This window comes from Acinetobacter vivianii, assembly GCF_014635885.1.
In the GTDB taxonomy this organism is placed as follows: domain Bacteria; phylum Pseudomonadota; class Gammaproteobacteria; order Pseudomonadales; family Moraxellaceae; genus Acinetobacter; species Acinetobacter vivianii.
On the sequence record NZ_BMDR01000005.1, the window covers coordinates 173,014 to 230,684 of the forward strand.

Sequence of the window (57,671 nt, forward strand, 5' to 3'; positions counted from 1 at the left end):
GCATTGACAGGAGATTCTTTGCCATAGCTTACTGCTTCAAGCTGTTGCGGGTTGACACCATTGGTAATCAGGAAGCTTTCAACCGCTTTGGCACGACGCTCGCCAAGTGCCATGTTGTATTCACGTGTACCACGTTCATCTGTGTGGCCTGTAAGGGCAACACGAGAGTTCGCATTGGCAACAAGGAACTGAGCATGTGCTTGCAATGTTTGATAATCTTCGTTTGATAAGTCACTGCTGTCATAGTTGAAGTGAACAACACGTTTCGCTAAAAATGCTTTATTTGCAGCAGTTACACCTTTTGAAGATGCGCCCGCAAGGTTTTGTGCATTTAAAGCTGCATCTTCACTTAAACCATCAGTGCTTACAGTTGATGAACCGTTTGGTGTATTGCCTGTAGTAATTTCAGCAGCAGGTTTACGGCTTGCACAACCCGTGAAAACGAGCGTTGCAGCAATAAGTGGAAGCGTTAAATATTTAATGTTCATACGATTCTCCAATCGATTAAATTTATTTTGGTGCCCAAGCTGGTTCACGAACTTCACCTTGTTCGCTTGGTAAATTCATGCGGAAACGACCGTCAGTAGACATGACTGATAAAAGACCACGATTTCCTTCACGCGTTGCATAAACGACCATTTGGCCATTTGGCGAGAAACTTGGTGATTCATCTAAACTGGTTGGTGTGAGATTATTGGTAATACCTGTATTGATATCCTGAATGGCAACTTTGTAGTTACTGCCGCTTGGACGATGGACAAGGGCAATCTTTTTACCATCTGCGCTTAATGTGCCGCGTGCATTAAATGCACCTTTGAAGGTTAGACGTTTGACTGAACTGTCATCAAAGCTATAACGATAAATCTGTGGTGAACCACCGCGATCCGATGTAAAGATGAATGACTTGCCATCTGGTGAGTAGCGCGCTTCAGTATCAATCGCAGAGTCATTGGTCATGCGTTGTACTTGGCGAGTACTTAAATCCATTTGATAAACTTCAGGATTGCCGTGCATAGAAGCGGTAAATAACATTGATTTACCATCTGGCGAGAAACTTGGTGCGCCATTCAAGCCACGGAAACTGGCTAAAACTTCGCGTTGTCCTGTCGCTAAATCTTGTAGGTAAATTGCTGGTCGTTTAGTTTCGAAAGAAACATAGGCAATTTTCTTGGCATCAGGTGTCCAAGCCGGAGAGAGGATTGGATCACGTGATGACAGCACTGTTTTAGGTTGTTCGCCATCCGTATCTGCAATTTGTAAAGTATAACGTTGAGCTGGTGTTGCCTGATTACGTAATACATAGGCAATACGACCGCTAAAGTCACCCGCAATACCCGTTAAGGCTTGATAAATCGTATCACTGATCAGATGTCCAGCTTGACGTACGCGCGAGCGAGGCACAGTGAGTACTTCATTGAGTAAATATTGTTGTTTTTGTACATCGTACAATTGGTAGTGAATTTCAAATGTATTGGCATCAACAGCCTTCATTTGACCCACAACAACATAAGGTACACCTGCATTTTGCCAATCACCTGCCTGTACCTGATTTAGGCTGGCAGTTGCAGGTAAATTTTGAGATGCACTAGTAAAACGGCCTGAGCGATTCAAGTCGCTTTCCACAATTGGATAGATCGCATTGTCATTTGCAAATGGGATAATCGCAATTTTTGGTGCTTGTTCAGGTGCTTTTGCAATTTCAAGATGTAATTGAGCGAAAGTTGCTGTTGGAACAACTGTGCTAATTGCAGCAAAAACTGCTAAAGAGAGGAGGTGTTTACGAGTCTTGTCCATAGTTACAATTACTTGCGTCGTATTTTTGTGGCTGTTGATTATTTAACATAGTTACATGCTTTGTGCTATTAAAAGCATGTAACGTTAACTATTCATTACTATTTTGCAGTAAAACTTGAAGTAAAGCTTCTTGCTTCACGGCGTGCTACTGGATCATCTGGCATTGGATAAGGTGCGGCAGCACGAACCGCAGCTTCTACACTTGCTTTCACGTCAGGATCACTTGCAGAAACAACAACAGATAAAACAGCTCCGCTATCACTCAAGGTGACACGCGCACTGGCACGCTGACCTGATGAACCCGATGGCATGTTCCATGCACGATAGATTTTTTGTTCAAAATCTCGTTTAGCTGTTGATGCAATTCGTTTTGCATCCGCTTTCTTCTGGGCAGCATCCTGTTCAGCTTTTTTTGCAGCAGCAGCTTTTGCATCCGCTTCTGCTTCCGCTTTACGTTTCGCATCTGCTTCAGCTTTGGCTTTTGCATCCGCATCGGCTTTGCGTTTAGCATCCGCGTCAGCTTTCGCTTTGGCATCTGCGTCAGCTTTACGTTTTGCATCCGCATCGGCTTTACGTTTAGCGTCTGCGTCAGCTTTGCGTTTCGCATCTGTGTCGGCTTTCGCTTTGGCATCTGCGTCAGCTTTACGTTTGGCATCTGCATCAGCTTTACGTTTTGCATCTGCGTCGGCTTTCGCTTTGGCATCTGCGTCAGCTTTACGTTTCGCATCTGCATCAGCTTTACGTTTTGCATCCGCATCGGCTTTACGTTTAGCGTCTGCATCGGCTTTACGTTTAGCGTCTGCATCAGCTTTACGTTTTGCATCTGCATCAGCTTTGCGTTTTGCATCCGCATCGGCTTTGCGTTTGGCATCTGCATCAGCTTTGCGTTTTGCATCCGCTTCGGCTTTACGTTTTGCTTCTTGTTGAGCTTGAAGCTTTGCATTTTCAGCCGCTTTCTGCTGTTTTAACTTCGCATCTTGCTCTGCTTTTTGACGTGCTCTGGCATCCGCTTCAGCTTTCGCGCTTTGTTCAGCTCTGCGTTTCGCTTCAGCTTCAGTTTTTGCCTTTGCATCAGCTTGACGTTTTGCTTCAGCATCGACACGTTGTTTTTGTGCCTGTGCTTCTGCAAGTTTACGCTGTTCTTCGACTTGCTTGGCACGAGCAGCTTCATCGGCTTTACGTTTTTGTTCAGCTAATTTTGCTTGCTCCACCTTTTGTTTTTCAGCTGCAAGTTGTTGTGCAGTTGGTGGTGGAGGGGCTACAGGAATATTTTCAGGTAAGGTCGGATCTACATTTGGACTGACCACTTCTGGTGCTTGTTTATCAGCAGTGACTTGCTGTTCAGGCTGCTGAAGCGATTGAGGTAAATCTTCTGGCTTCACCAAAATAGTGGTGAGTTTTTTAGGCTCTTCTGGTGGTTTACTCAAGCCTAAAAACAGTAAGCCAACAATCGCGATTGCATGAACACCGAGTGTGAAACCCAGTGCAATCGCATTTTGCTTAAAAGGCGGCTCTTGAAATTTTTTCATAGCTTATTTTAACGGCTCGGTCAGTAAGCCAACTTGAGTTAGGCCTGCTTCTTGTAGACTCGCCATCAGTGAAACCACTTCACCATAAGGACGAGATTTATCACCATTCACGAGAACAGTCAGTTGCTTATTTTCTTGTTCAGCTTGTGTTTGAGCCTCACTTAAAAGCGATTCAAGCTGTTCCAGTGATAGTGGATCACTGCCTTTGTGTTCTTGATATTCAAGCGAGAAATTTCCTTCTTTACTAATAGTTACCAATGCTGGCATATCTTTAGATTCAATAGGGTGGTTATTGGCTTGAGGTAAATCTACTTTGATACCACTGGTGATCATGGGTGCTGTCACCATGAAAATAACTAGGAGTACTAACATGACATCGATATAAGGAACGACGTTCATATCGCTTTTCAGTGGTTTTTTAATCCGCTCAAAACGTCCAGATCTTTGAATCGCCATTATGCATCTTCCTGTGTCGTTCCAATCGCTTGACGCTGTAAAAGAGCAACCATTTCTTCTGCAAATAAGGCACGGTCTGAATAGATCGATTCGCCTTTGGCTGTGTAGTGGTTAAATGCAAGTACCGCTGGAATTGCAGCAAATAAACCGATTGCTGTAGCGATGAGCGCTTCGGCAATACCCGGTGCAACTGTTGCCAAAGTAACTTGATCCACCGCAGCCAGACCGATGAAGGCATTCATAATGCCCCAAACAGTACCAAATAAACCAATATAAGGTGCAACAGAACCAATGCTGGCAAGTGCACCTAAGCCTTGTTCTAAACCACCTTGATCACGGCTTAAACCGACACGAAGGATACGTTCAGTTCCTTCGATGGTTTGATTGGTATCTGCTTTACGTTTTTGTAATTTGAAAAACTCACCCAACCCTTGATAGAAGATATCTTCTAAACCACGACGTTTAGAGTTGAGTTGAGCATTATTATAAAGGGTATTTAATTCGGCACCTGACCAGAACATCTTTTGAAAATGCTCATCATCTTGTCCTGCTTTTTTGAAGCCCATATGCAATTTGGCGATTAGATACCAGCTATAAATTGAAGCGAGTAATAAAATCAGCATGACCAGTTGTACAACAGGACTTGCTTGCAAAATAAGGTCGGAGATGTGTAGAGAAGATTCTAAATTAGTTGCCATAAGTTACTGTGCCGAAAGTTTATTTTAGTCCTGTGCCAATTCTTTTTGAATCAGGTCACGAATTTCATCAGGAAGTCGACGTGGCATTAACTCTTTGTTTAAACATGCCAACACAACCTCACCTGAAGCCAGCAAGATTTCACCACGATAAATATTTTGTTGCAACACAAATGATGCGGCTTTACACGAAATAACACGTGCTGTAACGGTAATTAAGTCATCCATTAATATAGGTCGTACATATTTGACCTGAATCTGGTGCACAACGAAGTTGTAATCTTGTTGATGCCAGTAGTGATCAACACCTGCAGCGCGTAACCATTCAGTGCGTGCACGCTCCATAAAACGGATATGGTTGGCATGGTAGACGATACCACCTGCATCTGTATCTTCGATATAAACACGAATTTTAAATTCAAAATGATTCGCCATGAGAGTATTCCGTTCTAGTTCACTATAGGGCTTTATATTTAAAAATATGACTGCTAAATAAAACACCAGTTCTATTCAACGTCATAGACCTGCTTTAAATACGGGGCAGTTTAGCAGATTGCATACTAAGTCCTATGGCACAACCTTTCAATTGCGATTGCGGTCTTTATTGACTAAAACGGGACGCTCTATAACTTGTATGTTGCTAAGTTAAGAAGGTTTCCATGCGGCCTGAACTTGTTTTGCGATTTCTGGATAATCTAAGACGAATCTTACATGTAGCTCTGTCCCTGTCTTTAAGGCTTTATCATCGACGATAAAATAGGGGTTATGGTTCGGAGCGGCTTGACTTAAGTCCTGATTTTCAGGTGTCGCACCTAAGAAAACAAAGAAGGACGGCATTAATTTTCCATAATAGGCAAAATCCTCACTGGCACTTGCATTATGGTCCATCAGATGAAGTTTCGAATCTCCGACAGCTTTGGTCAATGTTGGCTGAATAAGTTGAGTAAGTGCCTTATTATTCACTGTTACTGGAGCATAAGGTGCAATCTCAACTTTGGCCGTTACATCATTGGCTTGAGCATTATGTTCAACAAGCGTCGGTAAACTTTCTAAGATGTTGTCTCGTATCTGTTCGTTGTTGGAGCGAATGGTACCAATCATATTAACTTGATCAGGAATGATGTTTCCTGCCGTTCCACCTTGAATATTACCAATACTGATGACGCCCATGCCTTGAGTCAGATCAGTTCTTCGACTAATAAGACTTTGTATATTGTTAATCATTTGAGCTGATGCATAAACCGGATCTCTACCTAACCAAGGCATCGAACCATGGACTTGTTTGCCGTTGACTTGAATACGCAAATGATCTGAACTGTTTAAAATCGCACCATCTTTATAGTAGAGATGTCCGCTTTTCATACCAGACATGACATGCATACCAAAAATAGCTTCTGGCTTATCGTCTTTAAATGCTCCGTCCGCGATCATTTTTCTTGAGCCGATTTGATCGCCATGTGTGAAATTATCGATATCTGCGCCACCTTCTTCGGCGGGTTGAAATACAAAAACGACTGTGCCTGATATTTTATCTTTGTTGGCTGCCAGAATTTTTGCTGCGCCTAAGAGCATTGCAGTGTGAGCATCGTGTCCACAAGCATGCATTACATAAGTTTCTTTACCTTGATAGATTGCTTTTTGTTTGCTGGCAAAAGGAACGCCACTTTTTTCCTGCATCGGTAAAGCATCCATATCCGCTCTAAGCGCCATGACTGGACCAGGTTTATCGCCTTTTAAGATGCCAATGACTCCTGTTTTTGCATAACCTGTTTTGACTTGAATGCCATAAGATTTCAATTCTTTTTGAACAAGCGCAGATGTTTTAAATTCCATATTGCCCAGTTCGGGGTGTTCGTGAATATGTTGTCTTAATTGAATAACCTGATTTTCATTTTGTTGTGCGGCATCCTTTATCCAATCTGCCATACTGAGTTGACTCACAAGGGCGAGTGGAAGTAATAAAGCGGCTTTCTTATACATATCCTTATCCTAAAAATTATTGTTTATCAGATTTACGTTGTATTTTTCTTATAATGCAGTTCTTGAAAATATTAAAAAATCAATAAGGTATAAATAAAGACTTAAAAGGTATAGAGTCGCTAATTTGTTGATAATAGAATTATTATTTTGCTTTAGGGAGACGGTTCAAATTAAAAAAAAGAAGAGAAAACTCTCTTCTTTCGCTTAGTTGTTTGACTCAGGCGGTGTCATACCAAACTGTAAATACGCCATATTGGTGGCAATACGACCGCGAGCAGTCCGCATCACATAACCTTGCTGAATTAAATACGGCTCAATCACATCTTCCAGCGTTCCGCTGTCTTCTGCCATCGCTGCGGCTAAAGCTTCAACACCTGTTGGTCGTCCTTCAAAACGTTCCAGTAACATACTGAGATAACGTCGATCTAGCGTATCTAAGCCTGCTTTATCAACATTGAGCATATCCAAAGCGCGTTGTGCCATGTCTTGAGTCACTTCACCTGTGCCTTTGACTTGCGCATAGTCACGAACACGACGTAATAGACGGTTAGCAATACGCGGTGTGCCGCGTGCACGACGGGCAATTTCTGTTGAGCCTTCGTGCGTAATCGGCATATCCATCAAATTGGCAGAACGTGTCACAATATGCGTCAAGTCCTCAACCGAATAGAACTCTAATCGTTGCACGATCCCGAAACGATCCCGTAATGGCGAAGTCAACAAACCTGCACGTGTTGTTGCCGCAACTAAAGTAAATGCAGGTAGATCCAGCTTGATTGAGCGGGCAGCAGGACCTTCACCAATCATAATATCCAGTTGATAGTCTTCCATCGCAGGATAGAGGATTTCTTCAATCACAGGTGAAAGACGATGAATTTCGTCAATAAACAGAACATCACCTTCTTCCAGATTGGTCAGCATGGCAGCCAAATCGCCGGCACGTTCTAACACCGGGCCAGAAGTCGACTTTAAATTACCACCCATTTCACGCGCGATAATATTTGCCAATGTGGTTTTACCCAAGCCTGGTGGGCCAAAGATCAGGGTATGATCAAGTGCCTCACCACGACCACGGGCCGCGCCAATGAAGATTTCCATTTGCTCACGCACCACAGGCTGACCGATATAATCAGCCAAAGAGGTGGGGCGAATGGCACGATCAAAATGATCTTCAGGTTTTTCTGTTCCGCTAATAAGACGATCTTGCATATATCTATTACTTCATCATGGATTTAAGCGCAGCACGGATAATGTCGGCTGACTCAGTATAATCTGCTTTGACGGCTGCAACGGCTTTTTGTGCTTCAGCTGGTTTATAACCGAGCGATTGTAATGCAGCTTCGGCCTCGGCAACAGGTGAGTTTGACATGAACTGGATTTGCGTTGCTGCTGCATTGCTTGAGCCACCTGTAGGATGGGCCAATGCTTTAAAGCGGTCACGTAATTCAATCATTAAGCGTTCAGCAGTTTTTTTACCTACACCCGGAACTTTAATCAGGGTATTTACATCGTCATGTTCAATGGTATGAATCAACAATTCAACACTCAGAGTTGAAAGAATACCTAGTGCCATTTTAGGGCCTACACCATTGACTTTGAGTAGCGTGCGGAAAATAGTTTTTTCCTGCGCATCAATAAAGCCATACAATTGCTGTGCATCTTCACGGACCACTAAATGTGTCCATAACGTGACTTTTTGTCCTTTTTGTAATTGGCAAAATGTTGAAAGTGGGGTGTCGATTTCATAGCCAACGCCATTCACGTTCAGTAATACGGTTGGGGCTTCTAGGGCAAACACTTCGCCAATTAAACATCCGATCATGAGTAAAATTTCACTATTTTTTAAAACAATTTAGTTGGTGATTTAAGAGACTAACAGAGCTTAATTTAAGCCTTTAAAAGAATCCTATTTTATTTCCTTGCAACTCTTGCGCCAGACTATAAGCCTGATGGTCAGAGAACTTACTAATAATATCCAAGACTTGCATAATATTATTATAATGGTTGTTTTGCAGATTTACGCCTGAATGTTGCAAAATTGACATTAATCGCTGTTCTTTAAAGCTTAATGTCTTATGTGGCATGGTCAAAGGAATAAACGCATCCAGAATGGTTTGTAGACTTTGATGGGCAATAATCTCTAAACCTGATTTTTGAGGATGTTCAAAAATTCGGTCACGTGCCAGATTCTTTGCCGTTTGAATGCCTGCCTCAATATCTGGTGAGCAATATTGTAATAGGCTACCTTTGAGCTGACCTGTCAAAATTTCAAAATGATGTTTGGCAAACGCAGTGGTGACTTCATCGACCAAACGCTTCATGACGCGTCCGCGTAATGCTGCAATTTTTTGCTGCCAAGTGGTATGCGGTAAATGCAATTCCTCTGGATAGCCATAATCAGCAATCAAATTCAGGAAAATCGGTTCAACTTCAGCATAGTTCAACATATTGAGAATAATGCCATCTTCCAGATCAATTAGCGCATAGCAAATGTCATCAGCTGCTTCTAATAAATAGGTCAGAGGATGGCGGCAGTAATGATATTCACCCAGTTGAATCAGGCCGAGCTGTTCAGCCAATTGTCTCAAGATTTCTTTTTCAGATTGATAACAGCCAAATTTTGCCCGTTGATGAGAAGGGGTATCACCTTGTTCTTCAATCGTTTTAGACAGCCACGGATATTTTAAATAAGCACCCAGCGTGGCACAGGTTAGGCGCATTCCGCCATCATCAGGGTGATAATCAATACGACTTAAAAGACGGAGTCCTTGGGCATTGCCTTCGAACTGACGCACATCAGCTTCTTCTTCTGGCGTTAGTTTAGTGAGAAAGTCGCGATGTGAAGCGTCATCAAACCATTCACGGATTGCGTATTCGCCCGCATGACCAAAGGGAGGATTGCCAATATCATGTGCTAGACACGCCGCCTGAATGATCGCACCGACATCGGCGGGTGAAATCCACATGGGTAATTCATCTTTAATTTTTTCTGCTGCCAGCATACCAAGCGAGCGGCCAATACAAGATACTTCCAGTGAATGAGTTAAGCGGGTGTGAATCCCATCATGTTGGGTAAGCGGATGAACCTGTGTTTTTCTATTCAGTTGTCGAAAGCTTTGGGAAAATATAATTCTGTCGTAATCTTTATGGAATGGGCTACGGGCCAATTCTGTACTGCTTTTTTTACTACCTAAACGAATTGCGGAAAGCAACTCTAACCAACGCATTTGTTCCATTTATCATTATTCACTATGAATTCAGTTTCATCATGCCAAAAAAAAGATTAAAGCACTAGAGTAGGGCGACATAAGTTGTCTTGGATAAGTATACGGTCCTTTATAGTTTTGTATTTCATGGTCATTTAAATCTGTTCAGCGTAAAGCCTAAAGGAAAAATAAGATTTTTATGTCTAATAAATAATCTATGCACTTGTTTGGATCAGGCATCCCAGTAAGATGATTAATGAATGACTTTATATAAGCTTTATTTAGGGAGAAATCAGACGATTGCCTATAGTGTTAAACTTTTTTATCAATACGGTGATATCTAAAAAGATGAGGCGTGAGTTTGGAATGTGATTTGGGTATCAGGTTAAATGAATTGTTACGAATAAAGTAAAATCAATAAAGCTACAATAAATTAAGTCATTTGAGGTAGAAAACTCTGATTTTTAAGATGGATATGGCTAGCTGAAATGAGGCTTTCACAGTAGAATATGCGCTCTCTTATAAGTCACATTGTGGTAGGTTCGTTAGACCCGCCCGTGGAGCCAAAGTCAACATGTTTATCGTGGCCGGTGCATCAGCACATTCTTCTTTCAAGAAAGCTCAACTCTTAAATCGCTTAACGTCAATGAGTTCTGTTCAATCTTTTGACAGCCAGTGGGTTTATTTGTTTGATCAAGCGCTCAACGAGCAGCAACATCAATCGGCATTACAACTTTTAAACGATGGTCAATCTTTCGAACTTCGCCAAGCTGCAAGTGATGAAATCCAGATTTTAGTCACCCCGCGTGTAGGAACTATCTCACCGTGGTCATCTAAAGCAACAGATATTTTCAAAAACTGTAATACGCCAATTCACCGCTTAGAACGCGGTCTTTTGTTTACATTGAAAGGTGTAACCGAGATTTCGAATGAAGTGAAACTGGCATTACATGACCGTATGACTGAAAATGTTTTTGCTCAAATCGAAGATGCAAAAGCATTATTCTCGGAAACAGCGCCGAAGCCGTTGAACTCAATTGATATTTTGGGTCAAGGTAAAGAAGCGTTAGTTAAAGCCAACAATGAGTTTGGCTTTGCTTTATCTGAGCAGGAAATTGATTACTTAACCGAAGCATTTACCAAGCTGGGTCGTAATCCGAATGACATCGAGTTGATGATGTTTGCACAGGCAAACTCTGAACATTGTCGTCATAAAATCTTTGGTTCTGAATGGACAATTGATGGCGAAAAACAGCCATTGTCATTGTTCCAGATGATTAAGAATACCTATAAAGAATCTCCAACGGATGTGTTATCGGCATATAAAGATAATGCGTCTGTGATCGTGGGATATGACACCATGCGTTTTTATCCAAAAGCGGATGAAAATGGTCACTTTGTTTATAAATATAAGAGCCAAGCTGCTCATATTTTAATGAAGGTTGAAACTCATAATCACCCAACAGCAATTTCTCCATTTGCGGGTGCTGCAACAGGTTCTGGCGGTGAAATCCGTGATGAAGGTGCAACAGGTCGTGGTGGTAAACCAAAAGCAGGTTTAACGGGCTTTACTGTTTCGAACTTGAATATTCCTGGTTTTGAACAACCTTGGGAAGAAAACTACGGCAAACCTTCACGTATGGCATCGCCATTACAGATCATGATTGAAGGCCCATTAGGTGGCGCGGCATTTAACAATGAATTCGGTCGTCCTGCATTAAATGGTTACTTCCGTACTTTCGAACAAAATGTCAATGGTGAAGTGAAAGGCTTCCACAAGCCAATCATGATCGCTGGTGGTTACGGCAACATTCGTCCTGACCATGTAGAGAAAGATGCGATTCAACCGGGTGACTTGCTCATTGTATTGGGCGGCCCTGCAATGTTAATCGGTCTTGGTGGCGGTGCAGCGTCTTCTGTAGATAGCGGTACCATGGGTGAAAGTCTTGATTTCGCTTCTGTACAACGTGAAAACCCAGAAATGGAACGCCGTTGCCAAGAAGTCATCGATACCTGCTGGCGCTTAGAAGATTTTAACCCTATCGTGTCTGTACATGATGTGGGTGCGGGTGGTGTATCCAATGCGATGCCAGAACTTGTGAATGATCATGAGTTGGGTGCAGTGCTTAACCTGCGTAAAATTCCATCATTAGAGCCAGGTATGAGCCCGATGGAGATCTGGTCAAATGAAGCGCAAGAACGTTATGTGCTTGCCATTCGCCCAGAGTCTTTAGAACAGTTTGAAGAAATTTGTGCACGTGAGCGTTGTCCGTTTGCGGTATTGGGTGAAGCGACTGAAGCGCGTCATTTGACCGTAGAAGACCCATTGTTTGAGAACAAGCCTGTCGATATTCCAATGCAGGTGATCTTAGGCGGTACACCGCGTATGCAACGTTCATATGAAACGATTGAGCGTACGGGTAACGACTTTGATGTTGTGAAAGTTGATTTAAAAGATGCGATTTTCCGCGTATTGAAAAATCCAACAGTTGCATCTAAATCATTCTTGATCACCATTGGTGACCGTTCGATTACAGGTATGGTTGCACGTGATCAGATGGTGGGTCGCTGGCAGGTTCCTGTAGCAGATGCAGCAGTAACGACTACAAGCTTGCAAGGTTTCACTGGTGAAGCAATGGCAATGGGTGAACGTCCACCGGTTGCATTGTTAAATCCAGCAGCTTCTGCGCGTTTAGCGGTTGCGGAAGCGATTACCAATATTGCTTGTGCCAACATCGAACAAATTAGCGATATTAAACTTTCAGCAAACTGGATGGCAGCGGCAGGTCAAAAAGGTGAAGACCAAGCCTTGTTTGAAGGTGTGAAAGCGATTGGTATGGAAATGTGTCCTGCATTAGGCATCGCAATTCCAGTCGGTAAAGATTCACTTTCTATGCGTACCACATGGAATGATGGTGAAGACAAAGCTGTTACTTCGCCAATGACAGGGGTAATCACTGCATTTGCACCAGTTTTAGATGTACGTAAAACCTTAACGCCTGAGCTTAAAAACCTTGCAGACTCGGTATTGGTTCGTATTGACCTATCTAAAGGGCAGTTCCGTTTAGGTGGTTCGATCCTTGCACAAGTATATAAAGCGATTGGTTCTGTTACACCTGATGTCGATAGTTTTGATGATTTCAAAGCATTCTTTGCCTTGATTCAAGACTGGAACAATCGTGGTGTGATCAAGGCTTACCATGACATCGGTGATGGTGGTTTATTGGCGACTGTTGCTGAAATGATGTTTGCTTCACGCTTAGGTGTTGCATTAGAAAATCAAACAACGGAAAGCTTATTTGCTGAAGAAATTGGTGCTGTACTTCAAATCACAGCAGCTGATTGGGCGCAATTGCAAGTTGAAGTTGCAGAATCAAGCCTGAAAGATGCAATCGCAGTTGTAGGCCGTGTTAATAAAACTGATCAATTGGCTGTCAATGGTTTAACTTTAGAACGTGCTGAATTACAACAAGCATGGGCAGAAGTGTCACACCAAATCCAGCGCTTACGTGACAATGTTGAAACGGCTGATCAAGAATTTGCATTGATTGCAGATAAAAATCATAAAGGTTTAATTGCACAAGCGACTTATGATTTGAATGAGCCTGTTGAAGCGCCGTTTATCAATACACGTCGTCCAAATATGGCAATCTTGCGTGAGCAAGGTGTCAACGGTCATGTTGAAATGGCTGCTGCATTTGACAAAGTTGGCTTCAATACTATCGACGTACACATGAGTGACTTGCTTGCAGGTCGTGTCAGCTTGAGCGACTTCGAAGGTTTAGTGGCGTGTGGTGGCTTCTCATACGGTGACGTGATGGGCGCTGGCGGTGGCTGGGCGAAATCAGTATTGTTCAATGCAAAATTGCGTGATCAATTCGAACAGTTCTTCCATCGTGAGAGCACATTCAGCTTAGGCGTATGTAATGGCTGTCAAATGATGTCGCAACTTGCACCACTGATTCCAGGTGCAGAGCATTGGGGCCGTTTCCATCGTAATACGTCAGAAGTATTTGAAGCACGTGCTGTTAACGTACGCGTAGAAAAATCAGTTTCAGTCTTGCTTGAAGATATGCAAGGTTCGATTTTACCTATCGCTGTTGCGCATGGTGAAGGTCGTCTAGTTGCAACTGAACAGCAAATCGCTGCTTTAAATGCCGAGAACCAAGTGATCTTGCGTTATGTGGATAGCTTGGGTAATCCAACTCAGCATTATCCGTTGAACCCGAATGGTTCACCTGAAGCGATTACAGGTCAAACTTCTAAAGATGGTCGTGCAACCGTAATGATGCCGCATCCAGAGCGTAACTTCCGTGCTTTACAGCATTCTTGGAAGCCTGAAGACTGGGCTGAAGATGGTGCTTGGTTGCGTATGTTCCGTAACGCACGTAAATTTATTGGTTAATTAAATTCATGCAATAAGCCACCGTCAGGTGGCTTATTTAATTCAATATAAAATAATGATTAATGGACAAGAAAAATGAAATCAAAAATCCATTTCCACGAATTCGCATTACTGATGGCATTATTAATGTCCATTGTCTCTTTCTCGATTGATGCTGTTTTACCTGCATTAGGTGAAATTGGCCGAGTTTTTACCCTGCAAAATAGCAATCAGGCGCAGTGGGTCATCATTAGCATTTTTTCAGGAATGACCATAGGGCAACTGATTGCAGGGCCATTGTCTGATGCGATTGGAAGAAAACGGATTTTATTTACTGGCATTGTCATCTATTTCTTAGGAAGCTTGTTGTGCTATTCAACCCAAAGTTTTGAATGGTTCTTGGTCGGGCGTTTTATTCAGGGTGTGGGCGTTTCTGGGCCTTATGTGGCCTCGATTTCCATTGTGCGGGATAAATACAGTGGTGCACAAATGGCACGTATCATGTCTTTGATCATGATGGTGTTTATGGTCGCACCTGCGATTGCACCCAGTTTGGGACAACTGATTATTCATTTCTTCGGTTGGCGCGATATTTTTGTGTTGTATATGGTCTATGCCATAGCTGTTGGAGCTTGGGTCGCTTTAAGGCTAGAAGAAACTTTAGTGCCTGAAAATCGTTTGCCGATGCGTGTACAAGCATTTAAAGATGGCTTTAAAGAAGTGGTGAGCAATAAAACCACCATGAGTTATTTGCTATGTGCAGGTTTTTGTTTTGGCGGTTTTATTGGATATCTTGGAACTTCACAACAAATCTTTATGCAGCAATTTGGCAAAACAGGGCAGGAATTTAGTGCTTACTTTGCGCTATTAGCTGGCGTAATGGGGATTGCATCTTTTACCAATTCTAGAATTGTTATGAAATTTGGGATGCGCCCCATCTGTATTTATGGCTTTCTTGGCCTGTGTTTAATTTCATTGTTGTTCCTCATCGTTCAGCTTGCCGGTATCGCCGTTTCATTCTGGATGTTTATGTTGTATGCCTGCATTTTGTTTTTATTGTTTGGAACACTGTTTGGCAATCTCAATGCGATTGCAATGGAACCGATGGGGCATGTGGCAGGTATGGCTTCGGCGATTATTGGGGCATCTTCATCCGTGCTGTCTTTAATTCTCGCTTCGATTATTGGGCAGCTTTATAACGGTACTTTGATTCCGATGACCAGTGGTTTTGTGATTTTGTGTGGTTTAGCATTTGCGATGACACTGTACGAGAAGAAAATAACTACCAAGTAATTGATATGAATCCTAGTCCAAAGTCTCTCTGAGAGATTTGGACTAAGTATAAAAAATAATTTTCATTTTTGTTCTAATCTTAGTTTATTACGATTTCTTTCCTCTTCTTTTTATATATCGAGATCGTGCAACTTCTTTGTAATCTTTTAAAAGTTTTGGATTGCTTGCTATTAGTTTATCCATATTTTTTTTACCACCACGATATTCAGGATGTAGGTTTCTCATGTCAGTTACATTAACTTTTCGCTCTTTAGTACTTTTTACTGAGTAGATAAATGAAGCTGTTGGTTGTTTTTTCAATACTTCCTTAACATAGAGTGGAGTTGCAATATTTGTAAAAAAGAATTGAGTATCATAAGAAATAATACTATCTAATATCTCGTTAGGGAGTAATACAATTGCGCTGTGTACCTGTTCTTTTCCTAGAGGTACGTGAGGTAATTCAAATTTAGTTTTTTTCCAAACTTTGTCTTGTTCGCAAAAATAAAAGAAATTTTTTTTAGTAAGTTCTGTTGGAATATTGAGCTCTTTGCATTTTTCAAGTGTATATTGAGCAAAATGCTTCATACAAATATTGGTAGTAATATCTGAAATAGTGTCTGCACCAATGCCTTCAGTAACCAAAATTAATTCTTCTAAATCCTCTAATAAACCAGTTTGAGCGGCTTTTGACTTTTTTAAAGAATGTAAAATCTTTTCAACTTTAATTTTTTTAGATCCTCTACCATTAAAACTTGCAGCTGAAAGACCTATACCTGTACATTTAGGTTCAGGAAAATGGTTGCATAATTCACTTGCTTTTTGATCATTACCATTTTTTAATGAAAGCATTAGTTCTTCCATAAAAATTCTTTGGGTAGATAAAGCTTTTTGACAATAGATGTTTTTAGACCAAGTTAGATAATAACTATCAATAAATAAGGGAGTATCTTTTTCAAGATTAATATCCAAAAAATCTATTCCAGCAGAGTTTGCTGGAATACCGAAGTGGTTTAAAAAAGTTTTCATAAAATCAACCGTATAAAAAATATTCAAAAATAAAAATACCATTATTTCAAATAATTTTTATATAAATTCTATATTGGTGCGACACAACATGACGTATAATTTTTTCTAAAATAACCTTTAAATATCACTTTATTAACTTTCTCCTTTTATAAAATAAAATTCACATGTGGCCTATTTTTTGCTTCTCATATTTCAACAATAAATAAGATATGAGAGAGCAGCATGATGAAAAATGAAAATTATTTGAGAGCAAGCTATTCAAAAGACAAAGGCTGGTTTTGGTTTGGCTTAACTGTGCTTATTCAGCTGCTATTTATCATCGTGAGTTATCTCATCATCAATATTTCACTTTGATTGTTCAGCTTTTATCACGCTATGATTGAATTCTCATTGATTTCGATTTGAGCCATTTTATGATGTTAAAGCTGATTTATTACGTGCCTGAATCTCATCTGGAAGTTACCAAACAAGCAATCTTTGAAGCAGGTGCGGGTGGTATTGGAAACTATGAACATTGTGCTTGGCAAGTCAAAGGCATTGGGCAATTCAAGCCCGTTAAAGGTGCAAACCCTTTTTTAGGGCAATTGGATGAATTAGAGCAACTCGAAGAATGGCGAGTTGAAACCATTATTGCAGAAGATAAGGCCAGAGCTGTGGCAAAAGCTCTAAAGGCAAGTCATCCATATGAAGAGCCTGCCTTTGAGTTTATTCAGATTTTAGAGATTTATTGAGTTTGACTAGGTTTAATCATACTGGTCTGAATTAATCGGGCGATATCGGTTGTCCGTGCGCGAATCAGCTCTGCCGCATTTTGACAGGCTTCTTCTAGGCTGATTGGACCTGAAGTTAAAGAAAAGGCAGCCGTAATGCCGTGTTGATATAAAGCTTGATAGTTTTGTCCAAGCGTTCCTGCAATCACAATCACAGGAATATTAGCTGCTTGTGCTATTTGGGCGACCCCGAAGGGTGTTTTGCCATTCAAGGTCTGCTCATCAAACTTTCCTTCGCCTGTAATCACCCAATCCGCGCCTTGGATTTTGGTAGCAAGCTGATTCAGTTCCGCAATGACTTCGACTCCAGATCGAAACTCGGCCTTTAAATAAGTTTTTGCAGCAAAACCTAAGCCGCCCGCAGCGCCTGCACCAACTTCATTGCGTCGATCAATGCCAAGCAATTGTGTTGTGACATCGGCAAAATATGACAATGCTTGATCCAGTTCAAGTACTTGACTTGGTGAAGCACCTTTTTGCGGGCCAAAAATATGAGATGCACCATTTGGGCCGCAAAGTGGATTGGTTACATCAGCAGCCAATAAAAATTTGGTCTGTTGAATCCGTGGATCGAAATTTTCCAGAGTAATCCATGCCAAGTTTTGCAGGGCAAGACCACCAGCAGGCAATGATTGATGATCTACATCCAGAAACTTAGCGCCTAATGCAGATAAAAGCCCCGTACCAGCATCATTGGTTGCGCTGCCACCCACAGTCAGTACAATTTCCTTTGCACCTGCATCCAAAGCAGCGAGGATCAGCTCACCAGTACCAAAAGTACTGCTGATACATGCATCACGTTCTGAGGGATGCACCAACTGGATACCGCTGGCTTGTGCCATTTCAATGATGGCAATCTTTTCAGTCTCTAACCAGCCCCATTTTGCTAGTACAGGTTGCCCAAGTGGGCCTTGTACTGCTTGTTCGCGCCATTGACCTGAACAAGCCGCTAAAACAGCTTCAATTGATCCTTCACCGCCATCTGCCATTGGGCAAGTGATGATTTCTGCATTAGGAAAAACCTGTTGCCAACCTAAAGCAATCGCTTCTGCAACATCATGTGCAGATAAGCTGTCTTTAAAAGAGTCTGGAGCAATGACGACTTTCATATTTTTGAAATTTAGTTTTAATCAGAATCGAGCTTAGACGGTCTATCCGTAAATATCTATATGGATACACAAAATAAAAAACCACTTAACTTTTAGGCTAAGTGGTTTGTTCGAATGATTAATGCAGTGATTAATTGAACTGAGAAAAATCAGGTTTCCGCTTTTGCATAAAAGCTTGTACCGCTTCCATCATTTCTGGTGAGCGTACACGTTGCATGAAAATTTCAGCTTCATCATCAACACATGCAATGATATCTGTCAAGTCTTGCTTCATGAGTGCTTTAGTTTGTTTGATCGAAGCCAACGGTAATGCTGCTATATGTTGCGCTGTTTTTTGCGCTGTCGCATACACATCTTCAACCACATCATTGACTAGATTTGCTTTTACCGCAGTCGCTACATCAAATTTTTTCGCTGTGAATAATAACTCGGCTGCTTTTTGATAACCGGCCTGTTTCACCAATAAACGACTTGCTGCACCTTCTGGAGATAAACCAAGGCTGACAAATGGAATCTGGAACAGGGCAGTGTTGTCTGCAAATACCATATCTGCATGTAATAGAATCGTGACACCAATTCCAATTGCAACACCTTTCACCGCAATAATGAGGGGCTTTGAAAAACGAGCAGCTGCTTTTAATAATACAAATGGAGGTTGATCGCCAGCTTTGCCTTCATGTGGCTTTTGAATAAAGCCCATAAAGTCTTTCATGTCATTACCCGCCGTAAAGTCTTGTTCTGCACCGCGGAAAATTACCACACGAACTTCTTTATTTGCATCGGCTTCATCCAAAGCTTTTGCGATCCAAAGATAAAGTTCGCCATAGAGTGCATTTTTTGCTTCTGAACGGTTAATGGCTAAGGTGAGTACGCCATCTTCTAAATTTGCTTGCAAATGTTGATGAGGTTGTTGAATACAGCTAAGTGTCATCGTACTATCCTTGCTTTAATCCAGATTGATTTTAAGTGCCCTCATTATGTCGCATATTTATTAGAATGGCGCAACTGATGAGTTCACAAAAAAGTGAAATTAAGCCTATGTACACATTTGACTATCTTGTTTTTATTGGACGCTTCCAGCCATTTCATTTTGCACATATGCAAACCATTGAAATTGCATTACAAAAAAGTCAAAACGTGATCTTGGCTTTGGGATCGGCGCAATCTGAACGGAATATCAAAAATCCTTTTCTGGCGGTTGAGCGTGAGCAAATGATCTTGTCGAACTTTTCTGAGCAAGATCAAAAGCGAATTCATTTTGTCCATGTGGTCGATGTCTATAACGATGAAAAATGGGTCAAACAGGTCAAAGACTTGGTCAATGGCGTGATTCAGCCAAATGCAAAAGTCGGTTTAATCGGTCATTTCAAGGATGAATCTTCTTATTATTTACGTTTATTCCCTGAGTGGCAGATGGTGGAGCTGGATAGTTTGAAAGATTCTATTTCAGCAACACCAATGCGCGAAGCCTATTATCGTGGTGAGATTCAAACTGAGTTTTTCCCTGAAGGGACAATCCAGTTCTTGAGCGAATTTCAAAAATCGCCGATCTATCAGAAATTACAGCAAAAATTTAAGGATAATGACCGTTCCAATATCGATGAATCTTGAGACAAAGGGAAGATTAAGCATCTTCCCAAAAAATAATTCGATTTGAGAATGGATCGGTGATACTCAGTTCCAAGGTTTCCCAATCGGTTTTCTCTACTTGAGGCTTGGCAAATTTATAGTCTTTTGCATCCAGTTCTGCATGAAGCAAACTGAGATTCTCCCAATAAATACGAATGGCACTATGTGGGCTGGCATCACCGAAATGCTCAGATAAATGAATGATGCAATCACCTTTGGAAATCTGTAGATAAAGCGGGAAGTTATCCCCAAAAGTATGTTGCCAATCGAGTTGGAAGCCCAAATAATCAAAGTAAAAGGATTGGGCGAGTTCCACATAAAAAATACGTAGAATGGGGGTAATAGAGCCAGATTGCATGCTTATTCCTTTTATCGAACACCAAATTGTTGAGTCCAATAACTTTTTTGCTTTGCTGATTGATCAACTGTACAGGCTAGGGCGTAGTCTGTAAATTTTGGATGCATCAAATTGCGACAATGCACGGGGCTGGCCAGCCATGTGGCCATTACATCATTTAAATTTTTCTGCCCACGAGCCACATTTTCTCCACCGCCACGACCCTTGAACTGCGTTTGTTTTAAACGGCTTCTAAAATCTTGACCTGTGGCACTGATATGCCCAAGCGTACTGTGTTGCGCCATATCTTCGGCATGATCAAAGGCACTTTGATATAAATGATTGTTCCATGTCAGTGGCGCAACTGCAGGAAAATATTGCTCTCCGCATTGGCGTGGATGCTGACGAATTTCATTGATCGCCTTCAGAATCACCCGTTGATACGCAGGGTTTTGTATATCTTGGCAGCGTATCTCTGTCGCCATTTTCTGAATTTGTGGTGTTAAGGGAGGCTGTTCTTGGGATGTTATCGATGTATTCGAACTACATGCTGATACAAACGCAAGTAAGGGTAGTGATAGCAATACATGAAGATGATTCATTTTAAATGTCTTTAGCTTATTCTTTTAATCTGTTTATCATACGCCAAGCGTAAAGCGAACAGCAATTTGCCTGAACAAAAAAGCGAGCTTGAAACTCGCTTTTTTGTTACTTATTGGCACTAAGCCGTTTGTAATGCTTTTAGGTCTTCTAGGACTTGTTCTGCATGTCCAGCAGCTTTAACTTTGCGATAGCTTTTTACTAACTGTTTATTATGGAAAATAAAAGTTGAGCGTTCAATGCCCATCACCTGTTTGCCATACATATTTTTTTCTTTAATCACGTCGAAATGTTTGCACAGCACTTCTTCTTTGTCACTGATTAAATCGATGCTGAGTGCTTGTTTTTCTGTAAAGTTCTGATGTGCTTTAACTGAATCACGAGATACACCAATAATTTGGCAGTTTAAGGCGTCAAATTGATCTTTCAAGCAAGAAAAGCCTACCGCCTGAGTGGTACAACCTGGGGTTGAATCTTTTGGGTAGAAATAGAGCACCAACCATTCACTGCTGATTTCAGCAAGGTTGATTTCACCTTGAGTGGTTGGGAAAACATGATTGGGTAATTGAATATTCTCAGACATTGTTCATCCTTCGATAAAATTAGTGTTGCTCAAGCTCAAGCGGTAAAAAAGCATATTCCTCATGATAAACAATATCGCCGTGTCGTACAGGAATAGCTTTGTTAAAAATAGGCCCATCAATCACAGTGGTGTGAAATTCTCCACCTTCACCACATGGATCAACGCCACGATCTTCCAATTCCTGAATATAATCCAAGGTTAAAATCTTACCTAGATCTTCAACTTGCATACCCAGTTTCAGATTGACTGTCACGATGACACTCTTGAATCCTAAATTGATAAATTCTTCGACCACTTCACGGTGAGGGCGTAACCAAAGTGGCATTCCCAGTTTTAGCCCCACTTGCTGGGTGACCCGATCATGCCAGCAACCATGCTCAGGCATATCAAGATCACCCGTGACTAATACTTCTGCACCGTGTTGTTTGGCTTGATCGAGTAGCGCAATGAACTTTGTTTCATAATCGGCCCAACTTGAAGATGTCATATACACGGGTAAAGCAACCGCATCTGCTTGTGCGCGGATAATATCCAGCGGCATCGCATGGGAACGAGAACGCTGACCTTGCTCTTCCAGCATCACAATTAGCCCAATCACAGTGCCTGTTTGCATCGCATGATATAGGGCGAGGGAACTGTCTTTACCACCACTAAACGAGACAATAGATTGTCGTTGCTCGGCATTGGTTTTCCATTGATCTTGCATGGTGTTATTCAACTGATTCTAGATAAAGGGGATTTTAACAAAGCCCAATAAAAAAGCCTGCATAAATGCAGGCTTTGTTTTCAACAATTCAGGCTTATTTTTTAGGAGCCTGCTGTTGAGCAGCTTTCATTGCTTCTTCAGTTAGTTTCTCTAACTTGGTCACAAGTGGAGCGCCTAAACATGCTTGTAGGTCTTTATTTTGCTGTTGCACAAAACCTAAAGAGCTTGGGCTTTTCTTCGCATTGATTGCGCTCTGGATTTCCCATTTTTGCGCTTCAGTTACTTTACCTTGAGCATCAATTTGGCAACCACAGAACTTGCTAACTTCAGCAGCAGTTAATTTACCGCCTTTTGCAGTCTGGTCTTTACATACGTTGACCAATGCTGCTTTTACATTGGTACTTTTATACGCAGTTTGTAATGGATTATCAGCTGCGTGAGTTGCTGTCGCAAAAAGTGCAGCAGCTGACATCATTGTAGATAGAATAAGATTTGATTTAGAAAACTTCATATAATGTACCTAATTTTTTACCCTAATATCGATTATTCAGTGTAACGCGTAGGATCCGCAATACCTGCTTCGATAAAACCTTGTTGACGTAAACGACAACTGTCGCATTTGCCACATGCACGTCCTTGAGCATCTGCCTGATAGCAGGATACCGTTTGACTGTAGTCTACGCCATGTTCGATGCCTAAGCGTATAATATTCGCTTTGGATAAATGTAACAAAGGTGTTTCTATTTTAAGAGGTTTTCCTTCAACGCCTGCTTTGGTTGCTAAATGTGCAAGATTGGCAAAAGCGTCAATAAATTCTGGGCGACAATCAGGATATCCTGAATAATCAACAGCATTGATGCCAATTACGATGGCAGCAGCGTCAAAAACTTCGGCCGCAGCAAGGGCATAAGACAAGAAAATTGTGTTACGTGCTGGAACATAAGTTACAGGAATCCCTTCTTGTAATTGTTCTGGGACTTCAATGTTATGATCTGTAAGCGCAGACCCACCTAAATTGCCTAAATCGATGTTAATGATGCGGTGTTCTACACCTGCACGTTGAGCCAGCGCTTTGGCTGCATCAAGTTCAGTAGTCGAACGTTGACCGTACATAAAACTGAGGGCAATACATTCATAGTTTGACTGTGCCCAAGCAAGACACGTTGTTGAGTCTAAGCCGCCAGACAATAATACGATGGCACGAGAACGCATATTATTTTCCATTATTCAACCTAAAATAAATTTGAGGAAAATCATTACTGTTCTAAAGAATGATTTTCATGAGCTTTTAACGACCAGATTCATCATTCCATAACAGTTTGTGTAACTGTAACTGGAAGCGAACAGGGAGATGGTCTTCTAAAATCCACTGGGCCAAGTCACGCGCCAATGCTGGCAGGGCAACTGCACCTTTTTCAACTGCAAAAGCAGGTGAGAACCAAACCGTACTCACTTTGTCTTGCAACTGGAATTGTTCTAGCTGTTGTTTTGACCATTCATAATCCGCACGATTACAGATCACGAATTTAATCTGGTCATGTGGAGTGAGATGGTCAAGATTACTGTATAAATTACGGTGATCTTCTTTTGAAGTGGGCGTTTTTAGATCCAGAACTTTAGAAACACGTGGGTCAACCTTGGAAACATCCAGAGCGCCACTGGTTTCGAGCGAAACCTGAAAACCAAGATCACACAGACGTTGTAACAGAATCAAACAGTTGGGTTGTGCAAGCGGTTCACCGCCTGTGACACAAATATAAGGTGTTTTATGCTGGCTCGCTGTTTCGATAATCTGTTCAAGTGATAAACGTTCACCGCCTTCAAAAGAGTAGGTGGTATCGCAATAACTACAGCGTAATGGGCAACCTGTTAATCGAATAAAAACAGTTGGTAGACCAAACGTATTCGCTTCGCCTTGCAAAGAGTAAAAGATCTCCGTGATGCGTAAACCCGCCGCAGGATCAGAGACAGGAATTGCAGAAGAACGTAAGGAAGCCATAAACAGTTACCACAAACAGGTGCCACACAAGCAGCATGCTACATAAAAAACAAAATCTCTACGACCATGACTGATCGTAGAGACGAGGAGCGACAGAAGCTCCGAGGAACCATTAAGTTCCGTATATATTACAAATTAGTCAGCGCGTAATAAATTGTTCAAGCTGGTTTTTGCACGTGTTTTTGCATCCACTTTTTTCACGATGATTGCAGCATATAAGCTGTAAGTACCGCATTTTGATGGAAGGCTACCCGCAACAACCACAGAACCTGCTGGTACGCGACCATAGTGAACTTCGCCAGTTTCACGATCAAAGATTTTGGTTGATTGACCAATGAAAACACCCATTGAAATCACAGAACCTTCTTCAACAATCACGCCTTCAACGATTTCAGAACGTGCACCGATGAAGCAGTTATCTTCAATAATGGTTGGGTTTGCTTGTAAAGGCTCTAAAACACCACCGATACCAACGCCACCAGACAAGTGAACATTTTTACCGATTTGTGCACATGAACCTACAGTTGCCCATGTATCAACCATAGTGCCTTCATCTACATAAGCACCAATGTTGACATAAGATGGCATTAACACCACATTTTTAGCTTGGAAGCTACCACGACGAGCAACAGCAGGTGGTACGACACGTACGCCAGCAGCTTTGAATTGCTCTTCAGTCCAGCCTGAATATTTAGTATCTACTTTGTCATAGAAACGAAGGTCACAAGCTTCGATAGGCTTATTGTCATTGAGTTTGAATGAAAGTAAAACGGCTTTTTTTAACCATTGGTGAACAACCCACTCACCATCGATCTTTTCAGCTACACGAAGTGTACCGTTATCTAAACCTGTCAATGCTTCTTCTACAGCTTGACGGATTTCAGTTGGGCAGTCCGCTGCACTATAGTTGGCACGGTCTTCAAATGCTTGCTCAATGATTGCAGAAAGCTGAGACATGATCTTCCTTCTTCCAAAAAAATTTTGAAGATTTTACACTAATTTGTGGCAAGAATCTTTGAAAAAAGTAGTTACAATATATTGTTTTAAATTTGAGCAACAAATCTGTAATAAAAATGGAGCCTATTGTTTTTTATCTATAATTTAGAAATACATAATTCCTTTGAATTTGTATCAAAAAATAACAAAAAGTAATCAGTTTCTGTATAAAAAAATAGCGCTATTTATTTTATCCTGTGTCCACAGTAACAATTATACTTTAAATAAGAGCATTTTTGAGGAGACTTCAATGAAAGCTTTGCGTGTTATGTTAGCAGCAGGTGCATTAACAGCGATTGCAGGCACTGCATTTGCAGCAGATGAACAAGTCGTGCAGGAATCTGTTTATGCATTTCCTTCATACTTAGATCCAGTTTCAGTTCGTGCTGAGGTAGGTACTACAGGTTACGGTGGTGCAATTTCATATAAAGTCAACCCATACGTGAGCTTAAGCCTTGGTTATAATGGTGGCGATATTTCTTGGTCAGATGATCTAAAAATTAATGGCTCTAAATATGACCTAGATATGGACAATAAAACAGCATATTTAAATGCTGAGATTCGTCCTTGGGGTACAAGTGCAAATATGTTTGCAAACTCATTATATGTCGCTACAGGTGTAGGTTATCTAGATAATGACTACAAACTTGATCGTCGTGTAAGTCAAGGTCGTAACTTCAGTGTGAACAATACTGACTTTAACGCAACTTCTGATGTACATATCGCAGGTAAAATGAGTTATAAAGATGATATCGCACCATATGTAGGTGTTGGTATTGCACCGCAAGTCTATAAAAACATTGGCGTGTTCGGTGAGGTTGGTGCTTACTATACTGGTAATCCAACAGCATCTTTACAAAACGTAAATGGTGGTACAGCTAGTAATGGTAGCGGTGCTAACTTGAATGATGAAATTGCGAAAGAAGAACGCAATATCGAAAACAAAAGTAAATATGAGTGGATGCCAGTTGCGAAAGTGGGTGTGAGCTTCAAGTTCTAATCCATGCATTCAACATAAAAAAAACGAGCGCCATGCTCGTTTTTTTTATACCTATTAATGGGAAAAATAAAAGGCGCATGATGCGCCTTTTATTTTTAGATAATTTATTCTTCTGGATAAGCAACTCTTTTCAAAGCTTTAATATCTGTTTCTGGTGAGCATAAAGAAATAAATTCATAACCATAACCACGCAGTAAATGGCCTTTACGTACGGCGATCCATGTTGTATTCACACCAAACACATCAGTCTTGATTTGTTGTAGGCGATAGTCACGTTCAGCATCATAAGCAACATCATTGACAATTCCGACACCCATATTCAGTTCAACATAGGTTTTAATCACGTCGGCATCGAGTGCTGACATCACGATGTCCGCGTGCAATTGTGCATCTTCAAAAGCTTTATCAATTTTAGAACGACCTGTAAAACCACCATGATAAGTAATCAATGGATATTCTGCTAAAACATCGAGGTTGATTTTATCCAGTTTTGCTAAAGGATGGTCTTTCGGGGTAATAATGCTATGGTGCCATTCATAATAAGGCACACTTGCCAGATTTTCTTCTGTGGTTAACGATTCGGTTGCGATGCCGATGTCCGCTTCACCTTGAAGGAGCATTTCTGCAATTTCAACAGGGCTGGCTTGTTGTAAAACTAAATGAACTTTCGGAAATAATTTTTTGAACTGGTTCACAATCGGTGGCAGTACATAACGTGCTTGTGTATGTGTTGTCGCAATCGTCAGTGTACCTTCGTCAACTTTATTAAAATCATCGGCGAGACGTTTAATATTATCGGCATCGACCAACATACGCTCAACAATGCTCAATAATGATTGACCCGGTTCAGTCAAACCTAATAGACGTTTCCCTTTACGTACAAATAACTGTACACCTAATTCATCTTCTAAATCTTTGATGTGTTTACTGACACCAGATTGAGAGGTATACAAGGCCGCAGATGCTTCGGTTAAATTAAAGTTTTGGCGAACAGTTTCTCGAATAATTCTGAGTTGTTGAAAGTTCATAATCGTTTTTCCACATAAAAAGTGAGCATCGGCTAAATTTTCACAAGGATATTTTAGCCGCCCTCAAGATATTATTCTAAGCAACTTGCGTTGATTGATCTGCAAATAAATGAAGTTGGGCCGCACTGATCCAAACGGTTTGATTTGGTTTGAATTGATGTAAGTTCGCTTCTTCTACACTTAATAAAATTTCGATCGTTCGTCCACTACGATCTTGTAATTCAGCCACAACTCGGCCAGCAATCCACACTTCACGTAAGAACGTCGCCTCAATGGTATTGGCTTGAGGTTGGGTGTGAATATGTAATTCATTTGGTCGTGCAAATGCAATCACTTTGCCTTGTGGTGCGTCTAATAGACTTGGTAGCTGAATACGATCATCACCGATACGGATAATACCGCCAGTATGCTCAGCTTCAAAACGATTTGCTTGACCAAGGAAATCAAAAACAAAAGGTGTTGCTGGTTTTTCATACACTTCACGTGGAGAACCGATTTGTTCAACATCACCTTTGTTCATAACAATGATTTGATCTGCAACTTCTAAAGCTTCTTCCTGATCGTGGGTCACAAAGATCGACGTGATATGCAGTTCATCATGTAAGGTACGTAACCAACGGCGTAATTCCTTACGGACTTTCGCATCAAGCGCACCAAATGGTTCATCCAGTAATAAAACACGTGGTTCAACAGCTAGCGCACGGGCTAATGCAATACGTTGGCGTTGACCACCAGAAAGCTGAGCAGGGTAACGATCTGCCAAGAAACCAAGTTGCACCAGATCAAGTAAGCGTGTAACACGTTTTTTGATTTCAGCTTCAGAAGGACGTGTTGCACGTGGGCGAACACGTAAGCCAAAGGCAATATTGTCGAAAACAGTCATGTGGCGGAACAGGGCATAGTGCTGGAATACAAAACCAACCTGACGTTCACGCACGTGGATGTCCGTTGCGTCTTCACCTTCAAGTAAAACCTGACCACCATCTGCGGATTCCAATCCTGCAATGATGCGTAATAAGGTTGTTTTTCCGCAGCCTGAGGGACCAAGTAGCGCAACCAATTCACCTTCAGGAAAATCTAAAGAGATATTTTTTAGCGCATGGAATGCACCAAAGTGTTTTTCAATATTTTTAACTTGAATACTCATGTGTTTATTCCTTAGTGATTGGACTGATGTTTATTTGCTTGTTCTTGGCGGACTTCGAGCCACGTTTTCAAGATCAAAGTGATGATCGCTAAAAATGCCAGTAATGAAGACACAGCAAATGCAGCACTAAAGGTATATTCGTTATAAAGAATCTCGACGTGTAACGGTAAGGTATTGGTTTGACCGCGAATATGACCAGAAACCACGGATACCGCACCGAACTCACCCATTGCACGGGCATTACACAGAATCACGCCGTAAATCAGACCCCATTTGATATTGGGTAAAGTGACTCTCCAGAAGGTTTGCCAGCCTGAAGCACCGAGTACAATGGCAGCTTCTTCTTCCTCAGTCCCTTGTGCTTCCATTAAAGGAATTAACTCACGTGCTACAAAGGGAACAGTAATAAAAATGGTGGCTAATACAATCGCAGGTACGGCATACAAGATTTTGATGTCATGGTCCATTAACCAACTGCCCATCCAGCCTTGTGTACCAAAAATCAGCACTAACATTAAACCTGCGATTACTGGTGATACCGAGAAAGGCATATCAATAATCGTGGTTAAGATGGCTTTACCTCGGAACTGGAATTTTGCAACTGCCCATGCTGCTGCAACACCAAACACCACGTTAATGGGCACGGCAATCGCTGCTGTAAGTAGCGTTAATTTTACTGCCGATAAGGTATCTGAATCGGTTAATGCATTGATATAAACGGTCAAACCTTGTTTAAATGCTTCAACAAAAACCAAAATCAGAGGCAAGATCAAACAACTGAGGAAAAAGATCAGTGCAATACCAATCAAGCTATAACGGACCCAAGTGGGTTCACGGGTTGCATCTCTGCTTTGCAGTTTTAGGGCTAAAGCGTTGCTATTGGTATTTAAGCTCATTGTGCAACTCTCCCTGTACGACGGCTAGCCCATGCTTGCACCAAGTTAATTAAAAATAAAATGCCGAAAGAGAGGATAAGCATAACCACAGCGATGGTCGTTGCACCTGCGTAATCGTATTCCTCTAAGCGAGAGATAATCATCAACGGTGCGATTTCTGTTTTATAAGGTTGGTTACCTGCAATGAAAATCACCGAACCATATTCACCAACACCGCGTGCAAATGCTAAAGCAAAACCTGTCAGTAAAGCGGGGAATAAAATCGGTAAAATGATTTTGGTAATGGTCTGCCAACGATTGGCACCTAAGGCAGACGCCGCTTCTTCGAGTTCAGTTTCAATATCGCTTAATACGGGTTGTACGGTACGAACCACGAAAGGTAAACCAATAAAGATGAGCGCCAGTGTGATACCAATCGGGGTATAAGCCACTTCAATTCCAAGCGGAGTCAAATATTGTCCGATCCAACCTGTTGGTGCATATAAGGAGGTTAATGCGATACCTGCAACCGCAGTGGGTAGCGCGAAGGGTAAATCAACCAATGCATCAACGATTCTTTTACCTGGAAAGGTGTAGCGAACCAGACACCATGCCAGCAATAAGCCGAATACCACATTGACCAAAGCAGCAATCAAAGCAGCACTAAAGCTCAGTTGTAAGGACTTTAGAATTCGTTCAGAAGTTAAGATTTCCCATAAACCATCCCATCCAATCCCTAAAGATTTGATAAAGACAGCAGATAAAGGAATAAGCACAATCAAAGACACGTAAGCGAGGGTGAAGCCTAATGAGAGACCAAACCCAGGCAGCACTCGGGAACGCTGCGACATGATGTTTCCTCAAAGAGAAATGTTTGCTAAAAAAGCAAATAAATAATGCGAATACTAAAAATACGGGGGCGGTGTTAGGCAAATTTCAGATTAAAATTTGCCTGACTCATTCGGGCGACGAGCTGCGTCTTTTTTTCAGGCAGCAAGTAGTTCAGAATCTCTGGGAAAGGGCCAAATCCGGAAGCAACATTAATATGACCGACTGGACCTAAATTGATGGGTGTCAATTTCCAAGCTTGTGCCAGTTGTAAGGCGTCGACATAACCTAACCAAGGATCATTTTCGCTGATCAATAACGTGGTTGGTACGTCAATTTTAAGTTGGTGAAAGTACTGTTTATAGTCCGTCAAACTATGGCGAGCAAAGCCAGCTTCACCAAATCGTGCTGGATTCGCAGGGGCAACCAAGACCAGATTTTTCACTTTAGCTCGGAGTTCAGGGTGTTCCGCGAGCGCAGCGACACTGGTTAAGCAACCAAAGCTATGTGCAACGATTTGTACAGGTGCTGGGGCTGCAACAACCGTTTTAACAAATTGGGCAACCCATTCACTGAGCACAGGACGATCCCAATGCTTCTGTTGAACGCGAGAGCTAGACACGAGTTGCTGTTGTAACCAAGACTGCCAATGCTGCGCTTCGCTACCACCTACACCTGGAACAATTACAGTATGAATCATGTCCGCTCTCCCTATTTACCCGCTGAGTAAATTATTTCCCTGAGTTGTTGAGTTTGACGATTTGGTCAAACACACCGCCGTTATCAAAGTGAGTCTTTTGTACTTTGGTCCAGCCGCCAAACTCTTGATCAATTGTCACAAGTTTGAGTGGTTTGAATACATTGCTATATTTCTTTAATACCGCTGCATTACGTGGGCGATAGAAATTACGTGCAGCAATCTCTTGACCTGCTGGTGAATATAGATAGTTCAAGTAACCACGAGCAATTTGTAAGTTACCTTTTTTCTCAGCATTTTTTTCTACAACTGCTACTGGTGGTTCTGCAAGAATTGACAGAGAAGGGGTGATGATTTCGAATTTGCCTGGTTGTTCACGTACAGCAAGATAAGCTTCATTTTCCCAAGCCAGTAATACGTCACCAATACCGCGTTCAGCAAAGGTTGTGGTTGCACCACGGGCACCAGAGTCAAGAACTTTGGTTTGCTTGTAAATTTGACGGACAAACTCTTGTGCTTTGGCATCGTTACCACCTTTTTGATGTTTAGCCCAAGCCCATGCACCTAAGTAATTCCAACGTGCACCACCTGAAGTTTTCGGGTTTGGTGTAATGATTTCTACACCTGGTTTAATCAAGTCACCCCAATCTTTGATTTGCTTTGGGTTACCTTTACGAACAAGGAATACAATGGTTGAGGTATACGGCGTAGAGTTGTTCGGTAATTTCTTTTGCCAATCCGCTGGAAGTAATTTTGCATTTTGAGCAATTTCATCAATATCTGCTGCAAGTGCAAGTGTGACCACGTCTGCATTCAAGCCATCAATCACGGCACGGGCTTGTTTACCTGAGCCGCCGTGTGATTGTTTAAAGTCGATGTCTTGACCTGTACGTTGTTTCCAGAATGTACCGAATTGTTTATTGAAATCTGTATAGAGTTCACGAGTTGGGTCATAAGAAACGTTTAAAAATTCTTGTGCCGCGAATGAAGAAACTGATAGTAATGCGGCAATTACGCCGACTTTAACTTGAGAAAAACGCATGGAAAACCCCTTAAAATCTAAATCACTGTTTGGAATATGTACGCAGCATAACGCCAGTTTTTTTGCAAAAAAAATAATTAAAATCGAATTTGTTATGAAAAAAATAGAAATAGATAAAAGAGATAAGCTTTGCTGAATTATTGATAAATAAGAAATTTTTAATTCCGGCTTTTAATTGTTATACTCATTTAAAATCAATGGCTTATTTCTTGTCATAGAAGGTCTTGTATAGAGTGGATAGGTGCCTAGATCATGCAGTGTTATAAAAATGGACAGTTGATTGACTCCATTCCTTTATTAGACCGGGCTTTTCATTACGGTGATGGCTGTTTTACCACTGCACGTATTTTTCATGGAAATTTTGAGCTAAAAGAACTGCACTTTGCACGTTTAAAACTGGCCTGTACAAGCTTAAGTCTGGATGCAGATTTATCCTTGATTGAAAAGTCCTTTGTGCATTTACAGCAGCAACATTCAAATCTCAATGGCACTTTAAAAGTGGTGATTAGCCGCGGTGAAGGTGATCGAGGTTATAGTCTGCCGTTGCATGCTGCTGACATCTACGTCTGGTATTACCCAAGAGTGACACATGCTTTTCAACCTGAATGGATTGAAAGTGGTATGTTAAATCATGCGTTGGGATTGAACATGCCGCATCTGGTTGGATTAAAAACATTAAACAGATTGGAACAGGTATTACTCAAGCAAGAGGCAGATCAACAAGGCTGGCTGGAAGCACTGGTCAGTGATGTACAGGGCGCTATTGTTGAAGGGGTGAGCAGTAATTGTTTTATTCGTATAAATGATCGGTGGATTACGCCAGAACTTCGCTATAATGGCGTCCACGGTGTGATGCGCGCCAAAATTTTGTCACGAATGCAGCAGTATCATGTTCCTTGTGAGCAGCGTTGTATTGATATGAATGAAATTGGACGTATTCAGAGTTTATTTTTCTGCAATGCTTTGCACCCGATGAAAGCGGTGATTCGATTTCATGACCGTTGTTTAGAGCAACAACCTTATCTTGATTTATTTGAAACTTTAAAACTTAGCCAGATTGATTAATATGCCAAAGCCGCCTAGTTCCAGCAAAAGTAAGAAAAAGCCTAAAGCTAAACCGAAATCCAGATTTTCTTTTTTTAAAGCCTTTTTGATCGCCATTGTTATCTTTGTATTGGCGATCTTTGGCATTGTATGGTCAAGTTTATTTAAAAATTATCCTGTAGAAGGTAAGAAGCAACTTTTAGTGATTTCTTCTGGCGATACGTATTCACGATTTATTGATCGTTTAGCCAAAGAAAATAACGTGAATTTTCCAATTGTTCTAAAGCTTTATCAGAAGTTTATGATTCACGACACTATGAAAGCAGGTGTCTATGAAATTTCGCAAGGCATGAGTATCCGTCAAGTTATGGATATGTTGTCTGATGCAGACAATGCACAGATGAATCGTATTTTGGTGATTGAAGGCACGACTTTTTCTCAGTTGATCCAGAGTTTAAGAAAAGACTCGAATGTCACCAATACACTGTTAGACCTTCCTCAATCTGAATTATTAAAACAATTAGATATTCCGTATACGCATCCAGAAGGTTTGTTTGCGCCTGATACTTATTTCTTTGCCAAAGGCGAAACGGATAAAAAAATCTTAACTGATTTATATCGCCGTCAAATGAAATCACTGGATGACGCTTGGGCAAAAAAAGCACCGAATTTACCCTATAAAGATAAATATGAAGCTTTGATCATGGCTTCGATTATCGAGAAAGAAACCAGCTTAGATAGCGAGTTAGAACAGGTTTCAGGTGTATTTGTGCGTCGTTTGAAAATGGGGATGCGTTTGCAAACCGACCCAACTGTCATTTACGGCATGGGTGACAATTATAAAGGCAATATCACCCGTAATGATTTACGTACGCCGACTGCGTATAACACCTATACCATTAATGGTTTACCTCCAACACCAATTGCTTTGCCAAGTAAGAAAGCAATTGAAGCAGCGATGCATCCTGATGATGCTAAAAATATCTATTTCGTTGCCACAGGTAATGGTGGGCATAAATTTACCGCGTCTTTAGAAGACCATAATCGCGCAGTGCAAGAATATTTAACTGTGCTACGTTCAAAGAAAAAGCAGGGCGAATAATGTTTATTAGTTTTGAAGGGACGGAAGGTGTAGGGAAGACCACGCTGATTCGTAAAATTCATCAGTACTTTGAACAGCAAGGTAAAGAAGTGGTGTTAACCCGTGAACCGGGCGGTACACCATTGGCTGAACAAATTCGTTCATTATTATTGGCGGTGAATCATGAAGAGCAAATGAGTCATGATACTGAGCTGTTGTTGATTTATGCTGCCCGTGCACAGCATTTACAGCAAGTCATTTTACCTGCATTAGCGGCAGGGAAGATTGTGCTGAGCGATCGTTTTACCGATGCCAGCTTTGCTTATCAGTGTTCTGGACGTGGTTTAAGTCAGGAAAAGCTTCAACTCTTGAATCAAACTTTTGTCGCGAAAATGCCAAATATTACCTTTTGGTTAGATGCACCGATTGAATTGGGCATGACCCGTGCGCGAGAGCGTGGTGCACTGGATCGTTTTGAGCAAGAGAAGTTGAGTTTCTTTGCCAAAGTGCGTGCGGGTTATGAGACCTTGTGGAAAGCAGAGCCTGAGCGGATGAAGCGGTTGGATGCAACACAGAATGCGGATGTTGTGTTTGAAGAGGCATTGAATTATATAAAACAGCTCTAAGAGCTGTTTTGTTGCAATTTATTTTCCATTATTGTGAACTAACAAATTATCAATGGCTTACTTCTGTTCGGTTAGTTTTTTATGAAACAATTAGCTGATAGTGTTTATCAACATGTTATGGATTTATGTAAACAAGGTGATAAGCAGGTTGCAGAAGGGCAGTTTGAGGAGGCAAAGGATTTATATTTGGATACTTTGCTTTTATTGCCTTCTAATCATTAAGAGTGGGAAGCAGCAACATGGATATACGTTGCAGTAGGTGATGCACATTTACACCTTAATAATAATGAGAAAGATTTCAAAGCTTTTTATAATGCTCTGCAATGTCGAAATAGTTTATGTTGTATTAGGTGATGAGTGATGCAGAAAAATGACTATGTCTCTATTTGGGGAGGAGTATTAGATTCTCATGATTCGTTAAATAGCTATACATTTAATGATTATTCATGGGATGGTGAGTTTGTAGGATCTAGTTTTTCAAAAGAATTTGAAATAGATTTTGTAGATGACGATTTTATTGAAAAGGATTTCCATAATTTAACTAGTAATTTCGAGATAATTTTAGATGGTTTTTCTTATTCAGATAAGATAAAAGAGGAAATAGCTTTAAAGGGCTTTAGGCTGCCATTTCCTATTAATTCAATAATATTGATATATAATTATTCATATGAATTAGACAAGACAACAGAAAACTTTACTTTTTTGTGTGCAGTTCCTTATAAGTAATCAAGATTTAGCGGGGCCAACATTACTTATATCTAGTAATTCAGCCCAATTATTAATTTAGTATTTGTCTAAATTAAATATTACTCATTCACCAACGGTTGTTCCACTTTAAAGTTTGGTGGCGTGAGTACCGTCTTACGAATCTCATTTGAAAGTTCAGGATAATCCAGCGTGTAATGCAAACCACGTGATTCTTTACGCTCCATCGCACAACGTACAATCATTTCCGAAACCAGAACGAGGTTACGCAATTCAATCAAGTTCTTACTGACACGATAATCCTGATAGTACTCAGTGATTTCACGTTTCAACATTTCAATACGGTGTAGAGCTCGTTGCAAACGTTTAGTGGTACGTACAATACCGACATAGTTCCACATGGTGGAACGAAGTTCATCCCAGTTTTGTAGAATCACCACATCTTCATCTGCATCTGTCACTTGTGTTTCATCCCAAGAAGGGACTTCTGGCAGTTTAAAGTCTGCATCAAACTTTTGTTCAATATCTTCTGCTGCACTCATACCGTAAACGAAACATTCTAGTAATGAGTTACTCGCCATACGGTTAGCGCCGTGTAGGCCTGTATAAGAGGTCTCACCAATCGCATATAAACCGTCTAAATCCGTTTGGCTATGCTCATCGACCACTACACCGCCACAGGTATAATGTGCCGCAGGGACGACAGGGATCATATCTTTGGTGATATCAATACCAAGTTCAAGCAAACGGGCATACAGTGTCGGGAAGTGTTCAGTAATAAACTCTGGCGATTTATGGGTAATGTCTAACCAGACGTGACGAATACCTAAACGTTTGATTTCATGGTCGATAGTACGGGCCACAATATCACGAGGGGCAAGTTCAGCACGTTCATCAAAACGCAGCATAAAACGTTCGCCATCTGGTAAGCGCAAATAAGCACCTTCACCACGCATCGCTTCGGTAATTAAGAATGAGCGTGCTTTTGGATGATATAAACAGGTGGGATGGAATTGATTAAATTCCATATTGGCGACACGGCAACCTGCACGATAGGCCATGGCAATTCCATCTCCAGTCGCAATATCGGGATTAGACGTGTAAAGATAAGCTTTCATTGCACCGCCGCAGGCCAAAGCTGTAAATGGCGCAAGAAAAGTATGAACCTGTTCGTTGGTTTCATCTAAAGCATATAGACCGATCGAGCGATTGGCCTGATGATGATGACCGAGTTTGTGCAGGGTAATTAAATCGATCGCAATATAATTTTCAAAGATCGTAATATTTTTTCGTTCTTTAGCGCGTTCAACCAATGTGGTTGAAATGGCTTTACCTGTTGCATCGGCAGAGTGAATGATACGACGTTGTGAGTGACCACCTTCACGAGTCAGGTGTAATTGCTCATCATCATCTAAAGTAAATTGCACGCCTTGCTTAAGCAGGAAGTCCACCGAAGGTTTACCACCTTCAACCGTATGCTTCACTGCATCCAGTTCACATAGATGACCACCTGCAATCATAGTGTCATTAATGTGTTGTTGAATAGAATCTGTTTCGTCTAAGACTGCAGCAACACCGCCTTGAGCATAGAAGGTACTGGCTTCTGTCAGCGCGGCTTTGGCTAGAATTGCAATGTTATAATGACTTGGTAAAGAGAGTGCGAGGCTTAAACCTGCACCACCACTGCCCACAATAATCACATCAAAATGGTGAATTGTTTTTAAATCAGGCATGTCGTCGATCTGCTTCAGTTTTAAACGTTCGCTAATGACACCGCTTTTTTGTCAAAAAGGCAAGGGCTAATCTGCCTGAAATTGAGTGAATTTTTAGCGAATGCGATTTATTCACCAATTATTATTTGTATATTTTGTCTAATATCAGAAAACGATTACCTTTCAGTACATTGTTTTAATCTAGAGTTAAGCTGTTCAATATAAAACCTTAGATGAAATTTGAATGTCTGGAATTGTCTCCATAATTTATTCACATTTCATCTGTCTATTTCGTTGTATGCATTGAAAATATAAACATTTTTTTACGAAAAGAATGGTAGGGTTATGCTACAAACATAGACCATAACATTTATTTTAATCATCAGTATGTAGGTTCTTGCTTCATGAAAAGTCGCTATTTACAACAAGGAATGTATGCTGCTGTATTTACGATAGCAGCTGCTCAAGTCAATGCTGCCTCACCAGTAGATTTTTCAAACCTCGTTGAGCAGGTTAGTCCTGCTGTTGTGAGTGTCAACGTTGTAAAGAAAATGACTCAGGAAGAGTTATTACAACAACAAGTTCCTGAAATCTTGCGTCGTTTTTTTGGTAATCAAGTGATTATCCCGCAACAGCAGGGACCTCAGGAAAAAACGGGTTATGGCAGTGCATTCTTTATTGGCAAGGACGGTTATTTATTAACGAATCGTCATGTGGTTGATAATGCTTCCCGTATTAGTATTATCCTGAATGATCGCCGTGAACTGGATGCGACGCTTGTAGGTAGTGATGAACGTACTGATATTGCTTTGCTTAAAGTGAATGGAACCAATTTCCCAGAATTAAGAATTGGTAATGTGGATCAGCTTCGCGTAGGCGAGCCTGTACTCGCAATTGGTTCACCATTTGGCTTTGACTATTCAGCTTCAGCAGGGATTGTCAGTGCAAAATCTCGTAATATGAGTGGTGAGACTTCAGTTCCATTTATTCAAACTGATGCTGCACTGAATCCAGGTAACTCCGGTGGTCCATTGTTTAACCAACGTGGCGAAGTGGTAGGTGTTAACTCTCGTATCTTTAGCGGCACGGGCGGTTATATGGGCTTGTCCTTCTCGATTCCAATTGATGTGGCGATGGATGTCGTACAACAGTTGAAAACGACGGGTAAAGTGACACGTTCTTATCTTGGGATCATGATGCAAGATATTGATCGTAACTTGGCAGAAGCATATAAGTTGCCGAAACCAGAAGGTTCATTGATTACTCAGGTCGCACCGAAATCACCTGCTGAAAAAGCAGGACTAAAATCAGGTGATGTCATTTTGAAAGCCAATGGTGCGCCGATTTCGCGTACGGGTGATCTACTTTATGCACTGAATCGTATTGCTCCAAATCAAACTGTTCAGCTAGAAATTTTACGTGATGATAAAACGCGTACCATTGCTGCGACATTGGGCACTGCACCAGATGATACAGCCGCTGATGCCGAGAAAAATAATCCGACTAGCGGTTTAGGTATGAGTATTCGTGACCTGACTGCTGCTGAGCAAGCACGTTTAGATGTTCGTAGCGGTATTCTGATTCAGGATGTGAAGCGTGGTGGGCTTGCATCATTATCGAATCTGGTGGCGGGCGATGTGATTGTACAAGTCAATGGTACAGCGATTACCAATAGCCAGATGTTCGCTAAAACTGTGGGCGCTTTACCAAAAAATAGTGTTGCGCGTGTAACGATTATTCGTCAAGGACAACGTGCGATTTTAGGTTTGCGTTTACCTTAAACCTGATTGTGATTGATAAAAACCACTCTAATTTAGGGTGGTTTTTATTTTGAAATACAGTTGTATTTAGACTAGTGTATGTCGCTGAACTTTGATTGATGAAATAAGCCAGATTATGAGTACGATTTTTGATTTAAAAATACAAGTTCAGCCTGAGCATATTGATGTGCTGGGCCATGTTAATAATGTGATGTATATCCAGTGGATGCAGGATGTCGCAGCAGCACATATCGAAACTTTGGGTTTGGGGCTTGCTCAATATCTTGAACTTAAACATGCAATGGTGGCTGTCGAGCATCATGTGCAATATCGTAAAGCAGCTCTGGAAGGTGAAGAGGTGATCTTGCGGACATGGCTGGATGATATTAATGCACTGTACTCTTTCCGCCAGTATGCATTTTATCGCCCTAAAGACCACAGTGTACTGTTTGTTGGAAATACCAAATGGGCCTGTATTGAAATCGAAACAGGTCGCCCAAAACGAATGTCACCAAGTTTTACGCAAGCCTATCAGCCGATTTCGCCAGATTTAAATCCAATGGATTTTTCAATTTCATATGAACAGTCTTAGTTGCTTTAACATTTAAAGACTGGAGGGCAGCTGGACGGTACATGCTTGGCTGCTTTTTATGATTTATTTATCAAAATAAGTAAAATAAAAGTTAACCAATTAACATAATCACAGCTTCGACACTCAAAAAAACGTTTGAATACGTTGGTTTATGCGAAAAATTCAATATATCAAGGTAATTGTATTATTTTTGTATATTGTTTAATTTGTAGGCTCTTATATTGTGTTTCGGGGAACATGATGAATGACAACTTAGGGGTTGTTGTTTTTTATTTGCTGTTTTTATTTGCAGGCGTTGTACTAGTAATCGGAAGTATTATTTTTGATATGACACTTCTGTGTATAGGTCTCGGTCTAATTACTTGCGCTTTTTTAATTAAATACGAGTTTAAATTAACCGTGATGTTCTGGCATAAAATTGAATAATTAAAAAGATAATTAAAGAGCCGTACTGCCAAAGTGCGGCTTTTTTCTTGGATCAAATTGATGTGCATGATGAAGTATTTGCTTTTAGTCTGAAACTGGCGCCTCACTAAGCTCTATATCTACTATTCAAGAATATAAAAAATTAGGTTTGATCTAGCGATGTCATTGAGGAGTCTCTAGTGAGGAAGGCTTATTGCTATTGGCAGAGCGTAGAAAAGCCTCGAGGTGATCGATAGGATTCATTTCTATATTTTGAGATGTTGTTTTGATTGCTTTATCGGGAAAATGATTGTTAAAAAGGATATTGGAAGTTTGTCGGCTTAATTGGTGCTTTTATCGGCAGTTGTTTCACCATTTTTCTGCAAATCTGTGATAATAGTCACAACTTTTTCAAAAATCATGAAATATGGATATCTTAAAATTCGTAAAAAGCTTCAATACGGTAGGATGTTATTTAACACTTGCAAGCCTTTTGCTCGCGACTCTTGTTCTTTATTTTTATTACATCAACCCAAATTGATTTTAAAATGAGTGGTCTAAGTGAAATGAAGATAATTCTTAGGAGGAGAAAAAATCGAATCACGCTGTTTTAATAGTTGTACTTGAGTCTTTATCGCTCAGTCCAATGTCTTGTAATCTACTGAAACTAAATTTGCCATGTATAAGGTTAAAATTATTCAAATAAAGCCAGCATGGCATTCTCCTAGTTAATATCTCTATTCCCTACTTTGTACGATCAAAAAGGTGCGTTTGGCTTTTTAATTGGATCGTTCTGTTCAGCTTCAGGAAATCGATTGATCCTTGTTAGATTACTTCCTTCATCACGATGTAGTCTAAGTCACATATACTTTTAACACTATATTTTTAACATTGTTGTGCTTATACTGTGCCGAACTTTTTAAACATTATTTTTCGCAACAATAGTCAGTTATTTAATTGAATAGATTGTTGTGTACATATTCTTAAGGTAACCCATGGCGCAAGCTAAAAAATCCGTAGATATCAAAAATATACGCAATTTCTCGATCATTGCACACATTGACCACGGTAAGTCAACTCTGGCTGACCGTTTCATTCAAATGTGCGGTGGTTTACAAGATCGTGAGATGCAAGCTCAAGTATTAGACTCTATGGAGCTTGAGCGTGAGCGTGGGATTACAATTAAAGCCGCTTCGGTGACGTTGTATTACACGCATCCGAATGGTCAGGAATATCAATTAAACTTTATTGATACCCCAGGGCACGTTGACTTCTCTTATGAAGTATCACGTTCTTTGGCCGCTTGTGAAGGGGCATTGCTGGTTGTCGATGCTGCACAAGGGGTTGAGGCGCAGTCTGTTGCTAACTGCTATACCGCAATTGAACAGGGCTTAGAGGTTTTACCAATCTTGAACAAGATTGACTTGCCTCAGGCAGAGCCTGAACGTGTCATTCACGAAATTGAAGAAATTATCGGGATTGAAGCGACAGATGCACCAACTTGTTCTGCAAAAACTGGTCTAGGTGTTGAAGGCGTTCTAGAGCGTCTTGTGGATGTCATTCCAGCACCTGAAGGTGACCGTGATGCACCATTACAGGCATTAATTATTGACTCATGGTTTGACAACTATTTAGGTGTTGTTTCCCTCGTCCGTATCAAGCAAGGTCGTATCCGTAAGGGCGACAAGATGTTGGTGAAATCGACAGGTCAAACTCATCCTGTAACTTCTGTTGGTGTTTTTAATCCGAAACACACCGAAACTGACATCCTCGAAGCGGGTGAAGTTGGCTTCGTGATTGCGGGTATTAAAGATATTTTTGGTGCGCCTGTAGGTGATACCATCACACTTTCATCTACGCCTGAAGTTGAAACATTACCTGGTTTTAAAAAGGTAAAACCACAGGTATATGCTGGACTTTTCCCGATTGATTCAAGTGACTTTGAACCGTTCCGTGAAGCGTTACAAAAGCTACAGATTAACGATTCGGCTTTATTCTTTGAACCTGAAAGTTCAGATGCATTAGGCTTTGGTTTCCGTTGTGGCTTCTTGGGAATGCTACACATGGAAATCGTACAAGAGCGTTTAGAGCGTGAATACGATCTTGATCTGATTAGTTCTGCTCCAACGGTAATTTATGAAGCACTGACCAAGAAAGGCGATATTATTTATATCGACAGCCCATCAAAAATGCCTGATGGTTCTACAGTTGAAGACTTACGTGAACCAATTGCAGAATGTCATATCCTTGTGCCACAAGAATATTTAGGTAACGTTATGACCTTGTGTATCGAGCGTCGTGGTGTACAAAAAGATATGAAATTCTTGGGGAATCAGGTTTCTATTACTTTTGAAATTCCAATGGCAGAAGTGGTCATGGATTTCTTTGACAAATTAAAATCATGTTCACGTGGTTTTGCATCACTCGACTATAACTTTGTTCGTTTCGAAAGTTCAGCTTTGGTTAAGGTGGATGTATTAATTAATAGCGAGAAGGTTGATGCCTTGGCGATGATTTGCCACCGTCAGGATGCGCGTCATCGTGGTATTGCATTGGTTGAGAAAATGAAAGATCTCATTCCACGTCAAATGTACGATGTTGCGATTCAGGCTGCGATTGGTGCACAGATCATTGCCCGCTCTACCGTAAAAGCGATGCGTAAAAACGTATTGGCTAAATGTTATGGTGGTGACGTTTCACGTAAGAAGAAACTTCTCGCGAAGCAGAAAGAAGGTAAGAAACGTATGAAGCAAGTGGGAAGTGTTGAAATTCCACAAGAAGCGTTCTTGGCTGTATTGAAAGTCGATAGATAAAGAAATGAGGCTGGGGAAACCTCTGTTTTACCCAGCTGCAAAACGAGCAGTGAGACTGCAAGAGAGGGTTTGTGGATTTTGATTTTAATTTGATTCTGGTACCAGCGACGCTGATTTTCTTTTTGGTGTGGTTGCTTGATAAATTTGTATTTAAACAACGTGCAAATAGAGGGCGGAATCAGGAACATTTTCTTATCACATGGGCATATGACTTCTGGCCAGTATTGGCAGTCGTGCTGATTCTACGTTCTTTCTTATATGAACCATTTAATATTCCTTCTGACTCGATGGTACCTACCTTGGAGACAGGTGATTTTATTCTGGTGAATAAATTTGATTATGGTTTACGTCTCCCTGTAGTGAACACTAAAGTTGTTAATGTCGGTGAGCCGAAACGTGGTGAAGTGATCGTATTCCGTTATCCACCACAACCAACGATTAGCTATATTAAACGTGTAGTGGGTTTGCCGGGTGATCATATCCAGTTTAAAGCGGGTGAGTTGACGATTAATGGTCAGCAAATTGCAAAAGTCGCAACACAATTCTCACGTGTGAAAGACCAGCAAGACACACCAACGGCTTTGTATTTTAAAGAAACATTAGGTGAACACCAGCATTTGATCCGTTATTTGGAAGGGCGTAACCCACTGGTTGAGCAATTCCAGTTTGCGCAATTAAAAGGTGCTGAAGCCTTGGTTCCATTTGTTGCTAAAGCCAATGACGTCTTTATCAAAAGCAATGGACAGGATTGGGAAGTCACCGTGCCTGAAGGTCAATATTTCGCAATGGGCGATAACCGTGACCAAAGTGCGGATAGTCGTTTTTGGGGCTTTGTACCTGAAGCGAATTTAACAGGTCGAGCTTTTTATATATGGATGCATAAAGAGCCAGGCTTTAATCTTCCAAGTTTCAACCGAAATGGTAAGATTGATTGATAAAAACATAAAGGAAATATAAAGATGCGTAAATCTCAACTTGGGACTTCGTATATCGCAATTTTATTTGGGGTGGTTTTATTTGCAGTTGCTGTGAAAGCAGCAATTGCGATTTGGCCAGCATACTGGGATGACAAGCTGATTAATAGTCAGATTGAAGGCTTATTAAAAGATAGCCCTGCGAACGTTACACCAAGTAAGTTCGCCTCTCAGATGGATCAACGTTTTGATATGAACGGTATCCGTGATCTACATTTTAAGGATATTGCGCAAGTGACTTATAAAGATGATCTTGTCGTAGTAAAGAAGTATGAAATCCGTAAGCCTTTCATGCTAAATATTAGTCTAGTTATGACCTTTGAGAAGACTTTTGACCAAAAATCTGCAAAACAAGCTCAATGATACTCGGTTGCAAGGACGAATCGGTCACCAGTTTAAACAGATTGATTTGTTGAAACTGGCCTTAACCCATCGTTCTGTCAGCCATAAACACAATTATGAACGCCTAGAATTTCTAGGCGATTCATTATTGGGAATGATCGTTGCGAATTATTTGTACAATGCCTATCCGCTGGAAAATGAAGGCCGCTTGACGCGAATGCGTGCGACTTTGGTTCGACAGGAAGCGTTAGGAAAAATCGCAAATGATTTACAACTGAGTCGGTCATTAATTTTAAGCACTGGCGAGCTAAAATCAGGTGGTCATCACCGTGAATCGATTTTGGCAGACACAGTTGAAGCAATTATTGGTGCTATTTATTTAGACTGTAATGATCTAAACCTGTTAGAACGCATTGTGTTAAAATGGTATGAACCATATCTTGATCATATCGAACCGACAGATCAACTGAAAGACCCGAAATCACGTTTGCAAGAGTATTTACAAGCACGTAAAAAACCTCTCCCAGTTTACGAGGTTGTAGATATTCAGGGTGATGCACCGAATCAGCATTTCAAGGTGGAATGTTTGGTCGATGGATTGCCAAAAATTCAAGGCGAGGGCTCAAGTCGTCGTTTTGCCGAACAAACGGCAGCGGCAGAGATTTTAAAATTATTGGAGCAATAACCTGATGTCCCATTCAAATGAAAATAAGCCAGAAGCAGCAGCTGAGCAGCAAGACGGCAATAACTTGATTGATCAATTTTTTAGTTCTCAAGGAACTACGATTCCTTCTGATTTTAAAAGCGGTTTTGTTGCGATCGTTGGTCGCCCAAACGTAGGTAAGTCGACATTAATGAACCATTTATTGGGTCAAAAACTGTCAATTACTTCACGTAAGCCACAAACCACACGTCATAAAATTGTTGGTATTGATTCTCGTGAAAAATCACAGGCGGTATTTGTTGATACCCCTGGGATGCACAAGAAAGAAGTACGTGCGATCAACAAAATGATGAACCGCGCTGCTCATTCAGCATTGCGTGATGTGAATCTGGTTTTATTTGTGGTTGATGCACAGAAGTGGACTCAAAATGATGAGCTCGTTTTGGAAAAACTGAAAAATGCAGATATGCCTGTGATTCTTGTGATCAATAAGCTGGATACCTTTGAGAACAAAAACGAAGCATTACCACTGATTCGTGAACGTGCCAAGTTAATGAACTTTGCCGAGATTGTTCCTGTATCTGCATTGCGTGGTGCCAATCTTGAGCATCTGCGTGATACGATTGAAAAGTATCTGCCTTATCAGCCGCCATTGTATTCACTGGATCAAATTACTGACCGTTCTGAACGCTTCCTTGCGAGTGAAATTATTCGTGAGAAAATCATGCGTCAGTTGGGTGAAGAACTGCCATACGATTTGACTGTACAGATTGAATCTTTTAAAACAGAAGAAGCGACTGTAAATGAAAAAACGGGGCGTTTAAAACCACCTTGTACTTATATTGATGCGACGATCTTTGTTGAACGCCAAGGCCAAAAAGCCATTGTGATTGGTGATAAAGGTGCGAAGCTGAAAAGTATCGGTATGGATGCGCGTGCTGACATGGAAAAAATGTTTGAACAAAAGATCATGCTAACGCTTTGGGTGAAAGTCAAAGGCGGCTGGTCTGATGATGAGCGTGCTTTGAAAAGCTTGGGTTATAGCGATATTTAAGCAATGGAAACAGGTATGAAAACAACAATTCGTGTATTCGCAATCGTGACATGTATTTTCATGTTGCAAGGGTGTGTTCATAAGCTTGTAACTGTACCTGTTAAAGTGGCTTATAAGACAACCAAAGGTGTAGTCAAAGGAACGGCAGCTGTCGTAGGTGCGGTTATTCCTGATGGTGATGATGAAGAAAAGGATGAAAAGAAGAAGGACTAATATCGTTCCATGATGCGTAATGAAGTCCTGCATGGCTATTTGATTCATCATCGTAAATATCGTGAAAAAAGCCATATTGTGCATTTATTTACACAAGAATATGGTCGGGTGGATGGAATCTTAAGACAGATTCCTCCACCGCAGTATCAACCTATTTGCTTGCAAGCGACAGGCAAATCCGAGCTTAAAAATTTCACTAAACTGGAAATTTTGAATCAGCCTGTTTTCTTCCATGGCGATGCATTTTTTGCTGGGTTCTATTTAAATGAAATCGTGTTGCGCCTTTGTCCTTTGGAAGAGGCTTTACCGCAAACATTTGAGCAATATCAGTTGACCTTGTTGCAGTTGCAGCAACTTGCCTCACATCAGCAAGCGTCTTTATTCTTACGACAAATCCTGCGTCAATTTGAGCATGTCTTATTGCAAGAGTTGGGTTATGCCATCGATTTCTCAGTGGATGCAAATCAACAAGACATCTTGCCACTTCGACATTATCAATTTCAGCTGAATGATGGCTTTCTGCCCGTTGCGCAAGCATCACGTTCGACACTTTCCGGTACGTTGATTGCATCTATGCAAAACCATGAAGATGGTCAGGATTTTTCTCACGAACAATTGCAATTATTGGGTAAACTATACCGTCAAATGATTAGCTCATTGTTGGGTGATCGGCCACTCAAAAGCCGTCAACTCTGGATTCAAAGTACACAAACTTGATATTCCTGATGTATTGAAAATAATTATTCAGGGCTAAACCGATAGGATATTTTTTATGGCTGCAATCTTGGGTGTAAACATTGATCATGTTGCAACATTAAGACAGGCACGTGGTACAACTTACCCTGATCCAGTTCAGGCTGCTTTGGTTTGTGAACAAGCGGGTGCAGAGGGGATTACCTTGCATTTACGTGAAGATCGTCGCCATATACAGGATGATGATGTACGTCGTATGCGTCCCTTGCTGAAAACTCGAATGAATCTTGAGTTGGCAGTGACAGATGAAATGGTTGCATTTGCCAAAGAGATTCAACCTCAACATGTTTGCTTTGTCCCTGAACGTCGTCAAGAAGTAACAACTGAAGGTGGTCTGGATGTTGTAGGTCACTTTGAAAAAGTGAAGGCAGCAACACAAGCACTGACCGCAATTGGCAGTGATGTGTCGTTATTTATCGATGCTGATCTAGCTCAAATTGATGCGGCTGTCGCATGTGGTGCGCCGACCATTGAGATTCATACTGGTGCTTATGCAGATGCAGAGACTGAGGAGCAGCAACAAGCAGAATTGGCACGTATTATCAAAGGCGTGGAGTATGCGGCTGCCAAAGGTCTGGTTGTGAATGCAGGTCATGGCTTAAATCTGGACAATGTTGCAGCGATTGCAGCGATCCCTCAAATTCATGAGCTGAATATTGGCCATTCGATTATTGCAGATAGCGTATTCGTTGGACTGGCTCAAGCGGTAAAAGATATGAAAGCAGCAATTCAGGCTGCTGCGAGATAAGTTGATGAGTAGTGTAAATTATGATGAGTTAATGCAACCCGTCATTGCGTTTTTAGGTTGTACAACACCTCAGGCATGGTTAGATGAAGCGGTAAATAACCTTGATATCTTGATGCAAGACCATGCCAACTGTGAGAAGAAAGCAGCAAGTACAGCCATGAATTTGATGTTCCGCTATAGCTTCTTTACAGACTTGCAAGTGAAATTGGCGCAATTGGTTCGTGAAGAGATGCTGCATTATGAGCAGGTACTTGAATTCATGAATAAGCGCGGCCAAGAATGGAAGGGTTTGAGTGCAGGGCGTTATGCAGGTGGGTTGCGTAAAGAAATCCGTACTTACGAGCCTGAAGCATTGATTGATGTCATGATCATTGGTGCATTTGTAGAAGCACGTTCATGTGAGCGTTTCTACGCGCTGGCACCGATTGTTGATGAGGAGCTGGGGCGTTACTACCGTTATTTGCTTAAATCGGAATCTCGCCATTTTGAGGACTATTTAGCGTTGGCTTTAGATGTCGCAAAATCAGCGAAACTCAAAGATCCAGAAGAAGATATTCAGCAACGCATTGAATATATCCGTGAAGTGGAAAAAAATCTGATTTTAACTCCAGATGATACGTTCCGTTTTCATAGTGGCGTACCCGCAAAGGTTGCAGCTTAATCTGCATTCGAAAGAAAAAACCTCTGATTAGCAGAGGTTTTTTTATGGCTATTGGATTTTATCGTGGCATAAAAAAAGCCCCGATCAATGATCAGGGCTTTTTAGAATCTTGGCTCTCCCACCTGGGCTCGAACCAGGGACCTGCGGATTAACAGTCCGTCGCTCTACCGACTGAGCTATGGGAGAATAGTAGATTGGCTCTCCAACCTGGGCTCGAACCAGGGACCTGCGGATTAACAGTCCGTCGCTCTACCGACTGAGCTATTGGAGAATCTGATGCGCATTTTAGGCATGAAAAGCAGATGCGTCAACAACAATAGTAAATAAAATTAATCGTTTGCTTGATTAATAATCTTTTCAGTGCAAAGTGTGCAAAAAATGCGAGAAAAAGATCTTATTTACTTAAAAATTAATCAGTTAATGTGTTTTTCCTTGAACTTTGCCAATGCATCTATTCGATATTGAATCAGCATTTCCCCAATTTCTGGGCCACTGACATGTTCCGGCAAATCTTGCGCACGTATATTTCTGACGATTTGCATGGCATCTAACATATATTGTGCTTGCGGATAAGGGCGCTGCTCCAAACCCAAGCGACCTTTGGCATCACATTCACAGGCCTGTATAAAAGCTTCCACTTTTTCTGGTCGGCGTAGTACATCCAAACGCTGTAACAAACGCCATAAAGTACCCGGTTTCAGATTTTTCACCTGATGGCATTTTAAATGCTCTTTACATACGATCAGAGCTAGATTTTTAAGCGCAGTCGGTACTTTTAAGCGATCACAGATTTGAGTAACGGGCGGAATACCACGTTCTTCATGCATAATATGTCGTGGTAATTCTTCTACAGGAGTAAGTGCTTTCCCTAGGTCGTGTACCAGCACTGCAAAGCGCACTTCAAGCGCATAATTCGCTAAGCAGGCCTGTTTAAGTGCCATTAACGTATGAATGCCACAGTCAATTTCAGGATGATACTCTGGACGTTGGGGTACGCCGAATAATGCATTGATTTCTGGAAATAAGACTTCTAGGGCATCACAGTCTTTTAAGATCTGGAAATACACATCAGCATGGTCTTCCATTAAGGCGCGAGAGGTTTCTTTCCAGACACGCTCGGGTGTTAATGCGCTTAATTCACCTGATTGGGCAATTTTCCGCATCAATTGCAAGGTTTCTTCTGCAACAGTAAAGCCGTAAGTTGCATAACGTGCTGCAAAACGGGCTACGCGGAGTACACGTAACGGATCTTCGGTAAATGCCTCTGAAACATGACGTAGTACTTTGTGCTGTAAGTCCTGCTGACCACCATAAGGGTCATACACTTGACCATGATCGTCCATTGCCATTGCATTAATGGTCAGGTCACGACGAATCAGATCATCTTCTAATTTTACGCTGGTATCGGTAAAAAACTGAAAGCCATGATAACCCACGCCAGATTTGCGTTCGGTGCGCGCTAGTGCGTATTCTTCTTTTGTTTTTGGATGTAGAAATACAGGAAAATCTTTACCGACAGGTTGATAACCTTCGGCCAATAATTGTTCGGGCGTTGCTCCAACCACCACATAATCTTTTTCGTGATAGGGGTGGCCGAGTAAATGATCCCGAACTGCACCGCCTACTAAATAAACTTGCATGAAAAAACCTCTATTCTTCACACAATCATGCTACAGAATAGAGGTTTTCTCAAGCGCTAAGCAAAGCTTTTCTGGAAAAGCTTTGCTTAGGTGGACTTAGTTTTGGCTTTGTTGAATTTCAGCAACTGTTAATGCAGTCATATTTACCAAACGACGAGTCGTTGCTGTAGGTGTCAGAATATGAACAGGTTTTGCAGCACCGAGTAAAATAGGACCAATTGTCACATTATTACCCGACGTTGCTTTTAACAGGTTGAATGAAATGTTTGCCGAATCAAGGTTAGGCATAATCAACAGATTTGCAGAACCTTTGAAGCGTGAATTCGGGAATGCAAAATGACGAATATTTTCATCTAATGCTGCATCACCGTGCATCTCACCTTCGACTTCAAGTTCAGGTGCCTGTTCAGACAATAAACGATAAACTTCACGCATTTTTTGTGCGCTTGGATCGGTTTGGTCGCTACCGAAACTCGAGTGCGAAAGCAGGGCAACACGCGGCGTAATACCAAAACGACGAACTTCTTCTGCTGCTAAAATGGTCATTTCAGCAAGCTGAGCAGCAGTTGGGTTGGTGTTTACATAGGTATCGGCAATAAATAAATTGCGATCTTCAAGCATCAAGGCATTCAAGGTAAAGAATGTGCTACGACCTTCTTTCAAGCCAATGATATTTTTCACGAAATCTAAGTGAATGTCATAGCTTGAATAAGTACCACATAACATACCATCTGCTTTACCAAACTTCACCAGCATCGCTGCGATGAGTGTAGAACGGCGGCGTGCTTCACGTTGAGCGTATTCAACTGTAACGCCTTTACGTTGCATGATCTGGTGATATTCTTTAGAGAACTCTTCGTACTGAGGATTTTTTTCCTGATCGACGATTTCAATGTTTACGCCATGTTGTAAACGTAAACCAAGCTTCTTGATATTCTCTTCAATCACTGCTGTACGACCAACAAGAATCGGTTTTGCCAAGCCTTCATCAACAGCAATTTGAACCGCACGTAATACGCGTAGATCTTCACCTTCAGCATAAGCAATGCGTTTAGGGTCAGTCTTCGCCTGTGCAAAGATCGGTTTCATCAAGAATGCCGAGTTATAAACGAACTCAGAAAGACGTTGACGATATGCAGAGAAGTCTTCGATCGGACGAGTTGCTACGCCAGAATCCATTGCTGCTTTCGCAACGGCTGGAGCAATTTCCAGAATCAAACGTTGATCAAGTGGGCGAGGGATCAGGTAGTCACGACCAAATGAAGCTGATTTTTCACCATAAGTTGCAGCATCTGCTTCAACATGTGCCATACGCGCAATCGCGTGAACACAGGCAATTTTCATATCTTCATTAATTGTTGTTGCGCCAACATCAAGCGCACCACGGAAGATATAAGGGAAACAAAGTGCATTGTTCACTTGGTTTGGATAGTCAGAACGACCTGTTGCCATAATGACATCTGGGCGAACTTCATGCGCATGTTCAGGTAAAATTTCTGGATCAGGGTTTGCCAATGCAAAAATGATCGGGTTCTCAGCCATTTCCTTAACCATTTCTTTGGTTAAGATGCCTGCTGCTGAAAGACCCAAGAACATATCTGCGCCTGCCATGACTTCATGCAACTGACTTGCTTGAATGTCTTGAACATAACGCTTTTTAGACTCGTCCAGACCTTCACGCGCAGTGGTCAGAAGGCCGCGAGAGTCAGCAACAACGATGTTGTTTTTATTTACGCCTAAAGCGCAAAGTAAATCTAGGCAAGAAAGTGCAGCAGCACCTGCGCCTGAGGCAACAATTTTAATTTCATCAATTTTCTTATTTACGATCTGTAAAGCATTGAGTAATGCTGAACCGACAATAATACTTGTACCATGTTGGTCATCATGGAATACAGGAATTTTCATGCGTTCGCGAAGTTTCTTTTCAATGTAGAAACATTCTGGCGCTTTGATATCTTCAAGGTTGATACCACCAAATGTTGGCTCTAGCGCAGCAACAATATCAACGATCTTGTCTGGATCATTTTCATCAATTTCGATATCGAATACGTCAACACCAGCGAACTTTTTAAAGAGAACGCCTTTACCTTCCATGACTGGCTTAGAAGCAAGAGGACCAATATTTCCCAAACCAAGCACAGCAGTACCATTACTCACGACGGCGACCAGATTACCACGTGCTGTATATTTCGCAGCGGTAGAAGGGTCTCTTTCGATTTCTAAACATGGAGCTGCAACACCAGGGGAATAAGCAAGCGCTAGATCTCGTTGGTTAACGAGCTGCTTGTTCGGTGTCACACTGATTTTTCCAGGTGTAGGAAATTCATGGTAATACAAAGCGGCTTGTTTTAAAGATTGATCGTCCATCTGAGTCTCATTTGTTCCGATAATAATCAGACATATAGAAGTCTAATTACTATATTAAGATAAGTGCACAAGAATATAGCACTAGTTCATGCTTTCGCACAGTCAAAAAAGCTTATTTTCACTGAACGATACAGCTATTCACAATCGATACCCAGCAGTAAAGAAAGGGCCAAAAAGCTTAAAATTTACTTTTAAATGGAATATCTTGCAGTTGACAGGTGTAGATGCTGTTGCAGATATTCCGTTGCTTCAGTTGCGGTCAGTGGCTTGGAGAACAGGTAACCCTGTAATATGTCGCAGTTTTGTGCTTTTAGATAGTCACGCTGTTGCTCAGTTTCTACACCTTCGGCAACGACTTTTAGGCCAATTGTTTTACCCATGGCGATCATGGCATTAACTATCGCATCCTGTTTTGGATTACCAATTTTTAAAATAAATGCACGATCAATTTTCAAAATGTCAATTGGATATTCGGTTAAGTAGGCAAGGGAAGAATAGCCTGTACCAAAGTCATCCAGTGCGATAGAGATCTGACGTTCTTTCAAGGCGTTGAGAATAGTTTTAACATTCTCGGTATTTTCTAGAAAAGCCGATTCGGTAATTTCTAGTTCAAGGTTTTTGCCAGAAATATCATAAGTTGTCAGGACTTCGTCAATATCATGCAATAACTGACCACGCAAAATCTGTTGGGCCACAATATTAACCGCAATATTGATATTGCTAAAACCAAGTTTTTGCCATGCCTGTAACTGCTTGGCTGCTTCATGTAAGACAAACTGCCCAATATCGGAAATCAAGCTGGTGCTTTCTGCTAAAGGAATAAAAATACTTGGCATAATTAATCCTTTAGTTGGGTGTTTCCAGCGAATCAGCGCTTCAAAACCATTAATCTGGTCATCGAGTGTGCTGATCTTCGGTTGGTAGTAAACCACCAGTTCATTGTTCTGAATGGCTTTTCTTAGATCAAGCTCGAGATCACTATATTGATCAACAAAATTCGCTCTTTCATTGGAATAATAATGGATGGTATTACCACCTAGGCGTTTTGCTTCATTTAGCGCCTGTTCTGCATGAGTATTTAAATTATCAACTTGACGACCATGTTCGGGATAGATTGCCACCCCAATAGAGATACTGACAAAATATTCTTGATCGGCAATATAAAAAGCTTTGCTGAAAGCTTCTACAATATTATTGCAGAGTTGATGAATAGGCGGATGTAAATGCGATATTTCATAAATAATTGCAAAATCATCTGCACTTAAATGTGCGACCAGCAGGGCATCAATATTACTGATCCGTAGTCGTTGTGCGACTTGTTTAAGCAATTCATTTCCAGCTTTATTGCTGATAATTTCATTGAGTGCACGGAAACGATCGATATTCAGGCGAATGACAGCCAGGTGTTGAATGGCAGGTTCATTGACCAGATATTGATGCAGTTGTTGCTGATAATAAAAACGGTTAGGCAGATCAGTTAAGGTGTCGTAATTGATCAAATAAGATAAACGCTGTTCCTGATGTTTACGTTCAGTCTGATCCGAAACAATACCAATATAATTGATGACACGATCTTGTTCATCTTTCACGGCATTGATGTGAATCCATAGGAAACATGATTTTTCAGAGTTATAAGTTTCCTGAAATTCACCTTCATATTCCTGTGCCTCACGTAGCGTATCTAGAATAGAAAGATGAAAGTTATGATGATGTTGTTTATTCTGTTTGGTAATTTCAAATAGCTGCTTGCCTAAAATGGCTTGTTTATCTAAACCTGTGAGCTGCTCGTATTTAGGATTGATCTCAACATAATTGAAGTTTTCATCCAATATGAAAATACCCTCAGAAGCCTGTTCAAATACATTCGCAGCCAATTTAAGGCGCTCCTGATCTTTCTTCTCCTGATTGATGTCACGATGTACACCGACCATACGTAAGGCGGTACCATTTTTCGGGTCTCTTAAAATAACCTGACCGACAGCGTGAATCCAGGTCCAGTCACCATTTTCATGTTTAATACGGAAAGTTTCTTCGTAACGCGGTGATTGGCCCGATAAGTGTTGATACAAGGTGTTTTTTACACGTTCAACATCATTTGGATGGGTAACTTCATTCAGTAAGGTATAAAGATTTTGCGCATTATGTGCGACTTCATGAGGAAGCGGCGAAGCATCAGGAATCGTATTTTCAAGATTCCAGTCCCAATGCTGAATTCCAGCGGTTTCATGTGCTAATGCCAGACTCTGACGATGTTCTTCTAGACTTTCATTCATCTGCGTGAGGTCAAATGTACGTTCACGCACTTTTTGTTCTAACAAATGATTATTGAACTGGAGCTGGGCTTCGATATCTTTAGATTTATTCACTTCATGTTGAAGCTGTTGGCAGAGTTCTTCAGTCCAATTGCTATGCTGTTGCGCAGCATCAATCAATTGTTTATTTTTTTCCAGTACCAGCGCGAGATGCTTGTGAATTTTATAAGTAGCTTGAGCGCAAAGCACGGTCGCGAAAAATGACGAATAGTATGCCAGATAGAATAGGGTATGGTCATGATGCCGATGTAAAAGCTGGGTTATAATTAATGGCGCGATACTCGGGATAAAAAATAAAAAGAAATAGCGGATATGCTGTGTTAAAAAGGTCAGTGCAATGATATGTGACGCAGTCAGTAATAACGCGGTGAGCGTTAAAACATGAGAGCCGATCAAATTAGGAACATCGGAGCCTAAATAATGATTGATAATGACGGTATTAACGCCGATTAATAAACCTGTAAAAAAACAAATGAGTTGAAAAATAATATTGGTTTTATGGTTATAACGAACCGCAGAGTAACGTTTTAATAAAAAATGACAAATACCGGAAAAACCAAGCAGGATGGCAAGTGTGATAGTCATCCATGTGGTAAAAATATTGGCTTCAAAGGTATAAAAAACGCAAAACAGTGCATAATCTAACAGACAAATAGCAAACACACTTATTACAAACAAGCGTACATGATTCGGATAACTAATTTGATCCGTATAGATAAACTGTGGCAAGCTTTTGTCCTGAACCCCTAACATATAAAGCATAATCCTTTTCATTTTTTATCTATGTGGACAGTCTTTGTTTTTTTGTAAACATAGTCGATTTGCGCTTTAAATTAGCGCTAAATAAAATGGAAAGCAATGCTCAGGCATGATTAGGGAGCAAAGTGGTAATTTAAAATGGATAAAGCCACAACTGGAGCGGTTTCTGTTCTTAAAACACGGTCTCCGATACACCAGTTTCTAAAATTATTTTGATTGGCAATGTTAATCTCTGCTTCACTTAAGCCACCTTCAGGGCCAATCAGTAAAGCCAGATCAGGTGAGCTATTTAACAGAACGTTGTTCTGATCTTTATTCGGAGCAAGCACAAAACGTGATTCAGGTAGGTCAGACTCAACCCAATCAGTTAGAGAAATAGGGGCAAGAATTTCTGGCACACGATTCATCCCGCATTGTTCGCATGCTGCAATTGCAACAGATTGCCAGTGATCCAGTTTCTTTTGGTCACGATCATACTTTAAACGCATTTCGCAACGTTCACTGGTTAAGAGTTGAATCGTGGTAACGCCGAGTTCAGTCGCTTTCTGAATCGCATAATCCATACGATCACCTTTACTCATGACTTGACCTAAAGTCACCTTAAAAGGGGCAGTGCGGTCTGCTGCATCAAACTGATCGACCGAAACAAACGCATTTTTTTTGTTAATCTGCGTCAGGGTAACGACATATTCACCACCTTTTCCATTGAAAAAGATGGCTTGTTCTTGTTCTTTTGCGCGAAGCACACGTACCCAGTGATGAAATACCGATTCTGTTAATTCAACGGTATTGCCAGTATTTAATTCGGTTTCGATATAAAAACGATTCATGCTTGGGTAGGGCTCGTACAAATTAGTTTAAACCAAGATCAACAACGAGTTGTCGAGTCGGTTCAGTTTGGTTCATTGAGTAGAAATGTAATGTTGGTGCACCACCAGCGATTAAACGCTCGCACAGATTCACAATCACTTCGTGACCGAAAGCTTTGATGCTTGCACTATCATCACCATAGGCAGCAAGCTGCTTGCGGATCCAGCGTGGAATTTCTGCACCTGTACCATCAGCAAAGCGGATTAAGTTGCTTGCATTGGTGATCGGCATAATACCTGGTGCAACTGGAATATTCACGCCTGCTTTCGCAATTCGTTCAATAAAGTAGAAATATGCATCTGGATTGAAGAAAAATTGAGTAATGCCAGCATTTGCCCCAGCATTTACTTTTTCTACAAAGCGTTGGATGTCACCATCAAAACTGTCTGCCTGTGGGTGCATTTCAGGGTATGCAGCGACTTCAATGTGGAAATGATCACCTGAATGTTCACGAATAAAGCGAACCAGATCCTGAGCATACGGTAATTCACCTAAGCCCACCTGACCTGATGGTAGATCACCACGCAATGCGACAATACGATTAATGCCTTGAGATTTATATAAGTCTAAAAGCTCTGCGATACGGGCCTTGTCATCCCCGATACAAGACAAATGAGGTGCAACAGGTGTACCTTGACCATTAAAGTCATTAATCGCAGCTAAAGTACGTTCACGGGTAGAACCGCCAGCACCATAAGTAATGGAGAAAAACTCTGGATTTAACAGTTGTAGTTCTTGATGAACAACACGTAACTTTTCCGCACCCGCATCAGTTTTTGGTGGGAAAAACTCAAAAGAAATAGGAACACGCTTCGTCATTTCAAATCCTTTTTAACTCGCCTGAAAAATTTTAGAAAAAAGGGCAGTCCGTAAAACGTCTGCCCTGATTTTCTTAGTATTTGTAAGCGTCAGATTTGAACGGGCCTTCCACTGGAACGCCTAAGTAATCTGCCTGTACTTGCGTCAGTTGTGTTAATACACCACCGAAGCCAACAACCATTGCCGCAGCAACTTCTTCGTCTAATTTCTTAGGAAGTACTTCTACGCGAATCGCTGCTTGTTTTTGATCAGCAGGCAAGTCAGCAAATTTCTCAGCGAATAAATGCATTTGACCTAAAACCTGGTTTGCGAAAGAACCATCCATAACACGTGAAGGGTGGCCAGTTGCATTACCAAGGTTTACTAGGCGACCTTCAGATAAAAGGATCAAATAGTTGTTTTCATCTTCTGAACGATATACTTGGTGTACTTGTGGCTTCACTTCAACCCACTTGTAACCACGGAGGTAAGCTGTATCGATTTCAGTGTCAAAGTGACCGATGTTACATACAACCGCACCCGCTTTTAAGCTATCTAACATTGCTGAATCACATACGTGGTAGTTACCCGTAGTGGTTACAACAAGGTCAGTATTGCCGAGTAGATCGTGATTGATGTCTTCTTTCTTGCCTGTTTGCACGCCATTTTTGTATGGAGATACAACTTCGTAGCCGTCCATACATGCTTGCATTGCACAAATCGGGTCAACTTCAGTTACACGTACGATCATGCCTTCTTGACGTAAAGATTGAGCAGAACCTTTACCTACGTCACCATAACCGATCACAAGTGCACGACGACCAGAAAGCAACATATCAGTCGCACGTTTGATTGCATCGTTTAATGAATGACGGCAACCATATTTGTTGTCGTTTTTCGATTTAGTGATCGAATCATTCACATTGATTGCAGGAACTTTAAGTGAACCGTCTTTCCACATTTCCAATAGACGTTGCACGCCTGTAGTGGTTTCTTCGGTAATACCGTGAATGCGTTCTAACAACGCTGGATATTTTTCATGAACAAGTGCAGTCAAGTCACCGCCATCGTCCAGAATCATGTTGGC

General features: G+C 41.1%; 56 protein-coding genes and 2 tRNA genes (2 of these 58 only partly in view). 22 read left to right on the plus strand and 36 right to left on the minus strand.

All coding sequences use genetic code 11. From position 1 onward, the window contains the following. From pal to IEV36_RS11865, 10 genes are all read right to left on the minus strand, one after another. A protein-coding gene (pal, locus tag IEV36_RS11820; RefSeq protein ID WP_005256766.1) for a peptidoglycan-associated lipoprotein Pal crosses the window boundary here: on the minus strand, positions 1-488 show its 5' portion. 79 nt of this gene lie to the left of the window's left edge; only the first 488 of its 567 coding nucleotides appear in the window; its start codon is at positions 486-488; the stop codon falls past the left edge of the window. 22 nt (positions 489-510) lie between these two features. Beyond that, the gene (gene tolB / locus IEV36_RS11825; protein ID WP_005256768.1) at positions 511-1,794 is read right to left on the minus strand and encodes a Tol-Pal system beta propeller repeat protein TolB; all 1,284 of its coding nucleotides are present in this window, start codon (positions 1,792-1,794) and stop codon (positions 511-513) included. Between the two features lie 98 nt (positions 1,795-1,892). Beyond that, positions 1,893-3,323, minus strand: coding sequence for a cell envelope integrity protein TolA (gene tolA, locus IEV36_RS11830; RefSeq protein ID WP_005256769.1), 1,431 nt, complete (start codon positions 3,321-3,323; stop codon positions 1,893-1,895). A 3-nt stretch (positions 3,324-3,326) separates the two neighbouring features. After that, complete coding sequence (gene tolR / locus IEV36_RS11835) at positions 3,327-3,779, minus strand: protein TolR (RefSeq protein WP_005256771.1); 453 nt, start codon at positions 3,777-3,779, stop codon at positions 3,327-3,329. Beyond that, positions 3,779-4,477, minus strand: coding sequence for a protein TolQ (gene tolQ / locus IEV36_RS11840; RefSeq protein ID WP_004771450.1), 699 nt, complete (start codon positions 4,475-4,477; stop codon positions 3,779-3,781). Before tolQ ends, tolR begins: the two co-directional genes overlap by 1 nt. A 24-nt stretch (positions 4,478-4,501) precedes the next feature. Next, positions 4,502-4,909: a tol-pal system-associated acyl-CoA thioesterase gene (gene ybgC / locus IEV36_RS11845; protein WP_004771451.1), complete on the minus strand. Its 408-nt coding sequence runs from the start codon at positions 4,907-4,909 to the stop codon at positions 4,502-4,504. A gap of 210 nt (positions 4,910-5,119) precedes the next feature. After that, positions 5,120-6,454 (minus strand): M20 family metallopeptidase, encoded by a 1,335-nt coding sequence (locus IEV36_RS11850; RefSeq protein ID WP_005256773.1) that lies wholly within the window; start codon positions 6,452-6,454, stop codon positions 5,120-5,122. 204 nt (positions 6,455-6,658) lie between these two features. Then, complete coding sequence (gene ruvB, locus IEV36_RS11855) at positions 6,659-7,663, minus strand: Holliday junction branch migration DNA helicase RuvB (protein ID WP_005256775.1); 1,005 nt, start codon at positions 7,661-7,663, stop codon at positions 6,659-6,661. A 7-nt stretch (positions 7,664-7,670) separates the two neighbouring features. Continuing rightward, positions 7,671-8,276, minus strand: coding sequence for a Holliday junction branch migration protein RuvA (ruvA, locus tag IEV36_RS11860; RefSeq protein WP_004771457.1), 606 nt, complete (start codon positions 8,274-8,276; stop codon positions 7,671-7,673). Positions 8,277-8,349: 73 nt separating this feature from the next. Further along, positions 8,350-9,690 carry a deoxyguanosinetriphosphate triphosphohydrolase gene (locus IEV36_RS11865; protein ID WP_005256777.1) on the minus strand — a complete coding sequence of 447 codons (1,341 nt, stop codon included), beginning with the start codon at positions 9,688-9,690 and terminating at the stop codon, positions 8,350-8,352. A 544-nt stretch (positions 9,691-10,234) separates the two neighbouring features. Between IEV36_RS11865 and purL the strand changes: the two genes are divergently transcribed. Next, positions 10,235-14,065, plus strand: coding sequence for a phosphoribosylformylglycinamidine synthase (gene purL, locus IEV36_RS11870; protein WP_005256779.1), 3,831 nt, complete (start codon positions 10,235-10,237; stop codon positions 14,063-14,065). A gap of 75 nt (positions 14,066-14,140) precedes the next feature. Then, positions 14,141-15,337 carry a multidrug effflux MFS transporter gene (locus IEV36_RS11875; RefSeq protein WP_005256780.1) on the plus strand — a complete coding sequence of 399 codons (1,197 nt, stop codon included), beginning with the start codon at positions 14,141-14,143 and terminating at the stop codon, positions 15,335-15,337. Positions 15,338-15,424: 87 nt separating this feature from the next. Here the strand turns inward: IEV36_RS11875 and IEV36_RS11880 are convergent, their stop codons facing one another. Beyond that, positions 15,425-16,345 carry a DUF8370 family protein gene (locus IEV36_RS11880; RefSeq protein WP_032810655.1) on the minus strand — a complete coding sequence of 307 codons (921 nt, stop codon included), beginning with the start codon at positions 16,343-16,345 and terminating at the stop codon, positions 15,425-15,427. A gap of 222 nt (positions 16,346-16,567) precedes the next feature. On the opposite strand from IEV36_RS11880, the gene IEV36_RS18900 reads away from it, so the two are divergent. Then, positions 16,568-16,699, plus strand: coding sequence for a KGW motif small protein (locus IEV36_RS18900; RefSeq protein WP_005256783.1), 132 nt, complete (start codon positions 16,568-16,570; stop codon positions 16,697-16,699). Positions 16,700-16,761: 62 nt separating this feature from the next. Then, positions 16,762-17,076, plus strand: a complete 315-nt coding sequence (locus IEV36_RS11885; protein WP_005256784.1) for a YqfO family protein — start codon at positions 16,762-16,764, stop codon at positions 17,074-17,076. On the opposite strand, the gene IEV36_RS11890 is transcribed toward IEV36_RS11885, so the two are convergent. Further along, entirely contained in the window at positions 17,070-18,224 is a 1,155-nt protein-coding gene (locus tag IEV36_RS11890) for a glycerate kinase (protein ID WP_005256787.1), read from the minus strand. The two genes, IEV36_RS11885 and IEV36_RS11890, sit on opposite strands and share 7 nt — an antisense overlap. A gap of 130 nt (positions 18,225-18,354) precedes the next feature. Continuing rightward, positions 18,355-19,155: an enoyl-CoA hydratase-related protein gene (locus IEV36_RS11895; RefSeq protein ID WP_005256789.1), complete on the minus strand. Its 801-nt coding sequence runs from the start codon at positions 19,153-19,155 to the stop codon at positions 18,355-18,357. Between the two features lie 107 nt (positions 19,156-19,262). On the opposite strand from IEV36_RS11895, the gene IEV36_RS11900 reads away from it, so the two are divergent. Beyond that, positions 19,263-19,835 carry a nicotinate-nicotinamide nucleotide adenylyltransferase gene (locus IEV36_RS11900; protein WP_171068018.1) on the plus strand — a complete coding sequence of 191 codons (573 nt, stop codon included), beginning with the start codon at positions 19,263-19,265 and terminating at the stop codon, positions 19,833-19,835. Positions 19,836-19,848: 13 nt separating this feature from the next. Here IEV36_RS11900 and IEV36_RS11905 read toward each other — a convergent pair whose 3' ends face one another. The 8 genes from IEV36_RS11905 to dapD form a co-directional block, all read right to left on the minus strand. Further along, positions 19,849-20,211, minus strand: coding sequence for a glyoxalase superfamily protein (locus IEV36_RS11905; RefSeq protein WP_005256800.1), 363 nt, complete (start codon positions 20,209-20,211; stop codon positions 19,849-19,851). Between the two features lie 11 nt (positions 20,212-20,222). Continuing rightward, a complete protein-coding gene (locus IEV36_RS11910) occupies positions 20,223-20,792 on the minus strand; it encodes a CAP domain-containing protein (protein WP_005256801.1) in 570 nt (189 codons plus the stop codon). Between the two features lie 119 nt (positions 20,793-20,911). Next, positions 20,912-21,373, minus strand: coding sequence for a peroxiredoxin (locus IEV36_RS11915; protein WP_004771476.1), 462 nt, complete (start codon positions 21,371-21,373; stop codon positions 20,912-20,914). 19 nt (positions 21,374-21,392) lie between these two features. Further along, a complete protein-coding gene (locus IEV36_RS11920) occupies positions 21,393-22,079 on the minus strand; it encodes a Dph6-related ATP pyrophosphatase (RefSeq protein ID WP_005256802.1) in 687 nt (228 codons plus the stop codon). A 94-nt stretch (positions 22,080-22,173) separates the two neighbouring features. After that, positions 22,174-22,590: a hypothetical protein gene (locus IEV36_RS11925; RefSeq protein WP_004771479.1), complete on the minus strand. Its 417-nt coding sequence runs from the start codon at positions 22,588-22,590 to the stop codon at positions 22,174-22,176. Between the two features lie 32 nt (positions 22,591-22,622). Further along, positions 22,623-23,291: a 7-cyano-7-deazaguanine synthase QueC gene (gene queC, locus IEV36_RS11930; protein WP_212749908.1), complete on the minus strand. Its 669-nt coding sequence runs from the start codon at positions 23,289-23,291 to the stop codon at positions 22,623-22,625. Between the two features lie 76 nt (positions 23,292-23,367). Then, positions 23,368-24,078: a 7-carboxy-7-deazaguanine synthase QueE gene (queE, locus tag IEV36_RS11935; RefSeq protein ID WP_005151835.1), complete on the minus strand. Its 711-nt coding sequence runs from the start codon at positions 24,076-24,078 to the stop codon at positions 23,368-23,370. A 135-nt stretch (positions 24,079-24,213) separates the two neighbouring features. Beyond that, positions 24,214-25,035, minus strand: coding sequence for a 2,3,4,5-tetrahydropyridine-2,6-dicarboxylate N-succinyltransferase (gene dapD, locus IEV36_RS11940; RefSeq protein WP_005256806.1), 822 nt, complete (start codon positions 25,033-25,035; stop codon positions 24,214-24,216). A 289-nt stretch (positions 25,036-25,324) separates the two neighbouring features. Between dapD and carO the strand changes: the two genes are divergently transcribed. Further along, a complete protein-coding gene (gene carO, locus IEV36_RS11945) occupies positions 25,325-26,074 on the plus strand; it encodes an ornithine uptake porin CarO (protein WP_005256807.1) in 750 nt (249 codons plus the stop codon). A 104-nt stretch (positions 26,075-26,178) separates the two neighbouring features. Here the strand turns inward: carO and IEV36_RS11950 are convergent, their stop codons facing one another. The 6 genes from IEV36_RS11950 to IEV36_RS11975 all read right to left on the minus strand — a co-directional run bounded on the left by IEV36_RS11950 (position 26,179) and on the right by IEV36_RS11975 (position 31,691). Continuing rightward, on the minus strand, positions 26,179-27,102 hold the full coding sequence (locus IEV36_RS11950) for a CysB family HTH-type transcriptional regulator (protein ID WP_004771487.1): 924 nt from the start codon (positions 27,100-27,102) through the stop codon (positions 26,179-26,181). A gap of 76 nt (positions 27,103-27,178) precedes the next feature. Then, positions 27,179-28,249, minus strand: a complete 1,071-nt coding sequence (locus IEV36_RS11955) for a sulfate/molybdate ABC transporter ATP-binding protein (protein WP_005256810.1) — start codon at positions 28,247-28,249, stop codon at positions 27,179-27,181. Positions 28,250-28,260: 11 nt separating this feature from the next. Next, positions 28,261-29,145: a sulfate ABC transporter permease subunit CysW gene (gene cysW, locus IEV36_RS11960; protein WP_005256813.1), complete on the minus strand. Its 885-nt coding sequence runs from the start codon at positions 29,143-29,145 to the stop codon at positions 28,261-28,263. Then, positions 29,142-29,975, minus strand: a complete 834-nt coding sequence (gene cysT / locus IEV36_RS11965) for a sulfate ABC transporter permease subunit CysT (RefSeq protein ID WP_005256814.1) — start codon at positions 29,973-29,975, stop codon at positions 29,142-29,144. Before cysT ends, cysW begins: the two co-directional genes overlap by 4 nt. Positions 29,976-30,049: 74 nt before the next feature. Then, entirely contained in the window at positions 30,050-30,652 is a 603-nt protein-coding gene (locus tag IEV36_RS11970; RefSeq protein ID WP_005256815.1) for an RBBP9/YdeN family alpha/beta hydrolase, read from the minus strand. A gap of 31 nt (positions 30,653-30,683) precedes the next feature. Beyond that, a complete protein-coding gene (locus IEV36_RS11975; protein ID WP_004771494.1) occupies positions 30,684-31,691 on the minus strand; it encodes a sulfate ABC transporter substrate-binding protein in 1,008 nt (335 codons plus the stop codon). Positions 31,692-31,943: 252 nt separating this feature from the next. Between IEV36_RS11975 and pabC the strand changes: the two genes are divergently transcribed. From pabC to IEV36_RS12000, 5 genes are all read left to right on the plus strand, one after another. Next, a complete protein-coding gene (gene pabC, locus IEV36_RS11980) occupies positions 31,944-32,756 on the plus strand; it encodes an aminodeoxychorismate lyase (RefSeq protein ID WP_005256816.1) in 813 nt (270 codons plus the stop codon). A 1-nt stretch (position 32,757) separates the two neighbouring features. Further along, positions 32,758-33,837 carry an endolytic transglycosylase MltG gene (mltG, locus tag IEV36_RS11985; protein ID WP_005256817.1) on the plus strand — a complete coding sequence of 360 codons (1,080 nt, stop codon included), beginning with the start codon at positions 32,758-32,760 and terminating at the stop codon, positions 33,835-33,837. Next, the gene (tmk, locus tag IEV36_RS11990) at positions 33,837-34,442 is read left to right on the plus strand and encodes a dTMP kinase (protein WP_005256819.1); all 606 of its coding nucleotides are present in this window, start codon (positions 33,837-33,839) and stop codon (positions 34,440-34,442) included. The genes mltG and tmk overlap by 1 nt, the downstream gene beginning before the upstream one ends. 81 nt (positions 34,443-34,523) lie before the next feature. Next, the gene (locus tag IEV36_RS11995) at positions 34,524-34,664 is read left to right on the plus strand and encodes a hypothetical protein (RefSeq protein WP_005256820.1); all 141 of its coding nucleotides are present in this window, start codon (positions 34,524-34,526) and stop codon (positions 34,662-34,664) included. Between the two features lie 138 nt (positions 34,665-34,802). Continuing rightward, on the plus strand, positions 34,803-35,168 hold the full coding sequence (locus tag IEV36_RS12000) for an immunity 22 family protein (RefSeq protein ID WP_005256821.1): 366 nt from the start codon (positions 34,803-34,805) through the stop codon (positions 35,166-35,168). Between the two features lie 80 nt (positions 35,169-35,248). Here the strand turns inward: IEV36_RS12000 and nadB are convergent, their stop codons facing one another. After that, a complete protein-coding gene (gene nadB, locus IEV36_RS12005) occupies positions 35,249-36,880 on the minus strand; it encodes an L-aspartate oxidase (RefSeq protein WP_005256822.1) in 1,632 nt (543 codons plus the stop codon). 383 nt (positions 36,881-37,263) lie between these two features. Here nadB and IEV36_RS12010 point away from each other — a divergent pair, with 383 nt between their 5' ends. The 11 genes from IEV36_RS12010 (at position 37,264) to IEV36_RS12060 (ending at position 47,838) form a co-directional block, all read left to right on the plus strand. Continuing rightward, a complete protein-coding gene (locus tag IEV36_RS12010) occupies positions 37,264-38,640 on the plus strand; it encodes a Do family serine endopeptidase (RefSeq protein WP_004771503.1) in 1,377 nt (458 codons plus the stop codon). A 115-nt stretch (positions 38,641-38,755) separates the two neighbouring features. Next, complete coding sequence (locus tag IEV36_RS12015) at positions 38,756-39,211, plus strand: acyl-CoA thioesterase (RefSeq protein WP_005256823.1); 456 nt, start codon at positions 38,756-38,758, stop codon at positions 39,209-39,211. 1,400 nt (positions 39,212-40,611) lie between these two features. Next, positions 40,612-42,429: a translation elongation factor 4 gene (gene lepA / locus IEV36_RS12020; protein ID WP_005229528.1), complete on the plus strand. Its 1,818-nt coding sequence runs from the start codon at positions 40,612-40,614 to the stop codon at positions 42,427-42,429. Between the two features lie 71 nt (positions 42,430-42,500). Continuing rightward, the gene (gene lepB, locus IEV36_RS12025; RefSeq protein WP_005256825.1) at positions 42,501-43,364 is read left to right on the plus strand and encodes a signal peptidase I; all 864 of its coding nucleotides are present in this window, start codon (positions 42,501-42,503) and stop codon (positions 43,362-43,364) included. 24 nt (positions 43,365-43,388) lie between these two features. Beyond that, positions 43,389-43,766, plus strand: coding sequence for a DUF4845 domain-containing protein (locus IEV36_RS12030; protein WP_004771511.1), 378 nt, complete (start codon positions 43,389-43,391; stop codon positions 43,764-43,766). Then, entirely contained in the window at positions 43,735-44,430 is a 696-nt protein-coding gene (rnc, locus tag IEV36_RS12035; protein ID WP_004771512.1) for a ribonuclease III, read from the plus strand. The genes IEV36_RS12030 and rnc overlap by 32 nt, the downstream gene beginning before the upstream one ends. 4 nt (positions 44,431-44,434) lie before the next feature. Continuing rightward, a complete protein-coding gene (gene era / locus IEV36_RS12040) occupies positions 44,435-45,463 on the plus strand; it encodes a GTPase Era (protein WP_004771513.1) in 1,029 nt (342 codons plus the stop codon). A gap of 15 nt (positions 45,464-45,478) precedes the next feature. Beyond that, positions 45,479-45,676 carry an NF038104 family lipoprotein gene (locus tag IEV36_RS12045; protein ID WP_004771515.1) on the plus strand — a complete coding sequence of 66 codons (198 nt, stop codon included), beginning with the start codon at positions 45,479-45,481 and terminating at the stop codon, positions 45,674-45,676. A 9-nt stretch (positions 45,677-45,685) separates the two neighbouring features. Then, entirely contained in the window at positions 45,686-46,393 is a 708-nt protein-coding gene (gene recO / locus IEV36_RS12050) for a DNA repair protein RecO (protein ID WP_005256826.1), read from the plus strand. Between the two features lie 55 nt (positions 46,394-46,448). Further along, on the plus strand, positions 46,449-47,177 hold the full coding sequence (gene pdxJ / locus IEV36_RS12055; RefSeq protein ID WP_005256827.1) for a pyridoxine 5'-phosphate synthase: 729 nt from the start codon (positions 46,449-46,451) through the stop codon (positions 47,175-47,177). A 4-nt stretch (positions 47,178-47,181) separates the two neighbouring features. Next, entirely contained in the window at positions 47,182-47,838 is a 657-nt protein-coding gene (locus IEV36_RS12060; protein ID WP_005256828.1) for a MiaE family protein, read from the plus strand. A 110-nt stretch (positions 47,839-47,948) separates the two neighbouring features. Here IEV36_RS12060 and IEV36_RS12065 read toward each other — a convergent pair. The 8 genes from IEV36_RS12065 to ahcY all read right to left on the minus strand — a co-directional run. Continuing rightward, a tRNA-Asn gene (locus IEV36_RS12065) sits at positions 47,949-48,024 on the minus strand. 9 nt (positions 48,025-48,033) lie between these two features. Then, positions 48,034-48,109, minus strand: a tRNA-Asn gene (locus IEV36_RS12070). 142 nt (positions 48,110-48,251) lie between these two features. Further along, positions 48,252-49,478 carry a multifunctional CCA addition/repair protein gene (locus IEV36_RS12075; protein WP_005256829.1) on the minus strand — a complete coding sequence of 409 codons (1,227 nt, stop codon included), beginning with the start codon at positions 49,476-49,478 and terminating at the stop codon, positions 48,252-48,254. Between the two features lie 96 nt (positions 49,479-49,574). Then, complete coding sequence (locus tag IEV36_RS12080) at positions 49,575-51,845, minus strand: NADP-dependent malic enzyme (RefSeq protein WP_004771523.1); 2,271 nt, start codon at positions 51,843-51,845, stop codon at positions 49,575-49,577. Between the two features lie 191 nt (positions 51,846-52,036). Continuing rightward, a complete protein-coding gene (locus IEV36_RS12085; RefSeq protein WP_005256830.1) occupies positions 52,037-54,910 on the minus strand; it encodes a bifunctional diguanylate cyclase/phosphodiesterase in 2,874 nt (957 codons plus the stop codon). A 119-nt stretch (positions 54,911-55,029) separates the two neighbouring features. Continuing rightward, complete coding sequence (locus IEV36_RS12090) at positions 55,030-55,746, minus strand: 16S rRNA (uracil(1498)-N(3))-methyltransferase (RefSeq protein WP_005256831.1); 717 nt, start codon at positions 55,744-55,746, stop codon at positions 55,030-55,032. A 22-nt stretch (positions 55,747-55,768) separates the two neighbouring features. Beyond that, positions 55,769-56,605, minus strand: coding sequence for a methylenetetrahydrofolate reductase [NAD(P)H] (metF, locus tag IEV36_RS12095; RefSeq protein ID WP_005256832.1), 837 nt, complete (start codon positions 56,603-56,605; stop codon positions 55,769-55,771). 73 nt (positions 56,606-56,678) lie between these two features. Beyond that, positions 56,679-57,671: the 3' portion of an adenosylhomocysteinase gene (ahcY, locus tag IEV36_RS12100; protein ID WP_004771530.1), read on the minus strand. It continues 390 nt past the right edge of the window; the window shows 993 of its 1,383 coding nt (coding positions 391-1,383); its start codon lies beyond the right edge, outside the window; the stop codon is at positions 56,679-56,681.

Bases quoted from the DNA above. Each gene is read 5' to 3' on its own strand.
- IEV36_RS12085 (WP_005256830.1), bottom strand. From the start codon at position 54,910: ATGTTAGGGGTTCAGGACAAAAGCTTGCCACAGTTTATCTATACGGAT.
- pdxJ (WP_005256827.1), top strand. From the start codon at position 46,449: ATGGCTGCAATCTTGGGTGTAAACATTGATCATGTTGCAACATTAAGA.
- IEV36_RS11905 (WP_005256800.1), bottom strand. From the start codon at position 20,211: ATGCAATCTGGCTCTATTACCCCCATTCTACGTATTTTTTATGTGGAA.
- tolR (WP_005256771.1), bottom strand. From the start codon at position 3,779: ATGGCGATTCAAAGATCTGGACGTTTTGAGCGGATTAAAAAACCACTG.
- IEV36_RS11895 (WP_005256789.1), bottom strand. From the start codon at position 19,155: ATGACACTTAGCTGTATTCAACAACCTCATCAACATTTGCAAGCAAAT.
- IEV36_RS11850 (WP_005256773.1), bottom strand. From the start codon at position 6,454: ATGTATAAGAAAGCCGCTTTATTACTTCCACTCGCCCTTGTGAGTCAA.
- IEV36_RS11880 (WP_032810655.1), bottom strand. From the start codon at position 16,345: ATGAAAACTTTTTTAAACCACTTCGGTATTCCAGCAAACTCTGCTGGA.
- IEV36_RS12060 (WP_005256828.1), top strand. From the start codon at position 47,182: ATGAGTAGTGTAAATTATGATGAGTTAATGCAACCCGTCATTGCGTTT.
- IEV36_RS11975 (WP_004771494.1), bottom strand. From the start codon at position 31,691: ATGCGTTTTTCTCAAGTTAAAGTCGGCGTAATTGCCGCATTACTATCA.
- IEV36_RS11910 (WP_005256801.1), bottom strand. From the start codon at position 20,792: ATGAATCATCTTCATGTATTGCTATCACTACCCTTACTTGCGTTTGTA.
- IEV36_RS12075 (WP_005256829.1), bottom strand. From the start codon at position 49,478: ATGCAAGTTTATTTAGTAGGCGGTGCAGTTCGGGATCATTTACTCGGC.
- mltG (WP_005256817.1), top strand. From the start codon at position 32,758: ATGCCAAAGCCGCCTAGTTCCAGCAAAAGTAAGAAAAAGCCTAAAGCT.
- IEV36_RS11970 (WP_005256815.1), bottom strand. From the start codon at position 30,652: ATGATTCATACTGTAATTGTTCCAGGTGTAGGTGGTAGCGAAGCGCAG.
- queC (WP_212749908.1), bottom strand. From the start codon at position 23,291: ATGCGTTCTCGTGCCATCGTATTATTGTCTGGCGGCTTAGACTCAACA.
- IEV36_RS11955 (WP_005256810.1), bottom strand. From the start codon at position 28,249: ATGAGTATTCAAGTTAAAAATATTGAAAAACACTTTGGTGCATTCCAT.
- era (WP_004771513.1), top strand. From the start codon at position 44,435: ATGTCCCATTCAAATGAAAATAAGCCAGAAGCAGCAGCTGAGCAGCAA.
- IEV36_RS12015 (WP_005256823.1), top strand. From the start codon at position 38,756: ATGAGTACGATTTTTGATTTAAAAATACAAGTTCAGCCTGAGCATATT.
- metF (WP_005256832.1), bottom strand. From the start codon at position 56,605: ATGACGAAGCGTGTTCCTATTTCTTTTGAGTTTTTCCCACCAAAAACT.
- recO (WP_005256826.1), top strand. From the start codon at position 45,686: ATGATGCGTAATGAAGTCCTGCATGGCTATTTGATTCATCATCGTAAA.
- carO (WP_005256807.1), top strand. From the start codon at position 25,325: ATGAAAGCTTTGCGTGTTATGTTAGCAGCAGGTGCATTAACAGCGATT.
- cysW (WP_005256813.1), bottom strand. From the start codon at position 29,145: ATGAGCTTAAATACCAATAGCAACGCTTTAGCCCTAAAACTGCAAAGC.
- IEV36_RS11865 (WP_005256777.1), bottom strand. From the start codon at position 9,690: ATGGAACAAATGCGTTGGTTAGAGTTGCTTTCCGCAATTCGTTTAGGT.
- IEV36_RS11875 (WP_005256780.1), top strand. From the start codon at position 14,141: ATGAAATCAAAAATCCATTTCCACGAATTCGCATTACTGATGGCATTA.
- tmk (WP_005256819.1), top strand. From the start codon at position 33,837: ATGTTTATTAGTTTTGAAGGGACGGAAGGTGTAGGGAAGACCACGCTG.
- IEV36_RS12000 (WP_005256821.1), top strand. From the start codon at position 34,803: ATGCAGAAAAATGACTATGTCTCTATTTGGGGAGGAGTATTAGATTCT.
- IEV36_RS11925 (WP_004771479.1), bottom strand. From the start codon at position 22,590: ATGAAGTTTTCTAAATCAAATCTTATTCTATCTACAATGATGTCAGCT.
- dapD (WP_005256806.1), bottom strand. From the start codon at position 25,035: ATGTCTCAGCTTTCTGCAATCATTGAGCAAGCATTTGAAGACCGTGCC.
- IEV36_RS11915 (WP_004771476.1), bottom strand. From the start codon at position 21,373: ATGTCTGAGAATATTCAATTACCCAATCATGTTTTCCCAACCACTCAA.
- tolA (WP_005256769.1), bottom strand. From the start codon at position 3,323: ATGAAAAAATTTCAAGAGCCGCCTTTTAAGCAAAATGCGATTGCACTG.
- ruvB (WP_005256775.1), bottom strand. From the start codon at position 7,663: ATGCAAGATCGTCTTATTAGCGGAACAGAAAAACCTGAAGATCATTTT.
- IEV36_RS11995 (WP_005256820.1), top strand. From the start codon at position 34,524: ATGAAACAATTAGCTGATAGTGTTTATCAACATGTTATGGATTTATGT.
- queE (WP_005151835.1), bottom strand. From the start codon at position 24,078: ATGGCTTCCTTACGTTCTTCTGCAATTCCTGTCTCTGATCCTGCGGCG.
- IEV36_RS12080 (WP_004771523.1), bottom strand. From the start codon at position 51,845: ATGGACGATCAATCTTTAAAACAAGCCGCTTTGTATTACCATGAATTT.
- IEV36_RS11920 (WP_005256802.1), bottom strand. From the start codon at position 22,079: ATGCAAGATCAATGGAAAACCAATGCCGAGCAACGACAATCTATTGTC.
- cysT (WP_005256814.1), bottom strand. From the start codon at position 29,975: ATGTCGCAGCGTTCCCGAGTGCTGCCTGGGTTTGGTCTCTCATTAGGC.
- lepA (WP_005229528.1), top strand. From the start codon at position 40,612: ATGGCGCAAGCTAAAAAATCCGTAGATATCAAAAATATACGCAATTTC.
- IEV36_RS11885 (WP_005256784.1), top strand. From the start codon at position 16,762: ATGTTAAAGCTGATTTATTACGTGCCTGAATCTCATCTGGAAGTTACC.
- IEV36_RS12010 (WP_004771503.1), top strand. From the start codon at position 37,264: ATGAAAAGTCGCTATTTACAACAAGGAATGTATGCTGCTGTATTTACG.
- IEV36_RS11900 (WP_171068018.1), top strand. From the start codon at position 19,263: ATGTACACATTTGACTATCTTGTTTTTATTGGACGCTTCCAGCCATTT.
- purL (WP_005256779.1), top strand. From the start codon at position 10,235: ATGTTTATCGTGGCCGGTGCATCAGCACATTCTTCTTTCAAGAAAGCT.
- IEV36_RS12045 (WP_004771515.1), top strand. From the start codon at position 45,479: ATGAAAACAACAATTCGTGTATTCGCAATCGTGACATGTATTTTCATG.
- IEV36_RS11950 (WP_004771487.1), bottom strand. From the start codon at position 27,102: ATGAACTTTCAACAACTCAGAATTATTCGAGAAACTGTTCGCCAAAAC.
- IEV36_RS11890 (WP_005256787.1), bottom strand. From the start codon at position 18,224: ATGAAAGTCGTCATTGCTCCAGACTCTTTTAAAGACAGCTTATCTGCA.
- tolB (WP_005256768.1), bottom strand. From the start codon at position 1,794: ATGGACAAGACTCGTAAACACCTCCTCTCTTTAGCAGTTTTTGCTGCA.
- IEV36_RS12090 (WP_005256831.1), bottom strand. From the start codon at position 55,746: ATGAATCGTTTTTATATCGAAACCGAATTAAATACTGGCAATACCGTT.
- ruvA (WP_004771457.1), bottom strand. From the start codon at position 8,276: ATGATCGGATGTTTAATTGGCGAAGTGTTTGCCCTAGAAGCCCCAACC.
- IEV36_RS12030 (WP_004771511.1), top strand. From the start codon at position 43,389: ATGCGTAAATCTCAACTTGGGACTTCGTATATCGCAATTTTATTTGGG.
- IEV36_RS18900 (WP_005256783.1), top strand. From the start codon at position 16,568: ATGATGAAAAATGAAAATTATTTGAGAGCAAGCTATTCAAAAGACAAA.
- ybgC (WP_004771451.1), bottom strand. From the start codon at position 4,909: ATGGCGAATCATTTTGAATTTAAAATTCGTGTTTATATCGAAGATACA.
- nadB (WP_005256822.1), bottom strand. From the start codon at position 36,880: ATGCCTGATTTAAAAACAATTCACCATTTTGATGTGATTATTGTGGGC.
- pabC (WP_005256816.1), top strand. From the start codon at position 31,944: ATGCAGTGTTATAAAAATGGACAGTTGATTGACTCCATTCCTTTATTA.
- tolQ (WP_004771450.1), bottom strand. From the start codon at position 4,477: ATGGCAACTAATTTAGAATCTTCTCTACACATCTCCGACCTTATTTTG.